This is a genomic window from Fibrobacter sp. UWCM, assembly GCF_900129735.1.
Taxonomy (GTDB): Bacteria; Fibrobacterota; Fibrobacteria; order Fibrobacterales; family Fibrobacteraceae; genus Fibrobacter.
Window position 1 is genome coordinate 1 of sequence record NZ_FQWR01000019.1, and the last position, 57,671, is coordinate 57,671.

At 54.2% G+C, this 57,671-nt stretch carries 51 protein-coding genes and 3 tRNA genes (1 of these 54 running past the window's edge); 26 read left to right on the plus strand and 28 right to left on the minus strand.

Features of this window, described 5'->3' with window-relative positions:
* Nucleotides 1-341 precede the first annotated feature (341 nt).
* Both BUB22_RS17370 and BUB22_RS11725 read left to right on the plus strand, forming a co-directional pair.
* Complete coding sequence (locus BUB22_RS17370; protein WP_073115330.1) at nt 342-593, plus strand: prevent-host-death protein; 252 nt, start codon at nt 342-344, stop codon at nt 591-593.
* A gap of 103 nt (nt 594-696) precedes the next feature.
* Nucleotides 697-1,137: a L,D-transpeptidase family protein gene (locus BUB22_RS11725; RefSeq protein ID WP_083535517.1), complete on the plus strand. Its 441-nt coding sequence runs from the start codon at nt 697-699 to the stop codon at nt 1,135-1,137.
* A 23-nt stretch (nt 1,138-1,160) separates the two neighbouring features.
* Here the strand turns inward: BUB22_RS11725 and BUB22_RS11730 are convergent, their stop codons facing one another.
* Entirely contained in the window at nt 1,161-1,568 is a 408-nt protein-coding gene (locus BUB22_RS11730; protein ID WP_073115283.1) for a putative toxin-antitoxin system toxin component, PIN family, read from the minus strand.
* The gene (locus tag BUB22_RS11735; RefSeq protein ID WP_073115284.1) at nt 1,565-1,903 is read right to left on the minus strand and encodes a type II toxin-antitoxin system RelB/DinJ family antitoxin; all 339 of its coding nucleotides are present in this window, start codon (nt 1,901-1,903) and stop codon (nt 1,565-1,567) included. Before BUB22_RS11735 ends, BUB22_RS11730 begins: the two co-directional genes overlap by 4 nt.
* Nucleotides 1,904-2,022: 119 nt before the next feature.
* Here BUB22_RS11735 and BUB22_RS11740 point away from each other — a divergent pair, with 119 nt between their 5' ends.
* On the plus strand, nt 2,023-2,463 hold the full coding sequence (locus BUB22_RS11740) for a L,D-transpeptidase family protein (protein ID WP_139258980.1): 441 nt from the start codon (nt 2,023-2,025) through the stop codon (nt 2,461-2,463).
* A 6-nt stretch (nt 2,464-2,469) separates the two neighbouring features.
* Nucleotides 2,470-2,907, plus strand: coding sequence for a GNAT family N-acetyltransferase (locus tag BUB22_RS11745; RefSeq protein ID WP_073115286.1), 438 nt, complete (start codon nt 2,470-2,472; stop codon nt 2,905-2,907).
* 24 nt (nt 2,908-2,931) lie between these two features.
* On the opposite strand, the gene BUB22_RS11750 is transcribed toward BUB22_RS11745, so the two are convergent.
* The 3 genes from BUB22_RS11750 to BUB22_RS11760 all read right to left on the minus strand — a co-directional run bounded on the left by BUB22_RS11750 (nt 2,932) and on the right by BUB22_RS11760 (nt 5,452).
* A complete protein-coding gene (locus BUB22_RS11750; protein WP_254794742.1) occupies nt 2,932-3,543 on the minus strand; it encodes a PH domain-containing protein in 612 nt (203 codons plus the stop codon).
* A gap of 109 nt (nt 3,544-3,652) precedes the next feature.
* Entirely contained in the window at nt 3,653-4,252 is a 600-nt protein-coding gene (locus tag BUB22_RS11755) for a superoxide dismutase (protein ID WP_073115288.1), read from the minus strand.
* 102 nt (nt 4,253-4,354) lie between these two features.
* A complete protein-coding gene (locus tag BUB22_RS11760; RefSeq protein ID WP_073115289.1) occupies nt 4,355-5,452 on the minus strand; it encodes an exo-beta-N-acetylmuramidase NamZ family protein in 1,098 nt (365 codons plus the stop codon).
* A gap of 166 nt (nt 5,453-5,618) precedes the next feature.
* Between BUB22_RS11760 and BUB22_RS11765 the strand changes: the two genes are divergently transcribed.
* Genes BUB22_RS11765 through BUB22_RS11775 form a run of 3 tightly spaced genes read left to right on the plus strand, consistent with a single transcriptional unit; the run spans nt 5,619 to nt 8,102 of the window.
* A complete protein-coding gene (locus tag BUB22_RS11765; RefSeq protein ID WP_072810685.1) occupies nt 5,619-6,086 on the plus strand; it encodes a single-stranded DNA-binding protein in 468 nt (155 codons plus the stop codon).
* A 12-nt stretch (nt 6,087-6,098) separates the two neighbouring features.
* On the plus strand, nt 6,099-7,070 hold the full coding sequence (locus BUB22_RS11770; RefSeq protein WP_072810688.1) for an NADH dehydrogenase subunit 6: 972 nt from the start codon (nt 6,099-6,101) through the stop codon (nt 7,068-7,070).
* Between the two features lie 9 nt (nt 7,071-7,079).
* Entirely contained in the window at nt 7,080-8,102 is a 1,023-nt protein-coding gene (locus tag BUB22_RS11775; RefSeq protein WP_073115290.1) for an aspartate-semialdehyde dehydrogenase, read from the plus strand.
* 155 nt (nt 8,103-8,257) lie between these two features.
* Here BUB22_RS11775 and BUB22_RS11780 read toward each other — a convergent pair whose 3' ends face one another.
* The 3 genes from BUB22_RS11780 to BUB22_RS11790 form a co-directional block, all read right to left on the minus strand.
* Entirely contained in the window at nt 8,258-10,588 is a 2,331-nt protein-coding gene (locus BUB22_RS11780) for a GLUG motif-containing protein (RefSeq protein WP_073115291.1), read from the minus strand.
* Nucleotides 10,589-10,608: 20 nt separating this feature from the next.
* Entirely contained in the window at nt 10,609-11,727 is a 1,119-nt protein-coding gene (locus BUB22_RS11785) for an aminopeptidase (RefSeq protein WP_073115292.1), read from the minus strand.
* 120 nt (nt 11,728-11,847) lie between these two features.
* Nucleotides 11,848-12,795: an AgmX/PglI C-terminal domain-containing protein gene (locus tag BUB22_RS11790; RefSeq protein ID WP_073115293.1), complete on the minus strand. Its 948-nt coding sequence runs from the start codon at nt 12,793-12,795 to the stop codon at nt 11,848-11,850.
* A 581-nt stretch (nt 12,796-13,376) separates the two neighbouring features.
* On the opposite strand from BUB22_RS11790, the gene alr reads away from it, so the two are divergent.
* Nucleotides 13,377-14,600: an alanine racemase gene (gene alr, locus BUB22_RS11795; protein WP_072810702.1), complete on the plus strand. Its 1,224-nt coding sequence runs from the start codon at nt 13,377-13,379 to the stop codon at nt 14,598-14,600.
* Between the two features lie 67 nt (nt 14,601-14,667).
* On the opposite strand, the gene hisD is transcribed toward alr, so the two are convergent.
* From hisD to lysS, 9 genes are all read right to left on the minus strand, one after another.
* Nucleotides 14,668-15,957: a histidinol dehydrogenase gene (gene hisD / locus BUB22_RS11800; RefSeq protein WP_073115294.1), complete on the minus strand. Its 1,290-nt coding sequence runs from the start codon at nt 15,955-15,957 to the stop codon at nt 14,668-14,670.
* Nucleotides 15,958-16,046: 89 nt separating this feature from the next.
* A complete protein-coding gene (gene cimA, locus BUB22_RS11805) occupies nt 16,047-17,768 on the minus strand; it encodes a citramalate synthase (RefSeq protein ID WP_083535518.1) in 1,722 nt (573 codons plus the stop codon).
* A 23-nt stretch (nt 17,769-17,791) separates the two neighbouring features.
* A complete protein-coding gene (locus tag BUB22_RS11810) occupies nt 17,792-20,164 on the minus strand; it encodes a hypothetical protein (RefSeq protein WP_139258981.1) in 2,373 nt (790 codons plus the stop codon).
* The gene (locus tag BUB22_RS11815) at nt 20,157-20,999 is read right to left on the minus strand and encodes a TIGR02147 family protein (RefSeq protein WP_073115333.1); all 843 of its coding nucleotides are present in this window, start codon (nt 20,997-20,999) and stop codon (nt 20,157-20,159) included. The genes BUB22_RS11810 and BUB22_RS11815 overlap by 8 nt, the downstream gene beginning before the upstream one ends.
* Nucleotides 21,000-21,235: 236 nt before the next feature.
* Nucleotides 21,236-21,889 carry an adenylate kinase family protein gene (locus BUB22_RS11820; RefSeq protein WP_083535519.1) on the minus strand — a complete coding sequence of 218 codons (654 nt, stop codon included), beginning with the start codon at nt 21,887-21,889 and terminating at the stop codon, nt 21,236-21,238.
* A gap of 114 nt (nt 21,890-22,003) precedes the next feature.
* Nucleotides 22,004-24,514, minus strand: coding sequence for an ATP-dependent Clp protease ATP-binding subunit (locus BUB22_RS11825; RefSeq protein ID WP_073115296.1), 2,511 nt, complete (start codon nt 24,512-24,514; stop codon nt 22,004-22,006).
* Between the two features lie 10 nt (nt 24,515-24,524).
* Nucleotides 24,525-25,205 (minus strand): ABC transporter ATP-binding protein, encoded by a 681-nt coding sequence (locus BUB22_RS11830; protein WP_072810710.1) that lies wholly within the window; start codon nt 25,203-25,205, stop codon nt 24,525-24,527.
* A complete protein-coding gene (locus BUB22_RS11835) occupies nt 25,198-26,442 on the minus strand; it encodes an FtsX-like permease family protein (RefSeq protein ID WP_073115297.1) in 1,245 nt (414 codons plus the stop codon). Before BUB22_RS11835 ends, BUB22_RS11830 begins: the two co-directional genes overlap by 8 nt.
* Nucleotides 26,443-26,448: 6 nt before the next feature.
* The gene (gene lysS / locus BUB22_RS11840; protein ID WP_073115298.1) at nt 26,449-27,954 is read right to left on the minus strand and encodes a lysine--tRNA ligase; all 1,506 of its coding nucleotides are present in this window, start codon (nt 27,952-27,954) and stop codon (nt 26,449-26,451) included.
* A 367-nt stretch (nt 27,955-28,321) separates the two neighbouring features.
* Between lysS and BUB22_RS11845 the strand changes: the two genes are divergently transcribed.
* The 4 genes from BUB22_RS11845 (at nt 28,322) to BUB22_RS11860 (ending at nt 33,230) form a co-directional block, all read left to right on the plus strand.
* Complete coding sequence (locus BUB22_RS11845; RefSeq protein ID WP_073115299.1) at nt 28,322-29,329, plus strand: Rpn family recombination-promoting nuclease/putative transposase; 1,008 nt, start codon at nt 28,322-28,324, stop codon at nt 29,327-29,329.
* A gap of 238 nt (nt 29,330-29,567) precedes the next feature.
* A complete protein-coding gene (locus BUB22_RS11850) occupies nt 29,568-31,262 on the plus strand; it encodes a proline--tRNA ligase (RefSeq protein ID WP_073115300.1) in 1,695 nt (564 codons plus the stop codon).
* 66 nt (nt 31,263-31,328) lie between these two features.
* Nucleotides 31,329-32,195 (plus strand): carbon-nitrogen hydrolase, encoded by an 867-nt coding sequence (locus BUB22_RS11855; RefSeq protein WP_073115301.1) that lies wholly within the window; start codon nt 31,329-31,331, stop codon nt 32,193-32,195.
* Between the two features lie 12 nt (nt 32,196-32,207).
* Nucleotides 32,208-33,230 carry an agmatine deiminase family protein gene (locus BUB22_RS11860; protein WP_073115302.1) on the plus strand — a complete coding sequence of 341 codons (1,023 nt, stop codon included), beginning with the start codon at nt 32,208-32,210 and terminating at the stop codon, nt 33,228-33,230.
* Nucleotides 33,231-33,300: 70 nt separating this feature from the next.
* Here BUB22_RS11860 and BUB22_RS11865 read toward each other — a convergent pair.
* A tRNA-Lys gene (locus tag BUB22_RS11865) sits at nt 33,301-33,373 on the minus strand.
* An 80-nt stretch (nt 33,374-33,453) separates the two neighbouring features.
* On the opposite strand from BUB22_RS11865, the gene BUB22_RS11870 reads away from it, so the two are divergent.
* Nucleotides 33,454-34,467 (plus strand): PorV/PorQ family protein, encoded by a 1,014-nt coding sequence (locus BUB22_RS11870; protein ID WP_073115303.1) that lies wholly within the window; start codon nt 33,454-33,456, stop codon nt 34,465-34,467.
* Complete coding sequence (locus BUB22_RS11875; protein WP_073115304.1) at nt 34,467-35,219, plus strand: hypothetical protein; 753 nt, start codon at nt 34,467-34,469, stop codon at nt 35,217-35,219. The genes BUB22_RS11870 and BUB22_RS11875 overlap by 1 nt, the downstream gene beginning before the upstream one ends.
* A 19-nt stretch (nt 35,220-35,238) precedes the next feature.
* On the opposite strand, the gene BUB22_RS11880 is transcribed toward BUB22_RS11875, so the two are convergent.
* Nucleotides 35,239-36,402, minus strand: a complete 1,164-nt coding sequence (locus BUB22_RS11880) for a glycosyltransferase (RefSeq protein ID WP_073115305.1) — start codon at nt 36,400-36,402, stop codon at nt 35,239-35,241.
* 90 nt (nt 36,403-36,492) lie between these two features.
* On the opposite strand from BUB22_RS11880, the gene BUB22_RS11885 reads away from it, so the two are divergent.
* Genes BUB22_RS11885 through BUB22_RS11900 form a run of 4 tightly spaced genes read left to right on the plus strand, consistent with a single transcriptional unit; the run spans nt 36,493 to nt 40,862 of the window.
* Entirely contained in the window at nt 36,493-37,443 is a 951-nt protein-coding gene (locus tag BUB22_RS11885) for a glycosyltransferase (protein WP_073115306.1), read from the plus strand.
* The gene (locus tag BUB22_RS11890) at nt 37,440-38,537 is read left to right on the plus strand and encodes a glycosyltransferase WbsX family protein (RefSeq protein ID WP_072810741.1); all 1,098 of its coding nucleotides are present in this window, start codon (nt 37,440-37,442) and stop codon (nt 38,535-38,537) included. Before BUB22_RS11885 ends, BUB22_RS11890 begins: the two co-directional genes overlap by 4 nt.
* Nucleotides 38,534-39,439, plus strand: a complete 906-nt coding sequence (locus BUB22_RS11895; RefSeq protein ID WP_073115307.1) for a glycosyltransferase family 2 protein — start codon at nt 38,534-38,536, stop codon at nt 39,437-39,439. The genes BUB22_RS11890 and BUB22_RS11895 overlap by 4 nt, the downstream gene beginning before the upstream one ends.
* On the plus strand, nt 39,432-40,862 hold the full coding sequence (locus tag BUB22_RS11900) for a hypothetical protein (protein WP_073115308.1): 1,431 nt from the start codon (nt 39,432-39,434) through the stop codon (nt 40,860-40,862). Before BUB22_RS11895 ends, BUB22_RS11900 begins: the two co-directional genes overlap by 8 nt.
* A 16-nt stretch (nt 40,863-40,878) precedes the next feature.
* Here the strand turns inward: BUB22_RS11900 and BUB22_RS11905 are convergent, their stop codons facing one another.
* The 5 genes from BUB22_RS11905 to dapB all read right to left on the minus strand — a co-directional run bounded on the left by BUB22_RS11905 (nt 40,879) and on the right by dapB (nt 44,883).
* Nucleotides 40,879-41,298 (minus strand): PTS sugar transporter subunit IIA, encoded by a 420-nt coding sequence (locus BUB22_RS11905; RefSeq protein WP_073115309.1) that lies wholly within the window; start codon nt 41,296-41,298, stop codon nt 40,879-40,881.
* Nucleotides 41,299-42,321, minus strand: a complete 1,023-nt coding sequence (locus tag BUB22_RS11910) for an aminoglycoside phosphotransferase family protein (RefSeq protein WP_073115310.1) — start codon at nt 42,319-42,321, stop codon at nt 41,299-41,301.
* A 27-nt stretch (nt 42,322-42,348) separates the two neighbouring features.
* Nucleotides 42,349-42,906, minus strand: a complete 558-nt coding sequence (locus BUB22_RS11915) for a hypothetical protein (protein WP_073115311.1) — start codon at nt 42,904-42,906, stop codon at nt 42,349-42,351.
* A gap of 13 nt (nt 42,907-42,919) precedes the next feature.
* Complete coding sequence (locus BUB22_RS11920) at nt 42,920-43,936, minus strand: ABC transporter permease subunit (protein ID WP_073115312.1); 1,017 nt, start codon at nt 43,934-43,936, stop codon at nt 42,920-42,922.
* A 116-nt stretch (nt 43,937-44,052) separates the two neighbouring features.
* Nucleotides 44,053-44,883, minus strand: a complete 831-nt coding sequence (gene dapB / locus BUB22_RS11925; protein WP_073115313.1) for a dihydrodipicolinate reductase — start codon at nt 44,881-44,883, stop codon at nt 44,053-44,055.
* 215 nt (nt 44,884-45,098) lie between these two features.
* On the opposite strand from dapB, the gene BUB22_RS11930 reads away from it, so the two are divergent.
* On the plus strand, nt 45,099-45,437 hold the full coding sequence (locus BUB22_RS11930) for a helix-turn-helix domain-containing protein (protein ID WP_072810760.1): 339 nt from the start codon (nt 45,099-45,101) through the stop codon (nt 45,435-45,437).
* Here the strand turns inward: BUB22_RS11930 and ruvX are convergent.
* Together ruvX and BUB22_RS11940 are read right to left on the minus strand one after the other, a co-directional pair.
* Nucleotides 45,434-45,847, minus strand: coding sequence for a Holliday junction resolvase RuvX (ruvX, locus tag BUB22_RS11935; protein ID WP_073115314.1), 414 nt, complete (start codon nt 45,845-45,847; stop codon nt 45,434-45,436). The two genes, BUB22_RS11930 and ruvX, sit on opposite strands and share 4 nt — an antisense overlap.
* Nucleotides 45,848-45,935: 88 nt before the next feature.
* Complete coding sequence (locus tag BUB22_RS11940) at nt 45,936-46,718, minus strand: outer membrane beta-barrel protein (RefSeq protein WP_072810765.1); 783 nt, start codon at nt 46,716-46,718, stop codon at nt 45,936-45,938.
* Nucleotides 46,719-46,886: 168 nt separating this feature from the next.
* Here BUB22_RS11940 and BUB22_RS11945 point away from each other — a divergent pair, with 168 nt between their 5' ends.
* From BUB22_RS11945 to BUB22_RS11975, 7 genes are all read left to right on the plus strand, one after another.
* On the plus strand, nt 46,887-51,320 hold the full coding sequence (locus BUB22_RS11945; RefSeq protein ID WP_073115315.1) for an acyl-CoA dehydratase activase: 4,434 nt from the start codon (nt 46,887-46,889) through the stop codon (nt 51,318-51,320).
* 114 nt (nt 51,321-51,434) lie between these two features.
* Nucleotides 51,435-53,027: an ABC-F family ATP-binding cassette domain-containing protein gene (locus tag BUB22_RS11950; RefSeq protein ID WP_073115316.1), complete on the plus strand. Its 1,593-nt coding sequence runs from the start codon at nt 51,435-51,437 to the stop codon at nt 53,025-53,027.
* A 136-nt stretch (nt 53,028-53,163) separates the two neighbouring features.
* Nucleotides 53,164-54,258, plus strand: coding sequence for a hypothetical protein (locus BUB22_RS11955; protein WP_073115317.1), 1,095 nt, complete (start codon nt 53,164-53,166; stop codon nt 54,256-54,258).
* The gene (locus BUB22_RS11960; protein WP_139258982.1) at nt 54,258-54,752 is read left to right on the plus strand and encodes a hypothetical protein; all 495 of its coding nucleotides are present in this window, start codon (nt 54,258-54,260) and stop codon (nt 54,750-54,752) included. The genes BUB22_RS11955 and BUB22_RS11960 overlap by 1 nt, the downstream gene beginning before the upstream one ends.
* 106 nt (nt 54,753-54,858) lie before the next feature.
* Nucleotides 54,859-55,056 carry a hypothetical protein gene (locus BUB22_RS11965; protein ID WP_072810774.1) on the plus strand — a complete coding sequence of 66 codons (198 nt, stop codon included), beginning with the start codon at nt 54,859-54,861 and terminating at the stop codon, nt 55,054-55,056.
* A gap of 6 nt (nt 55,057-55,062) precedes the next feature.
* Nucleotides 55,063-55,137 (plus strand) — tRNA-Val (locus BUB22_RS11970).
* Nucleotides 55,138-55,160: 23 nt separating this feature from the next.
* A tRNA-Asp gene (locus BUB22_RS11975) sits at nt 55,161-55,236 on the plus strand.
* Between the two features lie 53 nt (nt 55,237-55,289).
* On the opposite strand, the gene BUB22_RS11980 is transcribed toward BUB22_RS11975, so the two are convergent.
* Complete coding sequence (locus tag BUB22_RS11980; RefSeq protein ID WP_073115318.1) at nt 55,290-56,582, minus strand: hypothetical protein; 1,293 nt, start codon at nt 56,580-56,582, stop codon at nt 55,290-55,292.
* A protein-coding gene (locus BUB22_RS11985; RefSeq protein ID WP_073115319.1) for a hypothetical protein crosses the window boundary here: on the minus strand, nt 56,576-57,671 show its 3' portion. 251 nt of this gene lie beyond the right edge of the window; the window shows 1,096 of its 1,347 coding nt (coding positions 252-1,347); its start codon lies beyond the right edge, outside the window; it ends in the stop codon at nt 56,576-56,578. Before BUB22_RS11985 ends, BUB22_RS11980 begins: the two co-directional genes overlap by 7 nt.

A 57,671-nucleotide genomic window follows, 5' to 3' on the forward strand; every position in this document is an offset into this window, starting at 1 on the left:
AAAATAGGATGTGGAAACTCCACTTTTTGTTTATAGGGCCCAAAAGCGCAAAATTTCAGGCTCTTTTGATTTTACAGAAAGAAATTTACATCTTCGGGATGCAGGAAATGTACCTAAAAAACTACATTTCAACTCATGCTCACCTCACCCATCGACAACATTCTCGTAGAAAAAGCGAAACGCCAAATGCAGTTGTGCAACGGAGAGAACGTTGTCAAGACGTACAGAATTTCTTTGGGCAAGAATGTTGGGTTTTAAGGCGGAGCCGTAGCGAGGGGGAGGCTTCCCCCTACCCTTTCTCGCAAAATTTCATATATTATGCTTATACCGGTGAGGTTTATATGAATGCCATAAGACCCGTTTCAGACCTGCAAGATTGTCTCGAAGACATTTCCAAGACCGTCCACGAATCTGGACAGCCTGTGTTCTTGACTAAAGACGGCTATGGCGACATGGTTCTTATGAGCATGGAAGCGTTCGCCCATTTTCAAATTGAAAATGAAATCTACGCCAAATTGCACGAGGCCGAACTGCAGGCACAGGAATCCACCAAAAGATATACTTCAGAAGAAATCCTAAATTGGCGACATTAACTCATTAGCCAATATCATTTCATTAATTCGATAACGGCATCTACAAAAAAAGAGGTCGGTCGGAATTACTCCAAGTTCTAGAGCAGATAGGATTCAGAAACCCATGCTCTCTTCACCCATTGACAACATCCTCGTAGAAAAGGCGAAACGCCAGATGCACTTGCGCAAAGGCGAGAACGTCGTCAAGACGTACAGGATTTCGCTTGGCAAGAATCCCGTGGGAGCGAAGGTCAAGTCCGGCGACAACAAGACGCCCGAGGGTAACTACACCATCGAACTTCACAATCACAAAAGCGTCTTTCATTTATCGCTCCGGATTTCGTACCCGAACGCGGAGCAAATCAAGGCCGCAAAAGAAGGCAATTACGAAACCGGCGGCGACATCATGATTCACGGCTATCCAAACAAAGTTCCGGCATTCCTCTTTAAATTCTGGCACAAGTGGAAAGACTGGACAGCCGGCTGCATCGCCGTCACGAACGACGAAATCGAAGAAATCTACGCCGCCGTCAAGGACGGCACGCCGATAACCATCAAGCCTTAGAAGCTGGCTTTTAGGGCGAAGCCCTACCCTAACAAATCAAGCATCTGCCGGGGCGTGACAACAACAGGTGTCTCAGGGAAATGCTTAACATTTCCCGTCACAAGATGCGTTTCGACTGTTTTGCCGTGTGCTAACGCGACTGCATAAAAAACAATGTCCTTGGGGTCCGGCATCGATTCGCGAATTTCAACCAAGTCAGATTCCATCACGCAAAGGCGATTGATTTGCAACAAAGTTTCAGCGATTCTTACAGGCGAAAATCCGAATTTAGGTCTGTTGAGAACAACCCTATATTCCTCAAGAATTTCTTCATTCAAAACAGGAACAATCCGCCCATCAAATACAGCCTGCATAACGAGACCCGGAACAGAATCCCATTTCAGAAAAGCAGACACAAGAACATTTGTATCGATTACAGCATAATGCTTCATCGACCATTCCTTGCCGCATCGATTTCAGCATTGATTTCGTCCAAAGACATTTCCGAAGCGCCCGCACGAGCCGCATCAGCGGAAAGTTGCTGCATGGTATTCAGCATCCTGCCGGCCATTGTCCGTCTAGAAGCATCATAAAAAGTTCGACGTTCTGCCACAAACTGCGGAACAGTTGCGGAAGAAACCTCAAACGGAATTCGACGTTCACGCACAACCGCACGAGCGAAGACATTGATAGCCGTCGTCATGGACATGCCGAATTCTTCGCACAATTCGTCAAATTCCTTTTTAAGGTCGGATTCCATCCTGATGCTGAATGTAGTCTGCGACATAAAACGCCTCTTTAGGTTTCATTACATACCAAATATACACAAAAACGCACCTAAAAGTAACCTCATTGATAAATTATGTAAATTTTTGGGGTTTTAGGGCGGATAGGATTCACAAACCCATGCTCACCTCACCTATCGACAACATCCTCGTAGAAAAGGCGAAACGCCAGATGCACTTGCGAAGCGGCGAGAACATCGTCAAGACGTACAGAATTTCTTTGGGCAAGAATCCCGTGGGAGCGAAGATCAAGTCCGGCGACAACAAGACACCCGAGGGCAATTACACCATCGAACGTCACAACCCCAAAAGCATTTTTCATCTATCGCTGAGAATTTCGTACCCGAACGAGGAGCAAATCAAGGCCGCGAAAGAAGGCAACTACGAGCCTGGCGGAGACATCATGATTCACGGCTACCCGAACAAGGTTCCGGCGTTTTTATTCAAATATTGGCACAAGTGGAAGGACTGGACCGCAGGCTGCATCGCGGTCACCAACGACGAAATCGAAGAAGTCTACGAAGCAGTAAAAGACGGCACGCCGATAACAATTCTACCTTAATCCACTATGGATATCAAAGTTCTCCGGGCAACAGAAGAATGGCAACGTGCGGGCGCGTACTCCGTGCGCATCCAGGGCATGAACCGGCAGCACCACATTTCGCTCCGCGAGGAGTTCGACGAGCACGACGGCGACGGCACCAAGTACATTGTCTTGCTGGATGACGAATATCCGGTTGCCACCTGCCGTTTCTATGAAATTGACGCAGACACGGCAACCATCGGCCGCGTGGTCGTTCTGCCGGAATATCGCGGACAGAAGCTCGGCGCCATGGCCGTGCGCGAAGCCGAAAAATGGATTGACGAATGCGGCTACAAGCAGATCGTCATCGACAGCCGCATCGAGGCGGTCGGCTTTTACAAAAAACTCGGTTACAAGAGTGCCGGCGAAATAACTCACCAATCCGGCGTCTTCGAATGCACTCGGATGAAGAAAGTTTTATAGCGAAAACCGCGTAGTGCCAGACGGTTACCCGCGATACCTGGTTTTATACCCGCGGTTCTCGGCAGGGCGCAGGTCGTTGGGGTACATCACGTCGGTGTAGATGTCTTCTTGCAGTTTTTTCACGAGCTTGTACACTTCGGCGTAATTGGCGATGCTGTCGATGGAAATGCCCGCATTAGTCGACCTTCCTCGCCCGTTCAGCGTCGCCGGGTTCGCCTGGGCCGAGGTCGTGATGATATCGCCCACGCCAAACCACTGGTCAAAAATGCCGCGGTGCAAATCTACGTGCGAAAGTTCCGCGAAAGGCTTTGACTTGTATGTTCTTGCGAAGATTCCGCCGGAAGCATAGATGGCCTTGTCCGTGACGATATAGGCCGTATTGCGATACCGCCTGAACGAGAGCAGCGCCCCGCCCAGGTAAATCCATACGGGCATCAGGTGGAGAGCCATGAAGGGAACGATAAAGAAGGCTGCTTCGTCCGCCTTATCCGAAGAGAAAGCCGCCCCGATAAAGAACATGTCGAAAAGCCCCCACAATACCGCAAACGGGAGTAGCGGATTGAAAATGCATTCAAAAATGAAGCACCTCTTGTCGGGCTTGCCGGCATAGAGAATTTTTTCGTCTTTTCCGATCAAAAGTGAAAGTTCGTTGTCCATAATTTTCGCGCCTCAAAAAAATCACTCTCCATTAATATAAACAAAGGTCGCCCAAATAGGCGACCTTCTATCATAAAAAGTGTATTTATTACCCGAGGCGCTTGTTGACTTCGTCCCAGTTGACGATGCTCCAGAGCGCCTTGAGGTAATCCGGACGGCGGTTGCGGTAGTCGATGTAGTAGGCATGTTCCCACACGTCGAACGTGAGGAGCGGCTTGAGGCCCTTGGTAAGCGGGTTCTGGGCGTTGCCTTCCTGCGTAATCACGAGCTTGCCGCTTGTATCGGCGGAGAGCCAGACCCAGCCGGAACCGAAGAGGCCTGCGCCCTTCGCCTGGAATTCTTCCTGGAACTTTTCGAAGGAACCGAAATCGCGTGCGATGGCTTCGGCAATCTTGCCCGAGGGGGCGTTGCCGGCCTTCGGGGCGGCAAACTGCATAAAATACATGGAGTGGTTCAGGAACTGGCCCGCGTTGTTGAAAACGCCGCCTTCGGAGGTCTTCACGATGTCTTCGAGGGACTTGCCTTCGAAGGCGCTGCCCGGAAGCGCCGCGTTCAAGTTGTTCAGGTAGGTCTGCAGGTGCTTGCCGTAGTGGAACTCGATGGTTTCGGCGCTGAGGGCCGGGGCCAGGTCCGCCGCTGCATACGGGAGGGCGGGCATTTCAAATTTTCCGTTTTTCTGTTCTGTCATTGTGTCTCCTTTTCGCGGCTACGCCGCGGTGTGAGGTGAGAAATGTGAGATGTGCAGTGAGTAATTATAATTTCACATTACACACTCCACATTACACATCAATTAGATGCTTGTCTCTATATAGTCTCGTCTAAACGTGCCGTTGCCGAGCAAAATGTCGATGGGCAACTTCTTGAATTCGTATTCGTAGGGCGGCTGCTTCCAGGCGAAATCCTTCGGGTACTCGTTGAAGATGTACTGCAAGAGCTTCACCGCCATGTCGAAACTGCGGAACTTGTCGCGGTCGAGCACGTGAATCTGCGCGCCCCCGCAAATCTGGCCCGCGCCCTTGTGGAACGTGGGCTGGAAGTAGTTTTCGCGGAAATACACGCCGGGCAATTTCAATCCGTTCATGTACTTGCAGAGCTTGACTGCATCAATGAACGGCGCACCGAAAATCTCGAAGGGGCGGGTAGTGCCGCGGCCTTCGCTCACGTTGGTCGCCTCGAAAAGGCACATGCCGGGGTAAACGATGGCGGTATCGAGGGTCGGCATGTTCGGGCTCGGCAAAATCCACGGAAGACCCGTCTGGTCGTACCACATCTTCTTATCGTAGCCTTCCATACCGAGCACGTAGAGTTCGCACTTGGGGAAGCGCTCTTCCTTGAACTGAACCGCCAGTTCGCCGATGGTCTTCGCGTGGCGCGTGCGGATGCTGTGCAGGCCCACGAAACTCGTGTAGTTGAGGTCCAGCACCGGGCCTTCCTCGTCAATGCAGTTGATGGGGTTCGGGCGGTCCACCACAATCACGGGGATTCCGGCCTTCTCGCAGGCTTTCATACAAAGGAACAAGGTCCAGATGAAGGTGTAGTATCGGGCGCCAACGTCCTGCAGGTCCACAAGCATCATGTCCACGTGGCTGAGCATCTCGTGCGTGGGTTCGCGGTGTTCGCCGTACAGGCTATAGACGGGTATGCCCAGTTCGGGGTCGGTGTAGCCCTCCCATTCGATCATGTTGTCTTGTGTGTGGCCCTTGATGCCGTGCTGCGGGCCAAAGAGCGCCGAAAGCTTGAACAGCTTGCCGTCGTATTCCTTCAGGAGGTCGAGGGTGTAGTGCAGGTCCGGGAGTACCGATGCCGGGTGGAGGACGGCGCCGAGGCGCTTGCCCTTGAGGTTAGCGGGGAAAGCCTTTTCAAAACGTGTAAGAGCGAGTGAAACCATAGTCATTAGTTGTTGGTCATTAGTAATTGGTCATTAGTTTTCAAGAAAATACAAATAAAAGGGACATGGCAGGGCCCGGAAACGAAAAAAATTTCAAAAATGGCACAAAATGACAAAATGAATTTTTTATTTTTGGGATAGAAACAAAAACAAACAGGATAGTATTATGGCATATCTGAACAAAGTGATGCTCATTGGCAATATCGGTAAGGACCCTGAAATTCGTATGGGCCAGAACGGCGGACGCAAGCGCGTCTCGTTCTCGCTCGCCACCAGCCGCCGCTACCGCGACAACAACGGTGAACAGAAGGAACAGACGGACTGGCACAACATCGTGGGCTGGGGCAAGATTGCCGACATCGTCGAGCAGCTCGGAATCCACAAGGGCATGAGCCTCTACGTGGAAGGCACCCTCACCAACCGCAGCTGGACCGACCAGAACGGCCAGAAGCGCTACGTGACCGAAGTGAACATGGACACCTTCCAGCTTCTCGGACCCCGTGGCCAGGGTGGCGCTCCCGGTGCCGCACCCGCAAGCTCGTACAACCAGCAGAACAGCTACTCCCCCGCCCAGAACTCGGCTCCCGCGTACGACGCCCCGATGGATGGCGACGGCGACGACCTGCCGTTCTAGTAGCGCAGTCCTATGAACCAGGACGTAGCCAATATTGCATTGATGTTCGTGCTCCCGCTCGGAGTGACGTTTATTACCATACTCCAGTCAGCGGCTGCCGAACGCAATACGCACAAGATTATAGGGGCAATCCTCTCGCTGTTCATCGTCGTGATGGACTGCCTGTTCTATTTCTCGAAGAATTCCTTCATCAGCTACAATGCCGATGGAGGGCTTCTCCTTGCATTCGCAAGCCTCATGCTCTTCGGCGTGCTCTACACGGTACGCAGCGAAGATATGCCCGCGAAATTCGCGAACGGGCTCTTTACCGCATTCATGCTCGCCGCATTTGTCGGCATCGCCTACTGGGAACGCCCGACGCTCCTGGTCACTTCGGAATATACGCCGGCAGAACTCGCCGCGCAGAACGCGAAGTACCAGGACTACATCGCATCGTTCCAGAACGGTGAAGGCGGCAAGTGGCAAGAGGCCCCGAAGGCACCTGCCGCAAGGAACGGTGGAGCCAACGCCCAAGCGAACTCTCCGGCGCAAAAAACGCAGATGTCCGAGGCTTCGCTCTCCAGGCTCGAGAAGTACATCACTGAATGTACGAAGGTCATTGACCGCATGAACGCCATCATGGCGAGCATCGAGAACTTCGGCACGCTCCCTGCAAACGTGAGCGAATCCGAGCGCGAAAAGAAGAGCCAGCAGGCGCTCGCCATCAACAACAACGCGACCGCGCTCAACAAGAAGACTCTCGGGCTTTTCCACCCGCACGAATCGAGCGAGGCGCATTCCGAAATTATACAGGCGAGCGAAAGCGTCCGCCTTGCCGCCTATTCGCTGTACACCTACGCCCTGCAAGAAAACGCAGAAGAGCAGGCGAACCAGTACAGGCAATGCCGCAACCAGATTGCGCAGGCCAGGGCTTCCCTGGAGCGTTTCTGGATCGACATACAGAACTTAAAATCAAACAACCAACCTCAACAAGAAGATAACTAAAGGTTAATTATGATTCGCAACGTTGCCATCATGGGCGCAACCGGCGCCGTGGGCCAAGAAATCCTCTCCATCCTCGAGGAACGCAACTTCCCGCTGCAGAGCCTCAAGCTCCTCGCCTCCGAGCGCAGCGCGGGCAAGGAATTCAAGTTCAAGGGCGAAACCCTCAAGTGCGAAGTCCTGAACAAGGATTCCTTCAAGGGTATCGACCTGGTGCTCAGCTCCGCCGGTGCCGCGATTTCCCAGGAATTCGCCCCCATCGCCGTCGAGAACGGCGCCGTGGTGGTGGACAACACCAGCTTCTTCCGCATGGACCCGAAGGTCCCGCTGGTCGTGCCCGAAGTGAACCCCGAAGACATCAAGCTCTACAAGGCTGAAAATGGCGGCAAGGGAATTATCGCCAACCCGAACTGCACGACCATCATGATGGTTGTGGTCTTGAACCCGATCGAGAAGATTTCTCACATCAAGAAGATTCACATTTCTTCTTACCAGAGCGCGAGCGGCGCAGGTGCCATCGCCATGGAAGAGCTCAAGCAGCAGTACAAGGACATCATCGAGACGGGCACCACCACGCACATCAACAAGTTCCCGTTCCAGCTCGCGTACAACGTGATTCCGCAGATCGACAAGATGACGGAAAACGACTACACGAAGGAAGAAATGAAGATGTTCAACGAAACGCGCAAGATTATGCACTCCGACGTGCGTACCAGCGCTACCTGCGTGCGCGTGAGCTCGCTGCGTTCTCACTCCGAATCCGTGTGGTTCGAGACCGAGCGCCCGGTTTCCGTCGAAGAAATCCGCAACGCTTTGAAGAACGCCCCGGGCGTGACCCTCAAGGACGATCCGCAGAACTACGTCTACCCCATGCCGCTCGAAAGCGCCGGCAAGGACAACGTGTTCGTTGGCCGTATCCGCAAGGACCTCGCTGACGAGAACAGCAACACGCTGTGGCTCACCGGAGACCAGATCCGCAAGGGCGCTGCTCTCAACGCCGTGCAGATTGGCGAGATTCTCGCTAAGGGCGTGTAATTAAAGATGTCATCCCCGCGAAGGCGGGCGGACAGCACTTAGCACTTTAGCGCTTAGTGCGCATGGCCACCAAGGTGGGGATCTTCTATTACAAGCATCAAGAAGCCGTCCCGCAAAGGACGGCTTTTTTACATAGAATTCTTCTTCAGCAAAAACTAGCGAAGCACTGACCTCGACAGCATTCTGCCGTCCTGTTCCAGCATGAACAGGGACATACCGCGTGTTTCTGCTGCGCCACTCAAGTCAACCTGATGAACGCCTTCGCCCATCATGCCAAGAGTAATTGTCTTTAACAGGCGTCCCTTCAAATTGTAAACCTTAACGTTGGTCTCCCCCAAACGGGAAAGCGTTACCATTGCCTGCAGGTTCTGGCGGTTCCCATACAGTTTCAAGCCGTTCGCACCCATCGCTACAACCATATCGGGTTTCACCACCTTTACAGGAGGCTCAACTTCAGGAATTTCGGGAAGCACTCCTGTGGTAAACACAAGGTGCGGGAAGGAGAGCGTATCGCCCACCAGCCAGAATTTTTCGAAGTCATTCCAGCCCTTGTAAAGGGCAGACGCCTTCATGTCAGCAAAAGCGGTTTCCTTTGCAGAAGAGTCAGCCTCGAACTCGCAACCATCTTTATTGTAGAGAGCTTCTTTTACGGTGCCCGAATTATTCACAACGAAGCAACCCGGGGCTTCATAATCAGAAGACGACGCAATCAACTTCCCTGCAAAGAATACATTTTCAAGGTATTGCCTGTTTGCAGAAGCAAAACCGCCAAATTCAATTCGTCCAGAAACGTCCCCCGAAGCATAAGCGTTCTTGATTGTTCCAGAATTACTCGAAACAAATCCGCCCGGCGTAAACTCGCTATTGACATTGCCGGTGGTATAGGCGTTATTGATATAACCGTTATTAGCACCGACAAAACCACCTGCGGTAAACGAGGAGGTATAGCCCTTTATGTTTCCAAGATTTCCTGTAGAATAGGCATAGAGTATTTCACCCCAATTTTCCCCAACGAAGCCACCGAACACGGAATAAGAGCGAACATCGCCAGTAGCATAGCAATTGTGGATTTTTCCGTTATTGACACCTACAAAGCCACCAGCCTTCATTCCGCCAACCACCTCGCCGGCAGCGTAGCTATTCGTGATGATTCCTGTACTGTCGTTTTGGCCGACAAAGCCACCGAAGGTATCACCCGAAGCACGCTCCCCATTAAGCACATGGCCTGTCGCATAGCTGCTGTCAATTTTTCCGCTATTCCAGAGTACAAAACCGGCAAGTCCATTAAATGCATCGACATCGGCTTTCGAATACGACTTCGAGATCGTTCCCACATTGTACACAACAAAGCCAGAAACAAATCTTCCCGGGAAAGAATCGGACGACACAGAACCTTCTACATAGGAATCCCTGATGATGCCGGCATTGTATACCGCGAAACCTCCACTACTGTCAGAATGAACATTGGTTTGAGCATTACAATTTTCAATGACTCCTGTAGTATCGTTCACACCGACGAATCCAGCCGCCCCGCGAAATTCAGAAAATACCGAGTCAGCATCAACACTGGAGTTTTTGACAACGCCGCTATTGAAGCCAACCAGGCCGCCCGTTTTTTCATTCATCGAAAAAATGGAAGCATGCGAGACACACGAATCAATAATCCCGGAATTATTGCCAGTCACTCCACCGAGAAAACGGTTTCCGTGATCAAGGACTCCATCAACTTCAGCGGAAATGATTGTGCCCTGATTGACACCGGCGACGAGACCGAGGTTATTCCCGTAATAAGAAGACCTCATGTCGGCATTCACTTTCACATTGCGAATAACAGATTTCTCTCCGGCATTGTAGCCGACTATTCCGCCAACAAAGTCACGATCGTTAATCCCCCGAACAACTCCGCTGAAATCGACATTTTCGACAGTTCCATCTTCATTAACTCCCACGACCCCACCAGTATTGCCAGGAGCACTGACCGTATCACGCACAAGTTCAATATTTTCAATCAGCCCGGAATTCATTACGGCAACCGACGCTGCCGCCCAGACAAAACGGACCGAGATGAAGCAATCCGCCATTTTAAGGTTCTTGACGACGCCCGAAGAACCAATCCCCATAAACAGGGCCGTAGAACGTTCATCTTTTGTTTCCGAATACAGGTGCGATATAGTATGGTCTGCACCATCAAATACACCGCCAAACTCAGACTGTTCCGTCCCGTAATATGCCGCCCCTATCGGCAGGAAGCCTGCGGTAGAATCTACCTCGCTCTTTTCGTTTCGCGAAGCAGAAGCATCGATATCGGCAACTAGAACATAATGGCCGTCCATGCCGTAGTCGCCTAAACCCACAGCCTTGAGGTCCTCGTAATCGGCGACCTGCCATGGGGATTCTGCTGTTCCCGCGCCCGCCATATTGCCGTTAGTGGCAAGGCATGGCACTGCCAGCAAAGCCCCCCAAAAAACAGAAAGTTTATTTGTCATATTTCCTCCTTCTTAAAATATCACTTTCCGAGTTGGTCCGGGTTCAGGCACTTGAGTTCGTCAATCACGAACAGGCCGTCCTTGCGAATGAGCTTGTCGTCGAACCAGATTTCGCCGCCGCCGTATTCCGGGCGCATGATGAGCACCAGGTCCCAGTGGATAGCAGAATTGTTGCCGTTCGGGGCTTCCTCGTAGCACATGCCGGGCGTAAAGTGGATGCTGCCCGCAATCTTCTCGTCGAAGAGGATGTCGCACATCGGCGCATTCACGAACGGGTTGAAACCGATGGCGAACTCGCCCACGTAGCGCGCGCCCTCGTCGGTATCGAGGATGGCGTTGAGTTGCGCGTTGTCGCCCGTTTCGCAGGTGGCGTCCACAATCTTCCCGTCCTTGAATTCCAGGCGGATGTTGCTGAACTGCTTGCCCTCGTAGAGCGTGGGCGTATTGTAGTGGATTACGCCGTTGATGCTGCCACGCACCGGTGCGGTGTAGACTTCACCGTCCGGGATGTTCATGTTGCCGCAGCACGGAATCGCGGGGATATCCTTGATGCTGAACGTGATGTCGGTGCCGTTTGCCACGAGGCGCACCTTGTCGGTACGGTTCATGAGATTCACGAGATTCTGCGCGGCGCGGCCCATGCGCGGGTAGTCCGCGAGGCAAGCCTGGAAGTAGAAGTCCTCAAACGCTTCCGTGCTCATCTTCGCGCCCTGCGCCATGGAGGCGTTCGGCCAGCGGAGTACGCACCAGCGCGTCTTGTTCACGCGGTAGTCGAGCGTTTCCTTAGTCATCTTGCGGTACATGAGCATCTTCTCATCGCTCACGTCGCAATTTTCCATAAAGTTGTCGGCCCCACGGATGGCGATGTAGGCCTGCATCTTCTTCATTTCGGCAAGGGCAAGTTCGGCCTCGACCTTCATCTGGGCTTCGCTTGCGGAAAGAAGCATCTGGCGACGCACGCGGCTCTTGGAATTGCGCACGAAGGCGTTTCCGCCCACCTTCTCGACAGCCTTGATGAGCTCGGTAGAGACTTCGTCGGGCGTGTCGGTGGTTTCGATAAGGATGTTCTCGCCCGCCTTGAGGGCAAGTGCATTGTTAATCAGGTTTTCGGCAAGTTTTGTAATGCGCGGATCAGTCATTTTAAATTCTCCAATTTGTTTCGGGAATGAATATAGAAAATATGGCGTTTACAATCAAATAAAAGGAATTCCGGCAGCCGCCAGCCACCGGAATGGTATCATTTACAGGATTTTAGAGTCTTATTCGGTGAACGTGAAGGGTATGGTCACCGTGGTGTTTCCGGACTTGACTTTGCTGAATGTCCAGCGACCGACAGCATTCTTGATTTCGCCATCGAATTCGCCGATGCCCGTAGTGGACGAGACAACCGCGATGCTGATGACCTCGCCGCCCGGGGCAATCGTGAACTTGAGCGTCACCTTGCCTTCCAAGCCCGGTTTTTTCTTCAGGTACTTATTGTAGATATGGCGTAGCCCGGGTGTACGTGTGCGCACGACCTTCATGATATCGGAGGCAGATCGCGAGGAGTTCCCTGCACCCATGTCGATATCGCGCACGGAAGGGGTCTTCATATTTCCCTTCATGGACTTCGTATTGATTCCACCACCCGAACCGCCGAACAGGTTTCCGAGCGCCCCATCGATTCCGCCGCCACCCCCAGAAGCGACAGCCTCGTTAAAGGCTCCATCGACCTTTCCGGCCCTCACGCCAATATGCGTCTTTCCCGTAGTCTGCAAGCCGTTCGTGTTCTTGAGGATTTTATCTATGTCTCTCGCGAACTTCTGGTCGTTCATGAGGTTGTATGCCGAAGCTGACGCGTTCTTGGTCATTGACGCGAGTTCCTTGAGGACGCCCCTTGTCTTGGGCGCGTTCGGCTTCCCCTGATTCTTGGGCTTGCCACCGCCGGGCCTGTTGTTCTTTTTTGCGATGTCTTTCGGTTTCTTATCCTGTTTCTTTTCCTGCTTTTTTTCTTCTTTCTTATCGACAATGTCGATTTTTGTTTCGATTTCCAAACTGGAGGTTTTCTCGAACATCATATCGTCGATAATAACCTCGTATGTCGTGGCCCAGAAACTCAGAGCGAGCGCGACAAGAAGCGAGACGCCGGAGATGCGTCCGAGCCGCTTGTCGGAATCAGGCATGAGCGAAGCCACGAATTCTTCCGTGGTCTGTTTTTTCGGTTTCATGATTTTATCCTCCCCCTCTTGCGAGGGAATTGATGGTTTATGGTTTATTTTGGGGGTGATTTTCTGGGGGTAATTTTTCAAGGCAAAAAGTGAACCTATAGCCTTGCGGTCAAGGCTTCAATTTTGCAAAAATGCAATACCGGGGAAAGGGCTTGATAACCAGGCCTTTAGCACAAACTAACGATGTACGGGGGATTTAGACGACAATCATCGAAGGAATTACTTTATCCAAAACACCATTCCCGAATCCGTTCCTTCACTCAGATTCAAGACAAATTGTTCTTCTCTGATTTTAAACTATAAAGAAAAATCGGAACGGATTCACCCGAACGGGTAAACAAATTTTCAACATTTGAATTGTAAATTCCGACAAAAAGTGGCAGTACCAATAAGTACAAGGGCTGCGCGCGTTTTTGCTGATACGGCGAAGTCCTGCAACTTTACAAAAAGTTATTGCAAACAGATTTATTCCACCTTGTAGGCATATTTTGTTTACGTTCTAGAGTTTTAAACGGCTCTAGAGCGCACAACCAGGCCTGTCGCGGGCCGCAGGCATGGCCGTTTGTTATATTTTACACACTATGAAGCTTTTACCGACCCCACCCGACTTGAACCGTATCGCGCGCCCGAACTGGATTGAAATCAATCTTGACGCACTCTGCAACAACATTCAATTCATCCGCAGCCAGATTCCGGCAAACACGAAGATTCTGTTGCCCGTGAAGGCCGACTCCTACGGGCACGGGAGCCTCGCCTGCTCGTTTGCCGCGAAGTTCGGCGGTGCGGACTACCTGGGTGTCGCCCACATCAGCGAGGGCATGCTGCTCCGCCAGTACGGTATGGACTTGCCTATCCTGGTGCTCGGCCCCTGCACTCCAGCAGACTTCGCCTACTTCGTGGAGTTCCAGCTTACTGCTGCCATCACGGACATCCGTACCGCCATGGCGTTCGACCAGTTCCTGAGCGAAACGGGTACGACCTGCAAGGCACACCTCGCGATTGATACGGGCATGAACCGCTACGGTTTCGATGCCGAGGACTTCAACAACATCCGCGCGGCACTGAGCCTCAAGAGCCTGAAATTCGAGGGGATGTTCACGCACCTCGCCACGGCCGACATGCCGGGGAACCCGAAGACGGATATCCAGATACAGCGATTCACGCGACTCGTGGACGTGCTGGAAGCCGAAGGACTCCGCCCCGAAATCTGCCACTGCAGCAGTTCCGCAGGCACGCTCACTCGCCCCGAGAGCCACTTCGACATGGTGCGCCCGGGCCTTGCGCTCTACGGCTACAACTGCATGGGAGCGGCACCCTCCCCGTGGCCCATCAAGCCCGTCATGAAAATCAAGAGCACCATCCGTCACATCCACGACGTGAAGCCCGGCGAGACGGTGAGCTACGGCGGTTACTGGATGGCTCAGCAGCCCACACGCATCGCCACCATCGCCATCGGTTACGGCGACGGCTACCTGCGCGGCGAGTATAACAAGGGATTTGTCTTTATCCGCGGGCAGCTGTGCCCGATTCTCGGACGCGTCTGCATGGATGCGACGATGGTCGACGTGAGCCACATTCCCGACGTGCAGGTCGGCGAAACTGTCGACGTGGTAAACGGCGAGCTCGACTTCCGCATTTCGATGGAAAGTGTCGCCGACGACCACCACACGATTCCGTACGAACTAACAAGCCGCGTGGCGCGCCGCCTGTACCGCAAGTACTTCTGGAAGAACCGCCTGGTTCGCTGGGATTACCTGAAGCAGGAATTCGGCGTGCAGGACTATAAAGAATATCCTTTACGATAGAGACGCGTTTATCGCATATAAAAAAGGCTCCCGAGGGAGCCTTTTAATTTGTTTGCAAAGTAGGACCTTAGAGACGCTTGAGAACCGCGGCGGCGTGGTGGATAAAGCCTTCTTCGGTAGCGACGGCGGCAATGGCCTTCGCGTTCTTCTTGATGGCCTTCTCGCTGTAGCGGATGATGCTCATGCGCTTCAGGAAGTCGTACACGCCGAGCGGGCTGAAGAAGCGGCCCGTGCCGTTGGTAGGCAGCACATGGTTCGGGCCCGCGAAGTAGTCGCCCACCGGCTCGCTGGACCACGGGCCGATAAACACCGCACCCGCGTTCTCGATCTGCGCCGCCATGGATTCGGCTTCGCTGGTCATCACTTCCAAATGTTCCGGAGCGATGCGGTTCGCGATTTCCACGCCGTCGAACCAGTCCTTCACCACGAGGATGCGCCCGAAGTTGCCGAGCACCTTCTCGAGGAGTTCGCGCTTCGGGGAATTTTCGACCTGGATATCCACGCAGGCGCTAATCATCTGGGCGGTTTCCATGTTGTCGGTAATGCAGATGGCCGCTTCGAAGCCAGAACCATGTTCAGCTTGGCTCAAGAGGTCTGCAGCAACGAAGTCCGGATCGCAAGTATTGTCTGCCATCACGAGCACTTCGCTGGGGCCAGCCACCATGTCAATATCCACGACGCCGAAGACTTCCTTCTTGGCGATGGCCGCAAACACGTTGCCCGGGCCCACAATCTTGTCGACGCGTTCCACGACGGTCTTGCCCTTCGCATCCTTCGCGCCGTAGGCCAGCAAGCCAATCGCCTGGGCGCCACCGATGTGGTAGACTTCATCAATGCCGAGTTCCTGGAGCACGAAAGCCACAGCGCGGTTGATTTCGCCCTTGATGGGAGTCACGACCACGATGTCTTCCACGCCGGCAACGAGAGCCGGGACCGCGTTCATGATGACGGTGCTCGGGTAGATGCCCGCACCGCCCGGCACGTAGAGGCCCACGCGCTTCATCGGGCGGATACGCTGGCCGAGAACAACGCCGTCGGCACCCTGCATGGGCCAAGATTCTTCCATCTGGTTCTTGTGGAAGTCGCGCACGTTCTTGATGGCCTGCTTCAGCGCCTTCTGCAGTTCCTTCGGGCACTTGGCGGCAGACTTCGCGATGGCGGAAGCCGGCACGCGGATGTTCTTGCCCTTCAAGCCGTCGAACTTCTGGGCGTATTCCGTCGCCTTCGCGATGCCACCCTTCTTGATGTCGGCAAGGATCTGCATCACCTTGTCGTGAATTTCCTTGCTCGGGGCGACTTCGCGCCCGCAAATGCGTTCAATTTCAGCAGATTTCGGAGTGACTTTCGTAATAATCATGATTGATAACTCCATTGTTAAAGGTATAACGTCATAGCGGACTCGATCCGCTATCTAGATTCCGGGTCAAGCCCGGAATGACGATACATTCATCTTTTACGTCTCGTGATGTCGGCGAGGTTCCTCACCTTGCGGGCACTCAACTTCTTGGCCTTCGCCGGAGCGGGTTCCTCTTCCTTCGCGGCGCTTGCCTGCCCCGCAACCGCAACCGACTTCACGTCGATATGCTTGTACGCGCTCTCGATGACCTTGTTGTCCACGAGAATCTTGTACGTGAGGCCGTCCACGAACGCCATCCAGCTCGCCTCGATGATATTGCTCGAGACGCCGACCACGTTCCAGTAGCCCTTCTCGTCGCCAAACGTCGTCCACACGCGCACCGTCGCATCGGATGCCACCTTGGAACCGAGCACGCGCACCTTGTAGTCGTCGAGCTTGACCTTCGCCATGTTCGGGAAGAACGGGAGCAAAGCCTTGCGGAGAGCCGCGTCGAGAGCGTTCACCGGGCCGTCGCCCTCGCTCACCTGATGGCTTATCTTGTCGCCAATCTGGAGCTTGACGGTCGCCTGCGAAACGGACACGCCCTGAGTCGTCTTGTCTTCAATGACGCGGTAGCCCAGAACCTTGAACGGCTCCTGCACCATGCCCAAGTGGCGGTACACGAGCAGCTTGAAACTCGCCTCGGCGCTGTCGAAATGCCAGCCCGCATTCTCGCGTTCCTTGATGAGCGTGAGCAGCTTGCCCACCACCGGGTCCTTCTTGTCGATGCCCGGCTTGATGGCCCTGAGCTTTTCCACCACAAGGGAACCGCCCGCCTGGTCGCTCGTGACGAACACGCGGTCGTTACCCACGGCATGCGGGTCGATATGCTCGAAACTGCGGCTCACCTTCATCACGCCGTCAATGTGGGCACCGCCCTTGTGCGCAAACGCCGCATCGCCCACATACGGGGCGTGCACGTCGCTCGGCAGGTTCACAATCTGGTCCACGTTGCTGCTCAACTGGCGCAGCCTTGCAATCTTTTTCGCGGCAAAGAACTTCGCGCCCATCTTGAAATGCAAGTCTGCAGCGATGGTCGTGAGGTTCGCGTTTCCGCAACGCTCGCCGTAACCGTTCACCACGCCCTGCACCATCGTAGCGCCGCTCTTCACGGCAAACAGGCTGTTGCACACGCCCAGGCCCGCGTCGTTATGCACGTGAATGCCGATAGGCGTCGAAACGACCTTCTGCACGTCCTTCATAATCTTCTCGATTTCCCACGGCATGGTGCCACCGTTGGTATCACAAAGTACAATACAGTCCGCGCGGCCGCGCTCAGCCGCCTTCAGCGTCTCGAGAGCGTACTGCGGGTTCGCCTTGTAGCCGTCAAAGAAATGTTCCGCATCGTAAATCACCTCTTCGGAATGGTCCTTGAGGTAGTCGACGGAAGACTCGATCATGTCGAGGTTCTCCTCGAGCGTCGTGCGGATGACATCCGTGACGTGCAAATCCCAGCTCTTTCCAAAAATCGTCTTGACCGGGGCGCCCGACTTCACGAGCGCCTGCAGCAGCGGGTCCTTCTCGGGCAGCACCTTCGGGCGGCGCGTGGAACCGAAAGCAGCGATCTTCGCGTGCTTCAGTTTGACTTCCTTGATTTTCTGGAAGAATTCCTCGTCGGTCGGGTTACTCGGATTGGGCCAGCCCCCTTCGATGTAGTCAAAACCGAAATGGTCAAGAATTCGCGCAATCTGCAGCTTGTCGGCGAGAGAAAGGCTTATCTTGCGGTCTTGGTTACCGTCGCGGAGGGTTGTATCGTATAAAAAAACTTTCATGGGCACAAAGATAGAAAATAATGCTATTCCTTTTTGAAATATACCCTCTGCAAATCATAAGATATTTCATCTTTGTGCGCTTTGTAAAATAAGATTTTTATTGCAACGACATGCTTTAAGGCTTCGGAAAGATCCATCTTGGCCCCCCAACCACCTTGTTTAAACTTATTCCATGAATAACAATCACTCATAAGCGTAGAAGACGGAATCGCATGAACTTGGAAGAAATCATCATCAAGTGCAGATTTAAGAGAATCACCCATGTCAAGGACAATATAAATTGCATCTGAACTTGCGTGTTCAAAACAAATTCCCTCTCTCTCTGAAAGGTCTACGGCCTTATGTTCACCGTTTTCGTTCTCGTCGGCCAGCCAAAAACCGAGTTCTACAAAAGGTTTCCATCCGTTTTCGAGAGTATCATCCGAAAAATAGGCTGTCCCGTACAAACGACGTTCCATAGTGAGGTAATTATCGAGTGCATCTGGCGCGCCCCAGTCCACGACCTTATACTCGTCTCCATCACGGTTCAAAGCAAAACGGGAATGTCCTCCATAAATAGAATCTGTGTGCAAGAACCAGAGACCCGCAGAACCTCTTCCGTTGTCGAAAGGAGTAATAACCCTTGTCATGGAACCATCCCACTCCAAGTCCACTCCTTTTTTATAGTCTATACACATTTCTAACTGACTCTTTTCCATGTGTACACCAGACTCATATCCTTTTTGATATAGGGCCGCAGAATCAGGATACTCGTCAAACCCGTTATCCTTCAAAAGTTGTTTAAATTCTTCCGTATAATACAGCGTTCCACTTTGGCACCTATAGGATTTTGTCATAATGACGGGAGTAGGCGGCATAGCAAAGCGTCGACTCTGAAGACGTGATTGATATGACAACTGATTCCTAAGGCAGCCTTTCGTTATCTCGTCCAAGGTATCCAGACCATACAGCGAGTCAATAACGTCCTTGTAGTCGTTGCGACCTTTAGCAGATCCGTTTGTAAAATTCGAGTCTTGAAGGGAAAAAAGAGTTATACTTCCGAAATCCACAATACGTTCCATTATTTCACAGGTATCCGGAAGTGTGTCTCCATTTGTAAGGACATCTGGAAGATTTTCGCAAAGAGCAAAAACGGAATCCCTTATGTAATTGCTTACAGAATCAACCTTAGCCTCGAATGTTTCAAGCGTTTCGGCATATTCCCGAGAGAGTTTTTCCGAGCCATCACTGCAAAGAATCGTCTTTGGAACAGGATTATCACAAGGCGCTTCCAATGAAGAAATGGGATTCATAAACATCATAAGAGCGCCAGCCGCATTGGAAAAACATTTTCTTGACGCAGATGAATACACTTCCGTAGAATTGGCCTTTTCGAACAATAGGCGATCGGCACTTACACGTCCTTCACGCGAGATTCTTTCTTCTGTATAGGAACATTCGCAATAGTATTCCTTTACCGATTCTGCCCTGCAGTCTTCGTCAACCGTATTCAGCGCCGCGGCGACATTTCCGGATATTTTTCCCAACGCAACGATATTAAAGTTCTTTGAGTCCCAATTCCGCGAATTCGACTCAAACGAGAATCGTAAACCTTTCAGGTGCGCTAGCACATCCTCTAGCGACATAGAAGGGACTAAATTTTCGTCGAACGACGAACGTGCCCAAAATTTATTCCACGGGTAACATACTCCTTTTCCATTGCCTGCGCCTTGATTATCAACATTGGTCAAAAGAACCCCATACAAGGGCTCCCCTTCAGGCTGCCCGGCATCAAGTTCCATTCTCATCGGGCTGCCAAGGTACTCAATACAAATGCCTTGCATGTCAGTCGCATCAACACTTTCGAATTCGCCATTAGCGTTTTTTCCCGCAAAAGAAAATTCCAAGTAGCCATGGCTCGATTCTACGTAAAAAGGACGCAAGCCGAGCGAATCGGCGTCAACTTCGAATTCTTCAAAAATAACATTACCGCACATGCTCCCCTTGCACCGGTCAACGACTGGTGCAAGAGAAAGTGAATCATATTCTTCATTGACGGGAACACCCCAATTAAAATAAACATCACGGTCGTCATGCGGTTCAACTGACCAGTACCATATACCCGACGTATTTGTCCCGTTATCATACCCGGTCCTTACGCGGTATCCCGAAGTAGGATTCCACATTTCACCAGTCCAGTAGCAACCTTCGTACTCTGAAGGCAATGCGCCTTGTGCAGCATATCTTCGACAAAAGACACTCGGGGTTGGCTCTCCGACCGACGTATCACCATCGGCGGTGAACATGTTCGGTTCTTCACTGGAACCCGAAATCCTGCCATTATCCGACTCCGAAGAGCACGAAGCAAAGAAGGACATTGTCCATACAATCGCTATACAAGCTAGAAGTTTATTCATCTTTGGTCTCCTTTAATCTTTTCAAGTTCCACGTCAACGGAAAAAACTGTAAATTCAACCGGTAGATTTGGTCAATTTCTTCACACTCCGCAGCAATCGCAATAACCTTCCGGCGACATAAATCAATTTCCTGAGCAATGCGTTCATAACATTCCCTGTTTACGCCCAGCGTAACGCCCGATATACTTCGTTCTTCCGGAGAAAAGCGGTCAATAGATTCTGCGGCAAGCCCAAGCATCTCCCGCTGCATAGAACGCACTGCAAGCGCGAGACCTTCCCTGGATGCCGAAACTGACGTTTTCGTTTGGACATAATTTCCAACATCCGTTCTCTTTAGAAAGTCACACCGCATTAGGAACGAAAGAGATTGCAACACATCTGCCGCAGAGATCTTGTTGCAGCAAGCCGAGGCTATTTTTCCCGGAGTCGCACCGGGCATCAATGGAGCAAGTTCGCGAATCACCGAATTTTTCCACCCGTCATAGAATTCGATGGCATCCTTGTCTACTATACGCACCTTGTGCTCCGTGGCAATCGACTGCATCTCTTTCAGAAAATACAATTTGGATGCATCGGTCTTCGCATTATTGAAATTGACAAGAGCGCGAAAATACGTAACTTCATAACCGGCAAGCCCCATCGCGGATGCTACGCGCTCAATTGTTACACGACTCAAATTGCTCTTAGATTCACTTACCAATCTCAAATAAGAGGAAGACGAGAAACCGGCGGTTCGAGCGAATTCACGCCAGGAAAAGGCAGAACAGCGCTTGCGCTCTTTGTAAAAATCCTTAATAAGGAGATGATAATCCTGATACTCAACAATCGGTTTCATGTCCTGAAATATATATTCAAAAAAACATGATGTCAATATCAAATGACCCAAAATCTATATTTTTTAAATAAAAAACACAATTTTTATTTAAATTTTAAAAAATATTTTTATATATGACTCAACCCATGTCATAAAGGCTTACAAAAAAAATGCCCCGGCATAGCCGTGGCAATTTTTTTCAATTCTTTCGGGCTGGACTCGCAACGCCAAGCAAGCTTGCCGTCGGGACGCTCGCCTTACTTGGCTTTCTTGCAAGCCTTCTTGCAGCCGCACTTCTTGGCAGCGGGCTTCTTGGCAGAAGCCTTGCAGAACTTCACGTAGGCAGCGAGGGTGTCGCAGAACACTTCGTCCGGGGTGTTGTCGCCGTTGATGCGGCTGATGATGGACTTGCTGTACTTGCCGAGCACCTTGGCGGTGGATTCCTTGTACACCTTGAGGCGGTTCTTGATCACAGCTTCGTCGGCGTCGTCCTTGCGGCCTTCGATCTTGGCGCGGTTCAGGAGGCGGGCCACGATGGTCTTTTCGTCCTTGATGTCGAGCACGAAGATGTGCTTCACGTCGACAACGGATTCGATGAGCTTGACCTGGGCAACCGTGCGGGGAATGCCGTCGAGGAGGAGGGTGTCCTTATCCGGGTTCACCTTGTTCGTGTTGATGAGGCCTTCGATGAAGCGGCCGAAAATTTCGACAGTGGCTTCGTCCGGAACGAGCAGGCCCTTGCTGGAGTAAGAAGCGAGGAGCTTGCCGGATTCGCTGGAAGGAGCAATGCCACGGAAGATGTCGCCCGTGGAAATGTGCTTGAGGGAAGTGGTAGCAGCGAGCTTCGCGCCGACGGTACCCTTGCCGGAACCCGGTGCGCCGAAGATAAGAACTGCAGGAATTTTAGCCATTGTTAACCTCTTGGGTTGTGTGTTGTTTAAAATTTGCGGGTAAATATAAAAAATGTGGAATGTGTAGTGTGGAATGTGAAATTAATTTCATTACACATTACACATCACACACTACTAACTTTGTATCTTTTCGCACTTGAAACTGAGCTTGCCGTTTTCGACGCCGATGCTTATCGTGGAGAAGTCCGTGAGGGTGCCAAGCAGGAGCCCTTCGGCAATCGCGTCTTCCACGAGGTTCTGGATAGAACGGCGGATAGGCCGCGCCCCCAGGGTGGAATCGTAATTGTTGTTCACGATAAATTCCTTCGCCTCCTGGCTGATTTCCAGCAGGATTCCGCGGTCGGAAATGTTCTTCTGGAGGAACCCCATCTGGATGTCCACGACGGAGACGAGGTCCTTCTTGCTCAAGGCACGGAACACTATCTGCTCGTCGATGCGGTTCAGGAATTCCGGAGAGAACACGCGCTTGACCTCTTCGCGGATGGCGTTTTCCATGCGCTCGTAGTCGTCGGTCTCCCCTTCCTTCGTGAACCCCATGCCGCCGCTGTGGCGCACTTCGCGTGCACCCGCGTTACTCGTCATGATGATGATGGTGTTCTTGAAGTTGATCTTGCGGCCGTAACTGTCGGTAAGGATGCCGTCGTCAAGAATCTGGAGCAGGATGTTGTAGATATCCGGATGCGCCTTCTCGATTTCGTCGAGGAGCACCACGGAATAGGGCTTCTTGCGCACCTTCTCGGTGAGCTGTCCGCCGCCTTCCTCGAAGCCCACGTATCCCGGAGGAGCACCGATAAGGCGGGAGACGCTGTGCTTTTCCATGTACTCGCTCATGTCGATGCGGATCATGGATTCCTCGCTCCCGAACAGCGAGAGGCTCAGCACCTTCGCAAGTTCCGTCTTGCCCACGCCGGTAGGCCCGAGGAAGAGGAAACTGCCCATCGGGCGCTTGCTGCTGCGGATGCCCGCTCGCGTACGGCGGATGGACTTGACAATCGCATCAACTGCGGCGTCCTGCCCGATAATGCGCTGCTTGATTTCTTCGCCGAGGTGCAGGAGTTTCTGCGTCTCTTCGCCGCCGAGGCGGCTCACGGGAATGCCCGTCATCTTGCTGATGCAGTCGCGGATGTCGCTCTCGTCCACGACAGGGGTCTCCTGCCCTTCTTCCTGCAACTGCTTCTTGCGTTCCGCGATGGAACTCTGGAGTTCCTCCTCGCGGGCACGGCACTTGGCCGCATTCTCGTAATCCTGGTTCGCAACCGCCTCTTCCTTCTTCGAAAGGACTTCGGCAAGTTCCGATTCCATGTCGAGCAGGTCCTGCGGGACCTTGATGGAATTGAGCTTCACGCGCGCGCCAGTCTCGTCGAGCACGTCGATCGCCTTGTCCGGCAAGAACCGCTCGCTGATGTAGCGTTCGGCAAGCGTCACCGCGGCACGGATGGCCTCGGGCGTGTAGTGCACCTTGTGGTGCTGCTCGTACTTCGGGCGCAGACCCTCAAGAATCTGGATGGAATCTTCAGAATTAGGCGGGTTCACGAGAATCGTCTGGAAGCGGCGCTCGAGTGCAGCATCCTTCTCGATGTACTTGCGGTATTCGTCAATCGTCGTCGCACCGATGCACTGCAGTTCACCACGCGCAAGCGCGGGTTTGAAAATATTGCTCGCATCGAGGCTGCCTTCCGCACCGCCTGCACCCACGATGGTGTGGAGTTCGTCGATGAAAAGAATCACGGAGTTGCTCACGCGCTGGAGTTCCATGATGAGGCCCTTCATGCGTTCCTCGAACTGGCCGCGGTACTTGGTACCCGCAACCATCGCCGCCACGTCGAGCGTCACGACGCGCTTGTTCACAAGCAGGTCGGGAATCTTCTTCTGCACAATCTTCTGCGCGAGGCCCTCAATGATGGCCGTCTTGCCCACGCCGGGTTCGCCAATGAGCGCCGGGTTGTTCTTCTTGCGGCGGCAGAGAATCTGGATGAGGCGCTCGATTTCGGATTCGCGCCCGATAATCGGGTCGAGCTTGCCTGCACGCGCCATCGCGGTGAGGTCGCGGCCAAAATGGTCGAGAATCGGGGTCTTGGACTTGGAACCGCCGCGCATCTCGCGCCCGCCCTGCTGCTGGCGCGGTCCCTCTTCGGGGATATCCTGCGGGGCGTTGCCGTCGCCGCTATGCTTGAGCTGGTCGAGCGTCTGCTGGAAATTTTCGTACGTTATGTTGTATGTGGAAAGGATTCCAACCGCCGGAGAATCGACCTGCTGGAGAATCGCGAGCATCAGGTGTTCGGGGCCGATATACTGGTCGCCTTCTTCCTTCGCGATTTTTGCAGCATTGAAAAGCACCGCCTTCGCGCGGACCGTAAACTGCAACAGGCCGTCGCGCGGGTTGCCGCCGATGGTCATGAGCCCGCCGTTCGAGGAGAGCGAGCGCTGGATATCTTCGCTCAGGTCCACGAGGTTAATCCGGAGCGCCTTGAGGGTCTCTACCGCAAAGCCCGAATCCTCGCGCACGAGGCCGAGCAAAAGATGTTCGGTCGAAACGCAGTCGCTCCCGAGGTTGCGCGCCGCCATGCGGGCGGCCTGGAGCACGGCCTTCGCCTTCGCAGAGAAAATTCCGTTATTATCAGCCATACCAAATCTCCTATCCGATATCCTGAATCAATCCGTTATGCATCACCACACGGCGCTTCGCAAAACTCGCCAACTTCTCGTCGTGCGTCACAATCAAGAAGGCCTGCTTGAACGTCTCGTTGAGTTCGCCAAAGAGTTCGTTCAGCTTCGCGGAGTTCGCCTCGTCCAGGTTGCCGCTCGGTTCGTCGGCCAGCACCAGGTCCGGGTGATTCATGAGCGCACGCGCAATCGCAATACGCTGGCGCTCGCCGCCACTGAGTTCGCGCGGCAAGTGCCTGAGGCGGTCCTTGAGGCCCACCGTTTCCAACAGCATCTCGCCACGTTCGCGGCATTCCTTCTCGGACTGGCCCACAATGCGGCCCGGAACGCACACGTTCTCGATGGCGGTAAACTCGCTGAGCAAATGATGGAACTGGAACACGAACCCCACCTTGAAGCGGTGGTACGCGTCGCGCTCGTCGCTGTTGAACTTGCTGAGCGGCTTGCCCTTGAAAAGAATTTCGCCCGAGGTCGGCGTGTCGAGCATGCCCACGAGGTTCAGGAAGGTGGACTTGCCCGAGCCGGAGGAACCCGTGAGCGCCACGAGTTCGCCCTCTTCCATCGAGAAGTTCACGCCCTTCAAAATCTCGAGCTGTTCGCCCGTCTCGGAGAAAACGCGACGGAGGTCGACTGTCCGCAATAAACTACTCATGCCTAATCGCTCCTACGGGGTCAAGCCTGCTCGCCTTCCATGCCGGGAGCAAGGTCGCAAGCACACAAAGCGCAATGCCAATCACGAAAATAAGGACCACGTCAATCAGGTGCACAGAAATCGGGAAGTACGGAATCACGTAGACATCGCCCGGGAGCGTGATGAAGTGGTAGGCCTCCTGCAACTTGCAGAGCACAAGCCCGATGGTACCACCCACGATGGTGCCACCCACGCCAATGAAGCTGCCCATGAGCATGAACACGCGCATGATGCCCGCCTTGCTGAAGCCCATGCTGCGGAGGATACCGATTTCCTTCGTCTTGTCGATGACGACCATGATGAGGGAACTGATGATGTTGAACGCCGCCACGAGGATGATGAGGCAGATGACCGCCGCCACGATAAACTTCTCGTAGTTCATCCACTTGAGGAGTGTGATGTTCTTCGCCTTCCAGTCCATCGAGTAGTACGGGTAGGTAAGCCACTGGCTCATGTCGTAGGCCGCCTCGCCCGCCTTCCAGTGGTCCTTGATGCGGAACTGGATACCCATCACGGCGTCGCCCATACCGAGCAACTTCTGCATTTCCTTGAGCCCGATGTAGGCCAGGTTGCCGTCGTACTCGTAGGTGCCCGTCTCGAAGATGCCGCTCACCACGCACATCATCATCTTGGGGCCCGAGCCGAGCGCCTCGTCCGGGCTCTGGAACAGTTGGAGCACGAGCTTGTCGCCCACGACCACGCGCAGGCGGTTCGCAAGTCCCGAACCGAGGATGATTCCCGGGCGCATCTTGCCCGTCAAATCTTCGAGGCTATCGACGGAATACTCGCCCCACTTGATGTACTTGTAGATGTCGGTCACGCCCTTCGCGCTCTCGGCGTCTATGCCGTAAATCACGATGCCGTCGTTCACCTTCTTGGAGCTGATGCCCACCTTGTAGATGATGAACGGCGACGAGGCCACGATGTTCGAATCGCGGTTCTTTGCCTCGCGGGTAAGGCTGTCGTAACTCGCGATAGGCTCGCCGTTGTACGACATGATTTCGAGGTGGGCGTCCTTCCCTATCATCTGGGCGGTGACCTCTTCCTCGAAGCCGTTGACCGCAGCAAGCGCGACCACCAGCGCGAACACGCCGATACTCACTCCGAGCATACTGAAAATGCCGATAAGCGAGACGAAGAGACTCTTGCGCTGAGCCCCCAGGTAACGCCAGGCGATGAGCCATTCCAGTTTATTCATCGATAATTAGGTCTCCGGCTTCATCAGCGGGAACAGTTGAACGTCGCGGATGGTCTGCTGGTTCGTAAGCAGCATGACCATGCGGTCGATACCGAAGCCAACGCCGCCCGTAGGAGGCAGGCCACTTTCGATAGCGTGCATGAAGTTTTCGTCCATCGGGTGCGTTTCGCCTTCGCCACCGCGGCCGCGGCGCACCTGGTCTTCCAGGAGCTCACGCTGACGGATGGGGTCGTTAAGTTCGGTATAGGCGTTGCCCAGCTCCCATCCGTTAGCGTACGGCTCGAACTGTTCGATGAGCCCTTCGATGGTGCGGTGCTTCTTGCAGAGCGGGGTGCTCTCGGTCGGCATGTCCTTGATGAACGTCGGCTGGATGAGCTTGTCTTCCACGGTAAGCTCGAACAGTTCGAGAATCCCGCGGCCGCGGCTGAATTCGCCGTCGAGGTGGCCGCCAAGTTCTTCCATCTTGTTCTTGATGTCGTCGTCGCTCATTTCATTGACCTTCAGGCCGCCGAACTTCTCGATGGCCTCGATCATGCTGTAGCGGGGCCACGGGGCCTTGAAGTCGATAACCTTCCCCTGGTAGTCAATCTTGGTGGTGCCGTTAGCGGCAATGCAGGCGCGCTCGTAGATGTTCTCGAAGTGCACCATCATGTCGTTGTAGTCGGCGTAGGCTTCGTAGAACTCGAGGCCGGTGAATTCCGGGCTGTGCGTGCGGTCCATGCCTTCGTTGCGGAAGTTCTTGGAGAATTCAAAAACCTTTTCCATACCGCCCACGATGCAGCGCTTCAGGTAAAGTTCCGGAGCCACGCGCAGGTAGAGCGTCATGTCGCAGGCGTTGTGGTGCGTGGTGAACGGGCGGGCGTTCGCACCGCCGTAAATCGGCTGGAGCGTCGGGGTCTCGACCTCGATAAAGCCCTTCTCGATGAGGTATTCGCGGATTGCCTGCAGAATCTTGAAGCGCTTGATGAACACGTCCTTCACGTCGTCGTTCAGGGCCATGTCGATGTAGCGCTGGCGGTAGCGGGTATCCACGTCGGCAAATTCGTTGAACACGACCTTGTTGCCGTTCTCGTCCACCTTTTCCTTCGCGACCGGAAGCGGGCGCACGGCCTTGGAGAGCATCGTCACCTTCTTTACATGCACGGAGTACTCGCCCGTCTGCGTCTCGAACATGAAGCCGTTCACGCCGATAAAGTCACCGAGGTCGGTCATCTTGACGACTTCGTAGTTCTCCTCGCCCACCTCGTCGCGGGCGCAAACCACCTGCAGGCGGCCATAGCGGTCCTTCAGGTGCATAAAGCACATCTTTCCCTTGCGGTTGAAACGGACAACGCGACCAGCGAAGGCGACTTCCTCGCCCGATGCCATCAGGGCTTCCTTGTTTTCCTTGAGCATCTTGGAATCGTGCGTGCGGTTGAACTTGTGCGGATAGGCCTCGATGCCCATTTCCTTGAACTTCGCAAGCTTCGCCAAACGAGCCTGCACCTGGTCATTCATGTCTTGCATTGCCATGTTAATCTAATCCTGTGACCTAGTCACTTGAAATTTTGAACGTGGTAAAGATAGAAAAAAGCTTGCACGCGGCCCATCAAATTATGTATATTATACCCCGTAGATTGCATTAATCCTGCTGACAGCGTATTCCATCCGGGCAGGAAGTTTAACTATCTGCTTGACGCCGTTCTCCCTCCGCATGGTGCAACTAGCCTGCGGCTCGAGGACAGGAACCCTGTGGGGAAGCCGGCCCCATGGCGAGCAACGTAGAGTTCCACCCGCAAAAATGCGGGTGCATTTCCAAAAAAAACACAGCACTTTAACCGCCGTATGTTTACGCGTCCCTTTCGCGTACCGTAAACGTCTATACGGCAAAGGAATACCTATGGAACAGGAAGAATTTGTTCCCGACTACGCACAGACTTCTCGCGAAATCTGGATCCAGCAGACCTACGAAGAAATCAAGAAGCGCACCTACCTCGACCCGCTCTACGACGCCGCATTCAAGGCCTTTTTGAACGACGAGCAGGCGCTCATCAGTTTCTTGAACGGAGTGTTCCAGCTGGAAGGCGACAACCGTATCACCGCCGTCACCATCAAGAATACGGAAGTAAACATCCTTTTCCCGCAGGTCAAGACTTTCAGGCTCGACATTCGCGCCACGACTTCGACCGGATTCTGCATCAATGTGGAAATGCAGAAGGCGAAACACAGCCGCTTCATCGAACGCATCCTTTTGCAGCACAGCGCATTCATGCTCCAGAGCAAGCACGAATGGGACCAGGAATTCTTCAAGGAACCCGCAAGGGAACTCACCGACGAGGAACGCACCCAGCGCTATGATCTCCGTTACGAATTCCCGCCCACCTTCGCTATCTGGATTTGCGATTTTCACCTGGAAAAGCAGTCCGGATACCGCGGCACCTGGGCAATCCGCAACGAACAGGGCTTGACGCTTTCTGAAAAGGTTAAGTATATTTTGTACGACCTGACGCAGTTCAGCAAGAAACGCGAAGAAATCAACACCGCCGAGGACCGCTGGCTCTACCTGCTCAAGAACGCAGGTTCGTCCGACGACCTCCCCGATTTCGACGACGGTGTAATCGCAAAAGCGATCAAGCGCCTCCTTGTGGGAACAGCATCGGAAAAACTCCTGAAGGAACAGGCAAAGAACATGGTGATGACCGAAGAAGAACTGGACTATCTGGCCTCGCTGAAGGTCCGCGCCCGTGCAGAGGGCAAGGCCGAAGGCTTGGCTGAAGGCAAGGCCGAAGGCAAAACGGAAGGCCACGCCGACGCTCTCAGCGTGTTTGAAAAACTGGGCGTTCCTCCGGAAAAAATCGCCGAAGCCAAAGCCATGCTCTCGGCAAAGAAAGCTGAATTGCCCAAATAAGTTCGCTTAAAATGCATTAGATACAAAAAGGACGGAGTCATGCTCCGTCCTTTGATTTTTTGATACGCATTCTCATTCTGGTGCCACGTTGCTCTCCAAAATGCTTTTTTCATAAACCAATGATTTAGAATGTCAAAAACGGCCCATAACCCGTGGAACATGACGAGATAGCGCACCTTTTTTTCTATCTTTCCCCTCCGAAATTATACGGCGGCAGGTCCGCCAAAAAGGACTAAAAATGAAACTCTCGAAGTACTTCTATGTGACGCTCCGCGAAACGCCGAGCGACGCCACCATGCCGAGCCACATCTTCCTGATGCGCGGCGGCTACATCAAGCCCGTCTCTACCGGTATCTATTCCATGATGCCCATGGGCTTCCGCGTAATCCAGAAGATCGTGAACATCATCCGCGAAGAAATGAACAAGATTGGCGGTATCGAAGTGGACCTGCCGGTGGTGCAGACCGCTGAACTCTGGAGCGAATCGGGCCGTTACCAGGCCATTGGCGAAGAACTGCTCCGCTTCAAGGACCGCAACAACCACAACATGGTGCTCGCCATGACGCATGAAGAAGCCATGACCGACCTGGTGCGCTACGTGCTCAACAGCTACAAGCAACTACCGGTGATGCTCTACCAGTTCAAGACCAAGTACCGTGACGAAGCCCGTGCCCGCGGCGGCCTCATCCGCGTCCGCGAATTCCTGATGAAGGACGCCTACAGTTTCCACACCAGCCAGGAAGACCTGGACCGTCACTACCAGGAAGAATATGACGCCTACCTGCGCATCTACCGCCGCGTGGGCATTGAACCGGTGGTGGTGCAGAGCGATACGGGCATCATGGGCGGTAAGGTCGCTCACGAATTCATGCTCGATACTCCGAACGGCGAAGATTATTTGATTCTTTGTAAGAAGTGCGGCTACCAGGCCAACCGCGAAATCGCGAAGTTCCAGCGCGTGCCGTTCAAGGGCGACGAAAATGCAGCTCTCGAAAAGGTCGAAACTCCGCACTGCGCAAGCATCGAAGATCTCACCAAGTTCCTGAACGTCCCAGCTGAATCGACCGCCAAGTGCGTGTTCTTTGACTTCGAAGGCAAGCTCATCACGGTGGTGGTTCCGGGCAACCTCGATGTTTCCGAAATCAAGCTCCACAACCTCCTGAAGGCTAAAGAACTTTACCCCGCCGAAGACTCCTTGATCAAGGCCTGCGGCATGGTTCCAGGATTTGCGTCCCCGATCAATTCTCATGACACCCGCATCATTGTCGATGAAGCAATTGCCGATTCCTTCGACCTCGTGACCGGCGCCAATGAAGAAGGCTTCCACTTCAAGCATTGCAACCCGAAGCGCGACTTCCCAAAGTTCGAAGTGGCCGACATCGCCGAAGCTTCCGAAGTCTGCAAGTGCCCCTGCTGCGGCGAGCTCCTCACCGAGACCCGCGGTATCGAAATGGGCAACATCTTCAAGCTGGGCACCAAGTTCTCCGAATCCATGGGTGCCAAGTTCCTCACCGCCGAAAAGACGACCGCTCCCGCCATCATGGGCTGCTACGGCATCGGCGTAGGCCGCCTGATGGCATCCGTCGTGGAAAACAGCCACGATGACTTCGGACCGATTTGGCCCAAGTCCATCGCCCCGTTCCAGGTGGAAATCGTTCCGATTGGCAAGGAAGCCGAACTCGTGGAACTCGCCGAGAAGTTCGAGAAGGAACTTGAAGCCGCCGGTATCGACGTGCTCGTGGACGACCGCGACGAACGTCCGGGCGTCAAATTCAAGGACGCTGACCTCTGGGGTTCTCCGGTGCGTATCGCCATCGGCAAGAAGGGCCTCGCGAACGGCGAAGTCGAATGGAAGTTCCGCAACGAAAAGGAATTCTCCATGGTCAAGGTCGAAGACGTTGTTGCGAAGGCGAAGGAGTATTTCGAAAAGTAAGTAGATCCTCGCCTGCGCGAGGATGACAAAAACGCGGGATGACAACAAGAATCGCGGGGATGACTTATGAGCAAGATCAAGATAGCGACGCTGCAAGGCAAGTGGACAGGCGATTTCGAAAGCAACAACGCCTGGTACGTGGAACAGGCCCGCGCCCTCAAGGGCAAGCGCTACGACCTGGTGGTTCTGCCGGAACTCTTCCATACCCCCTACTTCCCTTTCGAGGAGAACGCGGACTTCTTTGACCTCGCTATCGAAAAGGACCACCCGCTGGTAGCACAGTGGCAGGGCATCGCCAAAGAACTGAACGCGGTCGTGGTGTTCCCGTTCTTCGAAAAGCGCGCCCGGGGCATCTACCACAATTCCGCCTTCGTGTTCGAACGCGACGGCAGCATTGCAGGCCTCTACCGCAAGAGCCACATTCCCGACGACCCCGCCTTCTACGAGAAATACTACTTCATCCCCGGCGATACGGGTTTCGAGCCCATCAAGACATCCGCAGGCACCCTCGGCGTGCTCATCTGCTGGGACCAGTGGTTCCCGGAAGCCGCCCGCATTATGAGTCTCAAGGGCGCAGACGTGCTCATCTACCCCACCGCCATCGGCTGGATGGATTCCGAACCCGAGGAAATCTACCCGCGTCAGCAGGACAGCTGGACCACCGTCATGCGCGGGCATGCGATTGCGAACCGCACGTTCGTGGTGGCGGCTAACCGCATCGGCACCGAAGGACACCTCACGTTCTGGGGCACAAGCTTCGTTGCCGCTCCCGACGGATACTTCATCGAGAAATGCGCTCCCGATTTCCTCGGAGTCTCTACCGTAGAAATCGACCTCGCCGAAACCGAGGAAAACCGCCGCTGGTGGCCGCACTTCCGCGACCGCCGCATCGACCTCTATGGCGACATCCTCAAGATCTGGTGCGAAAAATAGAAGAATAAAACTATGACAAAAGCAGTCCGATATCCCGCCGAATGGGAAGACCAGAAGGCCACATGGCTCAGCTTCCCGCACAACGAGCAGAACTGGTACGGTGAACGCGGTGTAAAAATCCGCAAGTTCTACATCGACCTCATCCGCACCATCAGCGACTTCCAGCCGGTGAACCTTCTCGTGCCAAGCAAGAAATTCCTTACCGACGCAGAGATGGAAATGCTCCAGAGCCCGGGTTTCCCCGTCACGCTTTTGAACATCAAGACCGACGACATCTGGATTCGCGACTACGGGCCGTTCTTCGTGAAGCAGGGCAAGAGAACAATCGTTTCCGAGACGCAGTTCAATGCCTGGGGCGCAAAGTTCCCGCCGTGGAAAAACGACAACCAGATTCCGGCAAGAATCATGAAGGCCACCGGCTACGGCAAGGGCACGAGCGTCCCGTTTATTTTTGAAGGCGGCGCAATCGAGGTGAACGGAGACGGGCTCGGCATCACGACACTAGACTGCCTCGTGGGCAAGAACCGCAACAAGCCCGAAGACATGTCGAAAATCATCAAGGCGATATGCGAGATGCTCGGGCTCAAGAGCCTGCTGATTCTCCCCCACGGCCTCAACGGCGACCACACCGACGGCCACATCGACAACGTGGCCCGATTCATCGCGAAGGACAAGGTCGTCATCGCCTGGGACAAGGGCATGAAATCGAAGAACGCGCAGGTACTTTCCGAGGCAAAATACCTCATCGAAACCTGGCTCAAGGCCTTCTACGCCAAGAACGCCGTCGTTGAGACTCTCCCGCTCCCGCCGCAGCGCAAACTCAGCGACGGGCAGATTCTCCCGGCAAGCTACATGAACTTCATTTTCGTGAACGGCGGGTTAATTTACCCGAAATACAAGTGCAAGAACGATGCTGTCGCGCAGAAGTTCTTCGAGAAGGCTTTCCCCGACCGAATCGTGATAGGAATCGACAGCCGTACCGTAATCGAAGAAGGCGGCAGCCTGCACTGCATGAGCAAGCACGAGAGCCGCTAAGAACTCCGCGCACGATACCATGAATCAAAAAGAAAAATCCGATCCCGAGAATTCGGAACCGGATTTTCACTGAGCTATGAAGGGCTCGAACCTTCGACCCACGCCTTAAAAGGGCGTTGCTCTACCAACTGAGCTAATAGCCCGAGCAAGCCAAATATACGAAAAAATCGCATTTTTGTAAAGGTTACAGGTCTCATTTTTGTTTTTTTTGTAAATTTAGCGCATGGATTTAAAGAGAAAAGTTGCACTGCTCGCCTTCTGGAGCCTACTACTCCCGACGGGCGCGAACGCATACTTTTCGCAGAACGACCAGGGCGAAGAAGTGTTCTCTTTCCTGAGCACCTTCGACAGTCCGCGTAACGCCGCCCTCGAAAAAGCGGCATCGGCACTCCCCTCAACAGACCCGACCATCGTGCAGCTGAACCCGGCCGCACTGCGACTACCGGAAGGGACAAAGCGCATCGCCGAAATTCACTGGCAAACGGGCGACATGGCAGAAAACCAGGGTTCCATATCGTACACGTCGAGTTACAAGTGGTTCCTTTACCAGATTTCGTACAACTGGCTCGACTACGGCTCGCTCACGGGCTATGACGAATACGGCAACGAAACAGGCAAGGACTACAACCCCCTAAGCCAGATGGCAACGGCAACCGTTTCGTTCCCGATGAAGCATATCCATGTAGGTGTAACGGCTAAATTCGCAAGCGAGCACCTCGCCGACGATGCAACCGACCGCACTGCATGGGGTGCAGCCTTCGACTGGGGCATTTCGTGGCAGTCATCCAGCAAGATATTCGGACTCGCCGTCTTTGCGCGCGACTTCGGATGCCTGCTACGCGACTACGTCGACGACGGAGAAGAGGCGTTCTACCCGATGTCGCAAACCTTCGGCATCGCGGGCTACTACAGACCGGTTATCGTCCCAAGGCTCACTCTCATGGCCGAAAGTGACTTCCCGCGCTACGCAGAGCCAAAACTGAACCTGGCCGGTGAATACGCCCTCGGGCAGAGTTTCTATATCCGCGCAGGCTTCACGCGTGCATGGCTCGACCTCACCCGCGACATGAAGCAGCTCATTTCTGCCGATAGCCGCCCTGACGAAGCACAAACCGCGCGCATGCTGAGCGCAGGCCTCGGTTACAACAGCAAGCTGTTCTCGCTAGACTACGCATTCTCGTACCTCGCACAGGGGCTCGGGTTTGAACACCGCATCGGGCTCCGCGTAGGTCTTTAATGCGCCAATTCGACGTTCTCGTATGGGGTGGAAATGATTCCGCAAATAGTCCGGAACCATTCACGCCGCCTTTCACCGACAAGGCGCTCGGTTGGTTCTACGGCAACGACCTGAACTCGAATGTCGAAAATAGCGAGGCGGAATGGCTAGTTTTCGTGCACAGGTCCATTGCGATTGACAGGCAGTTCCTGAACGACCTCGCCGAATGCATCGCGGGTTACCCGATGGTCGACGCGTTCGCCCCGCGCATCCATGACGTGCAATCGGGCAAGTTCCTTTCGGGCTACGCGCTCGACAAGAAGGCAGGGCTCTCCATGCTTTGCGAGAACGCCAAAATGCGATTTGTCGCAGCCCCGCACCCGTATATTGCCGCATTCTCGCGCCGGATAGTGCAACGCACCGGCAGGCTCGACGACGCGCTAACCCCGAGCGTCCAGATGGCGGACTATGCGTTCCGCATGCTCCACGCCGGCGGGAAAATGTTCTCCGTGCCGTACCTGGTCGCAAACACGCAAAATGCAAGCACCCCGGGCAAAAACTCCGAGAAACCGCAAGCAGAACTGCAGGCGAAAAACGACCTCGCCTACGCGCTCGTGAAGGCGTTCGGGATTCCACAGAACATCCGCTTCCTTGCAAGGAACCCGAAGGCGTTTTACTTTATATGGAAAAACCGCAAGGAACTTTTCGAAAAGCGCGACAAGGCTACGCTTTTAAGCAAGTTCAATAAGCAAGATATCGCGGAGCTGTACTAGACGCGATTCTAAATTCGCCTTATAAACCCGGAGTTTCCAGGAACTCGAGCACACGCTCCGCAAAGCCCTTCATGGAGCAGTATTCGAGAAGCTTGCGGGCGGAATCTTCATTAACGACATTCTCGCCCGCAAGTACACGGTCCAGCACGCGGGCATAGGCTTCCGCATCGTCGGCGGGCGCTATCAGCGGGCACACTCCATCCAGGTTCTCCGCGACCGCCGACGCCCTTGCGCACACCGCCGGTGTGCCGCAAGCTATCGCCTCGATAGGCGGAAGCCCGAAGCCTTCCAGAAAGCTCGGGTAAACCATCAGGTCGGCGTGGCGGTAGAATTCCCGCAATTCCTGCGCGCTGAATTCATTGAAGTGGAACACGTTATAGAGTTTCTTCTCGTTCACTATCGCGCGCAAGCGCTCCGAGAACTTACCCACGCGCACAAATGCTACATCGGGCCGGAGTCGCGCCATCTCGAAATACGTATCGATATTCTTGCGCGGCTCGTCCAGGCTCACATTCAGGCACATACCCTGAAAATTGCGCATACCGTTCTTACGGCGGAACGCGGCACGTTCTTCCGCAGAGGCGGGAGTTTCCGGGGCCTTGAACAACGCTGAATCAATCGGGCAGCCAATCACCTTCCCCGGCGCATCGGCCATCTTCTTGCCAAAATACTTGGCCGCCTCGCCCCGCGTCCAATTCGAATTGTAAACGTAGCCGTCCGCACAGAGCGTCCCGCGTACAAAGAACATGTTCAAAAGCTTGAACTTTATGCTGTGCGGGTAAAGCGTCTCGGCGAACGTATCGTGCACGAACATTACCTCGCGGGCCGAAGGGCATGCGGACTTAGCGACCGGCACAAGGAACCCAAGCTCGGGGCGAATAAAGAACACGATATCCGGAGCAATCTCTCGCAATGCCTTTTTCAATGGCGCCCGGAAGGCGAAAAATCCCGTATAGAGCGACTTCGCCCAAATTTCGTGCGCCGTGAAGCCACGGGCATCCGGGACCGGCTCCGAGGCAGACATCCTTGCCGCCTCGCCTGCGAAAAACTTCGGAGTCTTAAGCCAGAGAACATGCGTTTCGAACGAATCGTGCACGGCGTCAAGCAAGTTCATGGTCAAACGGCCAAAACTCGTGCGTTCGTTCTTGTCACAAACAAAAAGTATTTTGCGCTTCTGCGCCATATTCCCGAAAAATAGATTTTTTTTGTCATTGCCTGCAAAGCAAAACAACCGCCAGTATGTTTTCGCGCCTCATATTGCTATATTCTCGATATGGCAAGAATCGCAATCGTCCTCGCGACATACAACGGCGCACGGTATCTCCCACAGATGCTCGATTCCCTCGTCTCGCAAGAGCGCAGGGCCGACATCGTCTTTGCCATCGACGACGGTTCAAGCGATTCCACTCCCGAAATATTGCGCAATTACGCCTCCAAACTGCCCATCCGCCTGGAGGTTCTACCGCACAACACGGGCCACCGGGCGGCATTCTCCACGGCACTCGAAATCGCACGCAAGGAACTTTCCCCCGACGACCTTATCGCGCTTGCCGACCAGGACGACATCTGGCTTCCGCAGAAATTACGCCTGCTCGAAAACGCCATCGAGAACAGCCCGAACAAGCCATCGCTCATCCTGGGCGATGCCGAAGTAATCGACGGCGAAGGCAAGCTGATTTACCCCTCCTGGCGGAAAGTGGCCCACATCGCGACAAGCGAGCCGTTCAAAACGCGCATCGCGGGCACGAACAACGTGACAGGGTGCCTATCCCTTTTCCGCGCATCGCTTCTCGATAAGATTCTGCCCATTCCAGAGGCCGTGGGCGTTCATGACGCCTGGATAGGGCTACTTGCGGCAAAGAACGGGGGCATCGCCTGCATCGATACGCCTGTCATACAATACAGGCTTCACAACTCCAACGCCGTCGGGCTAGGCAACCGCTACACTTTCGACGAGACCTGCAAAAAGCAAATCGCGTGGAGCGCCCTCATTTGCGAGAAGTCCGATTCGCTCGGCCTCACGCCCGACGAAAAGCGCTTCGCCCGCGCACTACACCTCTACTGGAAAAAGCGTGCAAAATACCCCTTCCTCCCCTGCTCACTAGAGTTTCTTGCCCGCAACAGAGAGTTTCTGTTCCCGCAAAAAGACGGAAGGCTCAAAAAGGTTCTATTTTCAATGCTGGGCGCACCCGCAGTCCACCTGCTATTCGGAAAAGACAAATGAAGACTATCGCTTTCTACCTGCCGCAATTCCACCCGATACCGGAGAACAACCTCTGGTGGGGTGCAGGCTTTACCGAATGGCACAACGTGAGCGCCGCAAGGCCGATGTTCCGCGGGCACAGGCAACCGCAAGTTCCGGGAGCGCTCGGGTACTACGACCTGCGCTGCGACGAAACCCGCCATGAACAGGCCGAACTTGCAAAAAGTTCCGGCATCGACGCGTTCTGCTATTACCACTACTGGTTCGGCGGCAAACAACTGCTAGAGACCCCGCTAAACAAGATGCTCGACGACAAGGGCTGCGACATGCCGTTCTGCCTCTGCTGGGCAAATGAAACCTGGTCCCGCGCCTGGGACGGCAAGGAGAGCGAAGTCCTTATCCAGCAGGCCTACAGCGAAGAGGACGACCGCAAACACGCAGAATACCTCGTGCAGATTTTCAAGGATAGCCGCTACCTGAAATCGGAAGGCAAGCCGGTATTCATCATCTACCGCGTGGGCAAGATGGACGACCCCGCAAGATTCGTGCAAATATTAGACGAGGCGGCCCGCTCCGAAGGTTTTCCTGGAGTGCGCGTTTTCGCCGTCAGGAACTTCGCCTGCGACGTCGACGACAACACGCTGCATTCTTACGGCATCGAAGACATCGTGGATTTCCAGCCCAACAACACGGAATACCCGCGCCGTTCCCTGTTCGGGAAGGGGGTACGTTTCCTGCAGCGCTGCTGGAACTCTCTTGCCAGGAAGGCGGGGCTTCCGCAGGTCAATTCCGTACTGCGCCTCAAGTACAACGATGTCGCCCGCAATGCGCTCGCCCTTTACGGCACGCTGGGGCAGAACCACTACCCGACGGTTTTCCCGAACTGGGACAACTCCCCGAGGCGCAAGGCCGCGACAGTAATCCAGAACGACAACCCGGAAGATTTCGCCCGCTGGGTAAGCGAAGCCGCAAGTATCGTGCGCAAACGCCCCGAACGCAACCAGTTCCTGTTCGTGAACGCCTGGAACGAGTGGGCAGAAAGCGCGCATCTTGAACCGGAGCGCAAGTACGGCGACGCATTCCTGAAAGCCTTCAAGGAAGGTATAAGCAAATGAGCCTTCCGGTACGGACAGTCCTCGTAAACTACAGGAACATGGAAAAGACCATCGCCTGTATACGCGCGCTCGCACGCATGAGCGTAAAGCCCGAACGCGTGTACCTTGTCGACAACGCTTCGACCGAAGAATCGCGCAGCACCTTCAAGAAGGCCTTCCCGCAAGGTCGCTCGGAATCATTCGAAATCGAATGTTTCTGGAACGAGAACAATATCGGGTTCGCCGCCGCCTGCAACCAGGGCATCCGCGCCGCAAAACAGAGCGAGTTCGAAGGGTTCCTCTGGCTATTGAACAACGACACGCTTCCCGAACCGGATGCCCTCAAGGAACTTCTCAATGTCGCCGTAAACACGCACGCGGGCATAACCGGCTCGCAGATCGTAGACATGCAGGGGAATTTCGCAGGCGGAGTCGGGTTCGTCAACTCGAACTACGCGACGGTACGCCGGGCCGCATCGCCCGAAGAACGCGGGTTCAACTACGTCGAAGGCTCCTCGTTCCTGATATCGCCCGACTGCCTGCGGAAGGCAGGAGAACTTCCCGAAGAATACTTCCTGTATTTCGAAGAGAGCGACTACTGCTACAGAGCGCGCCTCGCAGGGTTCGACATCGCATGGGCAACCCGAAGCATCGTACGGCACGATATCGGGAGTTCTACCGGCAGCGAAGAGGGCAAGGGCAAGGTCCCCTTCTTCATCGACTGCCTCATGATAAGGAACCGCATCCTCTTTGCCCGCAAATACATGTTTCCCGAATTCCAGGTCAAGGTCGGGCTGTTTCTCTCGCTCGCTATTCGCGTTTTCAGGTTACAGCCGCTTCGTGCCATAAAGATTCTGCAAATTCTCGCATCCGAAGAAAGTTTCCGCAAGTTCATACAGAAGAACGGAGGATTTTATGCGTAAGTACAAAACCCTTCTCGGCATATTGCTTTTCACGGCCGCATCCATCGCAAGTGCGGCAAATCCGGGCGACCCCAAGGTGACGCACATCGCCTTCCAAGACACGGCACGCGATTTCCTCGTGAACATTCGCGGGCAGCTCGTCGATTCCGCAGTCATCACGAACCTCGACAACGCCCCCACGCACTACGACAACTCCATGTCGGTGCGGCTGTTCCTCGACGGGCACTTTACCCCCGCACTCAACTTCCGCGCGAGGGCTAGGATATTCACCGACTACACGAACAGGGAAATCGCCGACCATTTCTACAACCCGAGCGAAGGTTACCCCTACAACAAGCAAAGCGAAAACAAGCGCACCTGGGACCAGTTCGCGGCAAGCATTGACTACAGGCTCAAGCCGCTCACGCTACTCGCCGGTTTTGACTTCATCGAATACGGGCCGGCACGCTACAACCACGTGATTCTCCGCGGCGAAAGAAACAACTACCGTCCGTGGCAAGATTCCTCGGCCCGCATAAGCGATCCCGCCCCGTTCCCCTACTTCGGTTACCGCTTCGAAATCGGGCCGGTCACGTACACACAATACGCCGCAAAGCTTTTCGAAAAGAAGAACGCGGGCAAGTACTTCCATTTCCACAACCTCGACATCAGGCTACCGGCGCGCATTACCCTCGGGCTATCCGAAACATCGCTGTACGGGACGACAACCGAACCCGCGGGCACGAACCCGAACCACGACGCCGATAGCACGGGGCGCGAATTCGAGTGGGCGTACGTGCTCCCGTTCATCCTCTACAATTTCCAGGAACACATCCAGGGCGACCAGGACAACATCTCGCTCGCGTTCAACCTGAGCGTAAAGACGATAAGGCACTGGGAATTCTACGGCGAACTCCTGTGGGACGACATGAAGACGCCCACGAGCATGTTCGATGACAGCTGGTGGGGCAACAAGTGGGCAACAACCGTAGGCATCGCCCGCGACAGCATCTACGCGGGTCCCGTCCAGCTGGATTTCTTCACGGAATACACGCGCATCGAGCCGTGGGTGTACACGCACCACAAGGGCGGCGGCTACACGTATGCAAACTACGCGCAGAGTCTCGGGAGTGAACTTGGCCCCAACAGCCAGGAACTGCACACCGAACTCTCCGCTACATACAAGTTCATCAAGGCGACGTTCCTTGCGGGCATGGTCGCGAAGGACACCGCTTTCGGCGGGAACCTAACCGACATCCACGGTCCCGAAGACGCGACGGACAAGAAATTCCTCGCGGACGCCTCTACCCTGCGTTATCAAGAATTCGGCGCACGTCTAAGCGTCTCTCCCTGGGACTGGATGGATTTCCGCGCCGGCTACACGCGCTTCTTCGGGGACTACGAAGGTTTCCGCGCCTACGCTACCGGCACGTTGCAGTGGTAACCCCGCGACAAACAAACTAAAAAAGCGCCTTGACGCCCGCATCGTCAGGGGCGGCAAGCGCACGAGCCTTCCATTCCGGGTCCAGAATGAGCTTCGCGACACCCGCAATCGCCTGGGTATGCGCCATCGCCGATTCCGCAGGCGAAAGCAACACGCACATGAACTGCGCCTTCTCTCCACCGCGGATTTCTATCCGGGTAAAGCCCGCGGGGCACACGCAGAAAGCCATCAGCGGGCGCTCTAGCCCCGCAATGCGCGTGTGCGGCAACAACAGGCCATCACCCATATAGATTCCCTGCTTCACGCGTTCCGAAAGGCTGTTCCATGCCGACATCGCATCGAAACTCGCCGAATGAACAAGTGCATCGTAGGCAAGCCCGAGCGCCTTCGAAAAAGGCGTCGGAGCATTGCACAATTTCGTGTAGTCAGGGACCATCTACACCAGGGTTTTCTTGATGAATTCGATTGCGTCGGGTTCAGTCGCCTTCGCGATAACCTTGAATTCTTCGAAGAGCGCGAGCAACTGCTTCTTGCCCGGCTCAATGTACTGCTCGAACTTCTTGATTCCTTTCACCTTGCTCAGGAAGCAGTAGGCGCCCAGTGCCTGCATCACGCGCTGGAGGCTCGCATGGATAAAACTCTCCCATGCATCGTCCTTCGTGCAGGCCTGCACGCGCTTGTTCTGCATGCGCCAGTACTCGAAGAAATCCTTCACCATCGGCACAGGGAGGCAAACGTACGGGTCCCACAGGAGGCTCGCGATATCGTAGAATGCCGACCCGCGACGTGCCCCCTGGAAATCCACGAAGGCAATCTCGGAATTTGGGCGCACCATGATATTCTGGCTCTGGAAGTCGCGGTGCATCAGCACCTTGGGCTGAGCATCCACAGAAACCGCCAGAAGCGAGTAGAAGTTCATCACGCTCTGCGGAATCTCGGTGATCCCGCAATGCGCCTTCAGGTAGTTGTCGGTAAAGTAGTCCGTTTCCCACTTGAGGGCGGCAAAGTCAAACCGGCGAATCCAGAGTTCCGTGTGGCTGCTGAAAATCGGCTGGCTCGCCTCCTGCCACTTCACAAGGGCGTCGATGACCGTCGGGTAGATAATGCGCTCGTTGCCCGAACGCACACCCGGGCTCACCGGAGAAACCTCGTCCAGCAGGTTACGCTTGCCCAAGTCCTCCTGCAGCACCTGGCACGAACTTTCATCCACGCAGTAGACGCGAGTCACCGGCAGGCCAAAATCGCGGAAGGTCTTGGAATAATCCACAAAATGCCTAAAGTCATCATTCACTTCGGCACAGACCTGCAAAACGCACGACTTGGAACCTTCAGAAATGCGGAAATACTGGCGGCCCGAGCCCGCACCCGCAATCGAGGAAACGGTAAAATTCTCGGAATAGCCGCGAGAAAGCAGATAGTCTTTGATAACAGGAGAAATTTGCAAGGATTCGTTACTCATATTCTGTAATATAGTTAACTCAAAACTTTATTTTTCTGGATTATCGCCAAAATCGCCCACAGAAGGATTAGTCCAGCCATCATCGCAACCCGAATAATCATTGAAAATAAAACGATAATAGCCCCGTGCACCACATTTCGTATTGAGTATAGGCAATTGCTTACCAAAATCTTGATGGTAAAAGTGAATAGAAACATCACGCCCCCGAGAAACGGACGCCCTGTATTCTGCATACGGGAACCATTCATCTCCACACATGACCTTGACAGACACCTTATACTCACGCGTTTTTGTGTTCTCCCACGCAGGTCCTCCAAAGCCATCAAAATAATACATAGTTCTTGATTTTTTCCCGTCGTAATTATCATCCCATATCTTGTAATGTTCATAAGTCGTTTCAAAAGGATCCATCGAGGCGATAACAGAATCGTCCGCCATAATCTCAACGACAAAAGAATCCACGTCCAGAGGATTATCTACGCTTATTGAAAGACCACAGTATCCATACGGCGTCGGACACCCCACCTGCAAGAACGCAAGAGACAGCAACAAAAGAAAAAAGACACCGCCTGCAATCTTTTTCATTTCCCTTCCCTCCTTACGAGAACTTGATGCGCGGGTCCACGAGCGTGTACAGGATATCGCTAAAGAGGCGCCCCACCATCGCCATGAGGCTGCTCAGGAAGATAATGCCCATGACCACGTTGTAGTCGCGGTTCACCATGGAGTTGTAGTACAGGAGCCCCATACCGTCGATGTCGAAGACTTTCTCGATAAGGAGTGCGCCGGCGAACATAAGCGTGCAGATTTCGGAAAGGCGGGTGGCAATCGGAATGAGCGCGTTACGGAGCGCGTGGCGCACCAGCGCCTGTCTAAAACTCATGCCCTTCGCTAACGCAGTACGCATGTAGTCCTTCCCCAGTTCCTCGAGCGCAGAATTCTTCATGAGGAAGGTCAGGAACGCAAATTCGCTAATCATGTAGCAGAAAATCGGAAGAATCAAGTGGTGCCCGAGGTCCGCAACTTTCCCGAAGAAAGTGAAGTCCTCGAAGTCATCGCTCGTGAGGCCACCCAGCGGGAAAATATCGAGATACGACCCGCCCGCAAGGAAGATAATCAGAAGGATACCCAGCGCATAGCCCGGCATCACGTAGCCCGAGAAAATGATACCCGAACTGAGGGAATCGAGTTTGCTCCCGTGATGCACCGCCTTCCAGAGCCCGAGGGGAATACATACAAGATAACTCAAGAAGAACGAGGTTATCCCGAAGAATAGCGATATCGGAAAACGGCTCACGATGACGTCCCATACCGGGAGGCCGTAAGTGTAGCTTGAACCCAGGTCCAGGTGCAGCACGTTCCAGAGCCATGTCAAGTAGCGCTTCCAGGCGGGCTGGTCAAAACCGAAGTACGCTTGGATTTGTGCTATCTGGTCGGGCGAGAGCGCCTTCGAGGCATCTACCCCGCCCTTCATGGCGGCAGCCTGCTGCGCGCGCGAAATCATTTCCTCCACAGGGCCGCCCGGCAACAGCTGGATGAGAATAAAGCACACCAGCGAAATCCCGATGAGCGTCGGGACCATGAGCAGCAAGCGTCGGAGGATATACGAGCGCATCTTTAATTCGGAGTTCAGAATTCAGAGTTCGGAATGTGAAACTCGGACCTAAAAAGGTTGCGGCAAAGCCGCCATACTAAATAATTCCGAATTCCGAAATCCGAATTCATAATTAATTAACGCATCTTTCCGGAACGGAGAACGTCCATCATGTTGAAGGGCTTGGCGGTACCGGCGGCAATCTGCTCGGCGAGGAAGTTCACGGCATCTACAGTGCCCTCGGCGTAAATCTTACGGCCGCACACGTTGTGCTGGAATTCGAAATGCACCGTACCGTCGGCGCTGTCGAGGCAGTAGGTATGGAAGGCGTGACCGCCGAGGTATTCCTCGGGCACGTGCATGCGTTCCATCTGTTCTTTTTCGTTGCGAACCTTCTCGATGTCATCGACGGAGAAATCGAATCCCATCTTCTGGAAATCTCCCACAACGGCCTTCGCCGTACCGCTCGTGTCGGCCTTCGTCTTCTGGTGGCTTTCCACAACGGAGAGCTTGTAGCCGCTGAACGCCGTCGGGAATTCCTTCGCCAGAAATTCAATCATCATCTGGAAGGCGACAATCTGTTTGGCCATGTTCGGGGCAATCACGCTCGGGTGGTTCGCGTCGGCCACGAGTTTTGCAAGCGCCTCGCGGTCACCGCCGGTAGTGCCCATCACGAAGGGAATCTTGTGCTTCACGTAGAATGCGGCGTTGTCGTTTACAGCCGTCGGGTGCGTGTAGTCGATGCAAATGACATTCGGGTACTTTGCAAGCACTTCGCCGATGCGTTCTTCGCGGTTGCTCGGCTTCAAGAGCTGGATGGTCTTCCCCGCCACCTCTGCCTCGTTTTCGACGATAATCTCGCCCGTCAACGAATACGGAACAAGTTCCAAGCCGCGGGCCACGCAAGTTTCAGCCACAATACGGCCCATATTGCCCGGAATACCATTAACCATCACTTGTATAGACATAAAATCTCCTGTTTTTGGGGTGGAAAATAGAAAAAAAGCGGAATAAAACTTTTTTTATCGTCCGAAAACGCCGTTTTTCGCTAATGAGTTGCAGGAGTTTTACATTTTTTGTAATTTTCTGTACACAGAAATAAATAATTTTGACAACTTATGGTTACAACGCGACCTCTTATGTTTTCACAACGGCTTGCCATTTTTTTTTAAATCGTCATACCATGAAACTGAAGAACGATGCAGAAAAGGCATTTGACCTAGAATTATCCAAGATTATTAAAGCCAGAAGAGACGAACTCAACCTTACTCAAGAATATCTAAGTTTTCATTCTGGTGTTACCCGCATTACCATCGGTAAGTGGGAAAAGGGCGAGAAGACCCCTATCAGTTTTGACCTCTACAACGTACTCAAGGTTCTCTACAAGGATCCGTCTGAATTTTGGGCCGAACTGTTCAAGAATTACGAAAAAACGCTTTCCCCTATCCAGAAGGCGGCCGACAAGAAGAAATTCATGGCCTACCTGGAACAGGCACAAAAGAATAAGAAGGGCGATACCTAACCGTTCTCGTCCAACCATCTCTGGAGAATTATCGCGGCGGCTAATTGATCAATTACCGCCTTATTTTTTTGCTTTTTCTTCTTGCTGAAGTAAGACGTCTTTTCCTGGGCCTGCACGCTGGAGTACGATTCGTCCTGCGTGTATACAGGAAGTCCCGGAAAACGGAGTTTCAGGTCCTCGACAAATTTTTCCACCACCACGTTCTTGCCTTCCTTACGGCCATCGGGGTGATACGGCATCCCCACCACGAACGCATCGATTTTGTTCACCTTCACGAGTTCATCGAGCCTTACAAACAAGTTCGTCGTCTTCTGGTCGATGGTCTCGCGAGAAAAAGCCATGCGCAGCTCGGAATCGGCAAAAGCGACCCCGACGCGATGTTCTCCGTAATCTAGTGCCAAGTAGTTCATCGGAGCGAAATATAAAAAAAAGAAGCCCGCAAAAAAACAAGAAGCCCGGCTAGAAGCCGGGTCGTCTTGCCGTTCAACGGGGCCTACACTAGAGAAGGTAGGTCATCGAAAGCTGGATGTTCCAGGCGCTCGGCTTGTCTTCAACAGCATCGCTTACACTGTTGAAGTCGTACATGAAGCGCAGACCGACGTTCATGTCGTGACCACCCTGGTGGAACTGAGCACCGGCACCGAGAACAAGCGACACATAAACGCCGCTGGTCTCAATGTCATCGGCGGCGACAAGATCGCTTGCGTAGTCGACCTCGTTGTCGTAGGTATCATAGTAGTTGTACTGCGCCGAGAACATGTCGGCAAGGCAGAATGCGAGACGGAGACCGCCTTCCACGTAGAGGAAAGAAAGGGGTTCGTAACGGGCGAGCACGGGCACATCCATGAGGATTTGCGAGATGCCCTGTTCATATTCGTATTCGTATCCACCGCCAAGGGGATAGCGTTCGGAGGTTTCATAGAAATAGCGGAAGATGAAGTTCACTTCGGGTGCGACAGCAAACTGCTTGTTGATATAGTAACGGAGGGAACCGCCCACATAGCCGCCAACGGCAGTAAGGTCGCCAAGACCGCCCACGCCCACGCCGATATGGCCGCCCAGACGGATTTTCTGGTAGTCGGTATCGTCAGAAGACTTTTCCGCGGCAGGTGCGGCAGACTCGGCTTCTTCGGCGGGTTCAGCCTGGGTGGATTCCTCTGTCGAGTAGCTGTTGTCTTCGGTTGCAGCGGGGGTCTCGCCATAATCCTCGTCGTCGTACTGGGCGAACGAAGGTACACAGGTAAAGCCAAGCGCTATCGCGAGCACGGCTATTTTTTTCATTTTGTTCTCCTTATGAACTGATTATTAGTTTGTTCATCAAAAAATAACAATCGCCGGTGCAGATGTCAATAAAAAAATGGCTTAATCTCTTTTTTTTGCGAATTTGGGCATTTTACGTTCCCGTTTGCCAATAAGCTCCACCCCAATTTTTCTATCTTTACGCCCACTATGAGCAATTTGAAGAATGATTTGTGGGTCGGCGTGGACGTAGGTTCCACCACCGTGAAGATTGCGGTCGTCGATCCCGAGACCAACAAGCTTTTGCATTACACATACCAGCGCCACAACGCCATGCAGGCGAAAAAGGTCTACGAGGTGCTGCGGGAAGCCCACGGGCTCTTCCCGGACAAGAATTTCAGGGTAGCCTTCTGCGGTAGCGGCGGCCAGCCCTTCGCCGACGCCACGCACGCCTTCTTTGTACAAGAAGTGGTAGCAAACGCCCTCGCCGTGCGTGCCACCTACCCCGAATCGCGCGTCGCCATCGAACTCGGCGGCCAGGACGCGAAGGTCGTATTCTTCGAAAAGGACAAGACAACCGGCAAGCTCATCGCAAGCGACATGCGCATGAACGGCGTGTGCGCGGGCGGTACCGGCGCATTTATCGACCAGGTGGCCGAACTCCTCCGCATCAAGACGGAGGCCTTCGAAGGTTTTGCCAAGCGCGGCCAGAAGGTCTACGAGATTTCGGGCCGTTGCGGCGTGTTCGCGAAGACGGACATCCAGCCGATGCTCAACAACGGCATCGCCAAGGAAGACATCGCCCTTTCGAGCTTCCACGCCATCGCGAAGCAGACCATCGGTGGCCTCGCCCAGGGCATGGAAATCAAGCCGCCCGTGATTTTCGAGGGTGGCCCGCTCACGTTCAACCCGACGCTCGTACGCGCATTCAAGGAACGTCTGGGCATTAGCGACGAACAGGCAATCGTGCCGGAACATTCCGAAGTGCTCGTCGCCATGGGTGCAGCCCTCTCGCTCGGCTCCATGTTCGCGGGCCAGGAATGCCATTACCGCATGGAAGGCTCGCTCGACGCCCTGGTGCACTTCAACGAAGTCCGCCAGGCCGAAAACAAGGCGAAGGCCGCCGCCGACCTCTTCTTCAAGAACGAAGCCGAATACAAGATGTTCCTCGAGGAACACAAGATGGCCGACAACCACTACCCGCAGCCGGCCTCGGGTTCGACCATCAACGCCTACCTCGGTATCGACGCAGGTTCCACCACCACGAAGTTCGTGCTCCTGGACGAGCAAGACAACGTGATTGACGGGTTCTACGCCAGTAACGATGGCGAACCGCTCGCCGTGCTGAAGCGCGCCATGAACGAGCTCGCCGACCGCTACGAGGAATACGGCTGCAAGCTCAACATTTTGGGCGTGGGCACCACCGGCTACGGCGAACAGCTCTTCGCAAAGGCCGTCCATGCCGACTACCATACCGTGGAAACGGTCGCGCACGCGAACGCCGCCCAGCGCCTGTGCCCCGACGTAAGCTTCATCCTCGACATCGGCGGCCAGGACATGAAGGCTATCTCCGTGCAGGACGGTGTCGTCACCGGCATCATCCTGAACGAGGCCTGCTCCTCGGGTTGCGGTTCCTTTATCGAGACCTATGCCCGCAGCCTCGGAATCCCGATGGAAAAGATTGCGGAACTCGCGTTCAACGCAAAGAGCCCCTCGCAGCTCGGTTCCCGCTGTACCGTGTTCATGAACAGTTCCATCATCACGGAACAGCGCGACGGCAAGCAGCCCGAAGACATCATCGCGGGTATCTGCCGCTCCATCATCAACAACGTGTTTACGAAGGTTATCCGTATCCGTAACCTGAACACCCTCGGCAAGAAGGTCGTGGTGCAGGGCGGTACGTTCAAGAACAACGCGGTTCTCCGCGCCTTCGAGCAGTACACCGGCCTCAAGCCCATCCGTCCCGAACGTCCGGGCGAAATGGGCGCCATCGGTATCGCGCTCCTCACCCGCAAGTTCATGGAAGAGAAGCGCAAGGAAAATCCGGACCTCAAGTCGAGCTTTATCGGCCTCGAGGCCATGAAGACCTTCAGCTGGCACAACCAGCCGGGCCAGCTCTGCCAATACTGCACCAACCACTGCTCCCGCACGATTGTGACCTTCAGCGACGGCCAGAGTTTCGTGACCGGCAACCGTTGCGAACGTGGCGAGGTCACGGCCGACCCGAACGATCCGAAGACGAAGGCCCTCATCGCCGAAATCAACAAGAAGATGCTCTCCGTGCCCGACATGATCAAGCGCACGAACCAGCTGTTGGTGAAAGACTACGCCCCGGCAAAGCTCGTCGAGAACACGGGCAAGACCATCGGTATCCCGCGCGTGCTCGAGTTCTGGGCTAGCCTCCCCTTCTGGAAGGCGTTCTTCACGAGCCTCGGCTACACCGTCGTGGTGAGCCGCCAGAGCGACTACAAGATGTTCGAGGCGGGCCTCCACAGCGTGCCCTCTGACACGGTTTGCTTCCCGGCAAAGCTCGTGCACGGCCACGTGCTCAGCCTTATCGAGAAGAAGGTCGACCGCATATTCTTCCCGATGATGGTTGCCATTCCGAGCGACCACACCAAGTTCACGGCAACATCCGTTTGCCCGGTGGTGCAGGCCTACCCGAACGTGTGCAAGAACACCGACGAGCCCGAAAAGAACTACGGCGTCCCCATGGACCAGCCGATTTTCCACTGGTTCAACACCAAGCTCCGCAGAAGCCAGACTATTGACTGGTTCCACGAACACTGGAAGCTCGACAAGAAACTCCTGGACAAGGCCGTGACCGAAGGCGAGAAGGCTCTCAACAGCTACCGCACGACCCTTTTGGAAGAAGGCCAGAAGATTCTCGACGACGTACGCGCGAAGAACAGTTTTGCCGTGGTGATTGCGGGCCGCCCCTACCATGCGGACACGCTCATCAACCACAACATCGCAAGCCACTTTACCGCCATGGGCATCCCGGTGCTCACCACCGAATCGCTCCCGGGCGTGTACGACCAGGATGTGCCGAGCCACACCCGTATCGAAATCAAGAACACCTTCCACTTGCGCATGATTGGCGCCACCATGATTGCGGCGAAGGACCCGAACATCGAACTCGCGCAAATCGTGAGCTTCGGATGCGGTCACGACTCAATTTTGACCGACGAAATGATGCGCATGCTGCACCTTGATTCCAACAAGGAAATGCTCATGCTCAAGCTCGACGAGGGCGACGCCCGCGGCCCGGTGGGCATCCGCATCAAGAGCTTCATCGAGACGGTGAAGGCACGCCGTGCGGCAAACCTCCCCGACAAGCCCGAAAGCCACGAACCGCTATACCACACTCCGTTCGTCGCCGAAGACAAGCAGCGCCGCCGTATCCTTACGCCGAACCTCTCCCCCGCATTTACCGTGCTTGCAAGTGAGTACATGAAGCGCGAAGGCTACATCGCCGAATACCTGCCCGTGGCCGACAGGGAAGCCATCGAGCTCGGCAAGAAGTTCGTGCACAACGATATCTGCTTCCCCTGCCAGGTGAACATCGGCGAAGCCCTCAAGTGGCTTGTCAATCACCCCAATGTTCCGCAGACCGAAGTTTCGATGTGCCTCGCGAAGAACTGCGAGAACTGCCGTGCCGTGCAGTACGCGGTACTCGCCCGCAAGGCCCTCGACGAGGCCGGATTCAAGGACGTCACCATCATCACGACCGGTGTGGACTACAAGGGCATGCACCCGGGCTTCCAGCTGGGCCTCGACTTCCGCCTCCACATGCTTTGGGGCCTTGTCACGATGGATGCCATCGAGACCATGTACCGAGCCCTGCGACCCTACGAAGTCAACAAGGGCGACACACAGAAAGTCTACGACGAGTGGATGCCGAAGGTTATCGCCGTGGCAGGTCACCTCACCACCACGCAGCTGGTGCGCCCCTCCAAGCTCATCGAAGTCTTCGAGCAGTGCATCGAGGCGTTCAATGGTGTCGAGATTACCGAAGATCGCAAACGCGGAATCCGTAAGCCGCGCGTGGCCGTGCTCGGTGAAATCCTCATGAACTACCACCCGAGCGCAAACGGGTTCGTGGAAGAATACCTCATGAACAACGGGATGGAAGTCTACCTCCCGGGCATGACGGACTTCTTCCGCGTCGACGAAGTCGTACGTAGCGAAAAAATCAAACGCGGATTCTCGGCGAACCCGCTCATGGACCGCGTGGAAGGCGGCGTGACGGCGAAGGTCTACACGCATGCCGTAGAAACCGCCCGCAAGTCCATGCACAAGTTCAAGCTCTACGAACACCACGCAGACTGCTACGAACTCAAGGACTACGTCACAGACATCATCGACCCGACATACAACACCGGCGAAGGGTGGCTTATCCCGGGCGAAATCCTGTACAACGCGCAGCACGGCGTGAACAGCTACATCATCTTGCAGCCGTTCGCCTGCCTTGCAAACCACATCAGTGGCCGCGGCCTCACCAAGGCCGTGAAGGAACGTTGCCCGCACGTGCAGATCCTTTCGCTCGACTACGACCCGGACACCAGTTTCGCGAACATCGAGAACCGCCTGCAGATGCTCATCATCAACGCCCGCGAACTAGAAAAAGCAAATCAAGCATAAACAACAAAACAAAGGTCATTGGTCACTAGTCATTAGTTATTAGAAAAAGAATCGCGCCAAAGGCGCCTAGCTAAATACTATTGACCATTGACTAATGACTAACAACCTATATCTATGTTAAACGTTTCTAATGTCAGTCTTCAATACGGTAGCCGCGTCCTCTTCAAGGAGGTGAACCTCTCGTTCAAGCGCGGCAACTGCTACGGAGTCATCGGTGCGAACGGCGCCGGAAAGTCAACATTCCTCAAGATTCTTTCGGGCGAACTCGAGCCCAATACCGGCGAGGTCACCAAGGACCCGGGCGAACGCATCGCCGTCCTCAAGCAGGACCACTTCGCCTACGAACAGAACACCGTTCTCGAAACCGTCATGATGGGTTACCCCGAACTCTACGAGCTGGGCAAGAAGCGCGACGAACTCTATGCGCTCCCCGAAATGACGGAAGAACAGGGCATGCAGGCCATGGAAATCGAGACGCGCTTTGGCGAAATCGGCGGTTACGAGGCCGATTCCAGCGCGGCAGTGCTCCTGAAGGGCCTCGGCATCCCCGAGGAATTCCACTACAGCCTCATGGCCGACTTGGACGCCGGCCTCAAGGTGCGCGTGCTCCTCGCCCAGGCGCTGTTCGGCAACCCCGACATCCTCCTGCTCGACGAACCGACGAACCACTTGGATTTGGAAACCGTCGGCTGGCTCGAAGACTACCTCGAACGCTTCGAAAACATCGTCATCGTGGTGAGCCACGACCGTCACTTCCTCAATGCGGTCTGCACGCACACCTGCGATATCGACTACGGCAAGATTAACCTCTACGGCGGTAACTACGAATTCTGGTACGCAGCAAGCCAGCTCGCCCAGAAACAGCGCAAGGACCAGAACCGCCGCGCCGAAGAAAAGATTGAAGAATTGAAGGCGTTCATCCGCCGCTTCGCCTCTAACGCAGCCAAGGCCAAACAGGCCACCAGCCGCAAGAAGCTCCTCGACAAGATGACCGTCGAAGAAATGCCGGCATCGAGCCGCAAGTTCCCGTGGGTCAACTTCAAGATGGATCGCGAACCGGGCAAGATTGTGCTAGAAGTCAAGAACGCGACCATCGACGGCGGCGACGGAATCATCTGCAAGGGGCTCGACTTCAGCCTGGGCGGAGGCGACAAGGTCGCCCTCGTCGGCGAATACGATACGCTAAAGACGGCTTTCTTCCAGCTCATCGCCGGAGAGACGAAGGCACCCGACGGCGTGCTCAAGTGGGGCAACACCATCAGCTACAGTTACTTTCCCAAGAACAACGACGCCTATTTCGGTTGCGACCTCTCCCTCGTGGATTGGCTGCGCCAGTACAGCAAGGAACAGGACGAAACGTTCATCCGCGGGTTCCTCGGCCGCATGCTCTTTACCGGCGAAGAAGCCCTCAAGAGCGCGAACGTGCTCAGCGGTGGCGAAAAGGTGCGCTGCATGCTCAGCCGCATGATGCTCAGCAACGCGAACTGCTTGCTCCTCGATGAACCCACCGCACACCTGGACCTCGAAGCGATTACCGCCCTCAACAACGGCCTCACCGCATTCCAGGGCCCCATCATCTTCTGCTCCCAGGACCACGAATTCGTGCAAACGGTCGCGAACCGCGTGCTCGAACTCACGCCGAACGGTGTACTCGACCGCTCCATTACCTTCGACGAGTGGCTCGAAACCAAGAAGAAAAAGAAATAACACTTTATCGGGAATTTCGTCGCATAATCGCCGAAAAATTGCCGAAAGATATTCAAAAAAAGCATTTCGTCAAGGAAATGCTTTTTTCGTTTTGAATTTTTATATATTTAGCGACATAGGGATAAAGGAGAAAATTATGAACAACATTTCCAAGACCTTACTCGCAATTTTTACCGCCTTTTCTGTCGCCACTTTCGCGGCAGAGAAAGTCTACATGGCTCCGGTCGGTACCACCAACATTCACAGCGACTACGGCATCGCCGCGCAGAAACTCATGAAAACCTACATCGAAGACGATGGCAGGTTTATTCTTGTTGAGGGCACAGCCGCCGATAGCGTTGTGCTCGAGAAACAGGAAACCGTAAAGAACAAGGCGGTAGAAAAAGGCTGCAGCAAATACCTCATCGCGGAATTTACCCGCCTGGGCGACAACGTGATTCTATCCTTCAAGCTCTACGGCACGGATAGCGACACCCCCGTATGGCAGGACCGCCTCAAGGCAGCAAACCCCGATGACTTTGACCCGATTATCCAGCGCGTGGCCCGCACCATCGGCACAGACGAAAAGGCGACCAACGACCAGGATATATACAACATAACAGAAAACGAGGTCAAGGCCCCCAAGCGCAAGAAAGTGAATTCCTACTTCGGTATCGGCATCGGCGGAATGGTCCCGCTTGCCCCCGAAATCGAATTGGCCCCAGGCCTGAACCTGTTCGGCATTTACGATACGCAGAGTATCCTCTTCGGGATTGACTGCAACCTGTGGGGTATGAGCAGCGACTCCCGCTATTCCTATGCAGATTTTGGCATTTCGGCCTACTACGCATTCGGCCGTAAGTTCATTGCCCCCTATATCGGTGGCGGACTCAGCTTCTCTGCCGTCGATTACGAGACTGAAGTGTCCTATGTCGCCGAACGCGAATATTACGACTATGATATTCAAGGATACAAGACCACGAAAGAGACGGAATACAATACCTATGTCGATGACAAGAGCGGCATCGGAGCATTTATTGGTGGCGGCGTGATGCTCAACCGCGCAAGCAGTATCATACTCCTGGCCGAAGTCAAGTACTTTGTCAACTTCTTCAAGCTGGCAGAACCGAAAGGCACTGTTACCTACGAGCAGTGGAAAGACTACGACTGGTACGACAACGATCTCCCCACCAAGTCCGATAAACTCTTCCAGGGCTTCATGTTCAACCTCAAGTTAGGCTACGGTTTCTAGTGAACACAAAACGCAACATAGTCCTCCTGGGCTTGCTCGCGTTCGCACTCATGCTGAGCGGGTGTTACTTTAGCCGCACGACGATTAGGACAACCGACGGCAAAGACTACAAGATTTATGGCGACGACGAACTCATCTGCGAAAGTAGCCAGGACTGCAAGATTGGCCAGCGCGGAGCGCCGCACACCATGGAACTGAAGGCGGTCAAGGGCAATACGGTCGTCGGACGCACCACGATAAAGCGCGAGATAACTACGGCGTCTGTCATGTGGGGTTTTGTTTCGTACTTTACCACGCTGTTCGTTTACCAGGCATACCCCGACAACGTGTATATCCCTATCGACTACAGCAGCGAGATGGTGAGCCGGACGGTGCGCGAGACGGGTGGCAACGACTGGAACACTTCGCCCTACAAGTCGCAAGGCAGCGCATGGGACAGACCCGGTTACGAACCAAGCGCCGAGGAATACAACGCACCCGCCGAGGAATATTGAGACTAGGGAGGGCTCGACCCTCCCTTTTTTGCTAAAAAAAGGCGTTTTTGGTTGACAAGATGCGAGATATTTTTATATTTGGCACGTAACCTAAGGAACGTAGTAAATGTTGAACAAAAAGAATCTCATTCTTATCGCAATCGGCGTTTTACTGCTCGCAATCGGATTCCTTTGCCTCGCCACCGGCCCGGCAGATAATCCGGTCAGCCTCACGGTTGCACCCCTTATCCTGGTGTTTGCCTACCTGGTCGTGATTCCCGTAGGAATCCTCTTCGGCGGCAAGAAGCAGGACAAGCAGGATTAAATTTCCGGGCGATTAGCTCAGTTGGTTCAGAGCGTCTGCCTTACAAGCAGAATGTCAGCGGTTCGAATCCGTTATCGCCCACTACCGAGAATCGGAAACGATTTGGGGTGGTAGCTCAATTTTGGTTAGAGCACCGGCCTGTCACGCCGGAGGTTGCGAGTTCAAGCCTCGTCTATCCCGCGAAAAAGCCCTCTCACTTGAGAGGGCTTTTCGTTTGCAATTTTTACGCGCAGTTACCAGAGGTACAGGCCGAGCGAAAGCGAGAACTGGTGAGTCATGAAGCTAGCATCGATATCTACGGAAGTATCGACGTATTCTTCCAGGTCGTAATCGTAATAGCCCGAGCTCGACGATTCGGTAAAGTAGCCGAACTGCATCATGTACTTGAATCGCGCGATGAGGGCGAACGATATCCCGCCAAGGCGCTTGGGCTTGGTCGCAAACAGGCGCACATCCGCATTGACACCCAGCATCAACACCGTCGAAATATCGGCATCCGACCACATGAAATTGTAATTGCCCACACCCGCAAAGGGTTCCGCCTTCAGCCACCTGGAATCAAAGACGGTATACCCGAGCGTAACACCCACAGTCTCGTCCTCGCCGCCACCCGCAACATAAATATGCGATTCGCCCACAGGCTTGTTTATAAGTCCATAACTGAGTAACCCGTTCAGGGATACTCGGCCAAACTGGAGACTAATTTCACCGATAAAGCTAGAACCCATCTCGGAGTGAAAATAATCCGTGGCATCGCCCGTCATGAACCCGAGCCACTGGCCCACAAACACGCCCAGGCCGCCCGTATAGTACTTGTGCTTGAACGGATCCCTGTAGAAATCGCGGTAAGGCTGCATAATCTTTTCGACAAACGGGATTGTCAGTTCCTTAAAGATTCTCGAGTACGTGGACTGCGGATACTTGCCCACAAAGTCCCGGGCGCACGTCAGGAAATGTTCCACGTTCGTGGTATCGTATAGCGTTGTAACCGTAAACGACACGCCATAAACCGTGACCGGAACCTTATTGATTATAAGCTCCGAGTAAAGCAGGGTGCGGTACAGGTCCTTGTATTCATCGGAAAGGCTTTCCGAGGGAACGACGCGCGCATGGAGCGAATCCGCCTTGGTGGAATCGAACGGAGAAAGGTTCCTGTACAAGTAGCGCGACAGCGGGTCATCCTCGCTAGCCCGGCTCTGCCAGTTTGGCTTGAAAGCCGAATCAAGAATGGTGCGCCTCATATCCGCATAAAGTTCAATACCCTGTTCGAACCTCCCCACTTCCATAGAGGCAAGGTATTCCTCGAAACGCGTCAGTGGCGCGCCTTCTTCCACATTCGTCTTGAGGTAATCCAGCGCCTGCCCCGCGCGGGCAGTATCGCCCGATTCTAGCGAAGTCTTGAGCACGTCGCGCGCACGCAGGAAAAGTTCCTTCTTGGAAGGCTTCGGCGAGGAATCCTGTGCCATAGGCACAGAAAAACCGAGCAACAGGAACGCGGCGAAAAAAAATGTTGCAATCTTTACCATAGGAGAATCCCGAGGCCTAGTGCAAAGAAGGGCGTTACACCGGAGCCGTTGACGAGCGTGTCATCGAATTCCATATACGTAATACCGAACTTGCCCGTCAGCGTCATGCTGAAGAATTTCGAGTTAGAGGAGAACAGATAAGTCGTGAGGAACTTGAAATCGACATTCGCGGCCAAGGTAAATCCGAAACTTTCGGCATACATATCGTTGCTGCCCTCATTAAAATACTCCCTTTCCCCATCCGGCCTTGCAAGATAGCCATCTTGCTTCGCTTCAAGAATCATTGCGGGCATTCCCAGACCAATGTAGGGGCGCACCTTCAAGAAACGGCTGTCATAAGCAACAAAGCCCAAGCCAAGCGAGTACGACGCTACCCCTTCCATGCCGGAAGGCAGGAGCTCGAAGGAAATCGCGAAACGCTTGATTTGCAGGTAGAGTTCGAGGTATATTCCCGGAGGTTCCGGCTCGAACAGGTCGGAACGGTACAGTTCGTCCATCCCGAAGGCAAGACCACCCGAAATGAAGAACACGTTGAAACCGAGCCCGCCGGTATAGAAGTTCCTCGCGATGTTTTCTTCGCGGTGTTCCTGCCTGTCCTTGTCCCAGAGGGTACCGAAATCATTACGGAAATAGGGACCGGCAACGCTATTCTCTATCCATTTCGCATCGGGATGGTCTGGATACTTGTTGAGGAACATTTGCGAGAGCCTTGCAATCCGTTCGTTTACCTTATCATCGCGGTAGGCATCGTTCAAGAGCAGGAGAATCTTGAGTTCAAACTTATCGCTTTCGGAAAGGGAACTGGAATTGTCTATGTCTTTTTCCACCTGCGCTAGCAGCGATGTCGTAGAATCGAACTTGGAGATTTCCTTCTTGATATACAGCATCAGGCCGTCATTTTCGGCATAGCGCGCATTTTCATTCACCAGGTCATTGTAGAAGTTCTTGTACCTCTTCACTTCGTACTGAAGCAACTGCGGCCACATCTTTTGGCGGATAAGCAAGACTATCACCTCGACATCGACCAACGGGACCATGTCCTCGGTTTTCTGGGCATCCAGTTCCGCGATACCGCTTGAAACCTGCGCC

What these genes read in the sequence shown, in the direction of transcription:
- BUB22_RS17370 (WP_073115330.1), top strand. Translation starts at nt 342, where the DNA reads ATGAATGCCATAAGACCCGTTTCAGACCTGCAAGATTGTCTCGAAGAC.
- BUB22_RS11725 (WP_083535517.1), top strand. Translation starts at nt 697, where the DNA reads ATGCTCTCTTCACCCATTGACAACATCCTCGTAGAAAAGGCGAAACGC.
- BUB22_RS11730 (WP_073115283.1), bottom strand. Translation starts at nt 1,568, where the DNA reads ATGAAGCATTATGCTGTAATCGATACAAATGTTCTTGTGTCTGCTTTT.
- BUB22_RS11735 (WP_073115284.1), bottom strand. Translation starts at nt 1,903, where the DNA reads ATGTCGCAGACTACATTCAGCATCAGGATGGAATCCGACCTTAAAAAG.
- BUB22_RS11740 (WP_139258980.1), top strand. Translation starts at nt 2,023, where the DNA reads ATGCTCACCTCACCTATCGACAACATCCTCGTAGAAAAGGCGAAACGC.
- BUB22_RS11745 (WP_073115286.1), top strand. Translation starts at nt 2,470, where the DNA reads ATGGATATCAAAGTTCTCCGGGCAACAGAAGAATGGCAACGTGCGGGC.
- BUB22_RS11755 (WP_073115288.1), bottom strand. Translation starts at nt 4,252, where the DNA reads ATGACAGAACAGAAAAACGGAAAATTTGAAATGCCCGCCCTCCCGTAT.
- BUB22_RS11760 (WP_073115289.1), bottom strand. Translation starts at nt 5,452, where the DNA reads ATGGTTTCACTCGCTCTTACACGTTTTGAAAAGGCTTTCCCCGCTAAC.
- BUB22_RS11765 (WP_072810685.1), top strand. Translation starts at nt 5,619, where the DNA reads ATGGCATATCTGAACAAAGTGATGCTCATTGGCAATATCGGTAAGGAC.
- BUB22_RS11770 (WP_072810688.1), top strand. Translation starts at nt 6,099, where the DNA reads ATGAACCAGGACGTAGCCAATATTGCATTGATGTTCGTGCTCCCGCTC.
- BUB22_RS11775 (WP_073115290.1), top strand. Translation starts at nt 7,080, where the DNA reads ATGATTCGCAACGTTGCCATCATGGGCGCAACCGGCGCCGTGGGCCAA.
- BUB22_RS11780 (WP_073115291.1), bottom strand. Translation starts at nt 10,588, where the DNA reads ATGACAAATAAACTTTCTGTTTTTTGGGGGGCTTTGCTGGCAGTGCCA.
- BUB22_RS11785 (WP_073115292.1), bottom strand. Translation starts at nt 11,727, where the DNA reads ATGACTGATCCGCGCATTACAAAACTTGCCGAAAACCTGATTAACAAT.
- BUB22_RS11790 (WP_073115293.1), bottom strand. Translation starts at nt 12,795, where the DNA reads ATGAAACCGAAAAAACAGACCACGGAAGAATTCGTGGCTTCGCTCATG.
- alr (WP_072810702.1), top strand. Translation starts at nt 13,377, where the DNA reads ATGAAGCTTTTACCGACCCCACCCGACTTGAACCGTATCGCGCGCCCG.
- hisD (WP_073115294.1), bottom strand. Translation starts at nt 15,957, where the DNA reads ATGATTATTACGAAAGTCACTCCGAAATCTGCTGAAATTGAACGCATT.
- cimA (WP_083535518.1), bottom strand. Translation starts at nt 17,768, where the DNA reads ATGAAAGTTTTTTTATACGATACAACCCTCCGCGACGGTAACCAAGAC.
- BUB22_RS11810 (WP_139258981.1), bottom strand. Translation starts at nt 20,164, where the DNA reads ATGAATAAACTTCTAGCTTGTATAGCGATTGTATGGACAATGTCCTTC.
- BUB22_RS11815 (WP_073115333.1), bottom strand. Translation starts at nt 20,999, where the DNA reads ATGAAACCGATTGTTGAGTATCAGGATTATCATCTCCTTATTAAGGAT.
- BUB22_RS11820 (WP_083535519.1), bottom strand. Translation starts at nt 21,889, where the DNA reads ATGGCTAAAATTCCTGCAGTTCTTATCTTCGGCGCACCGGGTTCCGGC.
- BUB22_RS11825 (WP_073115296.1), bottom strand. Translation starts at nt 24,514, where the DNA reads ATGGCTGATAATAACGGAATTTTCTCTGCGAAGGCGAAGGCCGTGCTC.
- BUB22_RS11830 (WP_072810710.1), bottom strand. Translation starts at nt 25,205, where the DNA reads ATGAGTAGTTTATTGCGGACAGTCGACCTCCGTCGCGTTTTCTCCGAG.
- BUB22_RS11835 (WP_073115297.1), bottom strand. Translation starts at nt 26,442, where the DNA reads ATGAATAAACTGGAATGGCTCATCGCCTGGCGTTACCTGGGGGCTCAG.
- lysS (WP_073115298.1), bottom strand. Translation starts at nt 27,954, where the DNA reads ATGGCAATGCAAGACATGAATGACCAGGTGCAGGCTCGTTTGGCGAAG.
- BUB22_RS11845 (WP_073115299.1), top strand. Translation starts at nt 28,322, where the DNA reads ATGGAACAGGAAGAATTTGTTCCCGACTACGCACAGACTTCTCGCGAA.
- BUB22_RS11850 (WP_073115300.1), top strand. Translation starts at nt 29,568, where the DNA reads ATGAAACTCTCGAAGTACTTCTATGTGACGCTCCGCGAAACGCCGAGC.
- BUB22_RS11855 (WP_073115301.1), top strand. Translation starts at nt 31,329, where the DNA reads ATGAGCAAGATCAAGATAGCGACGCTGCAAGGCAAGTGGACAGGCGAT.
- BUB22_RS11860 (WP_073115302.1), top strand. Translation starts at nt 32,208, where the DNA reads ATGACAAAAGCAGTCCGATATCCCGCCGAATGGGAAGACCAGAAGGCC.
- BUB22_RS11870 (WP_073115303.1), top strand. Translation starts at nt 33,454, where the DNA reads ATGGATTTAAAGAGAAAAGTTGCACTGCTCGCCTTCTGGAGCCTACTA.
- BUB22_RS11875 (WP_073115304.1), top strand. Translation starts at nt 34,467, where the DNA reads ATGCGCCAATTCGACGTTCTCGTATGGGGTGGAAATGATTCCGCAAAT.
- BUB22_RS11880 (WP_073115305.1), bottom strand. Translation starts at nt 36,402, where the DNA reads ATGGCGCAGAAGCGCAAAATACTTTTTGTTTGTGACAAGAACGAACGC.
- BUB22_RS11885 (WP_073115306.1), top strand. Translation starts at nt 36,493, where the DNA reads ATGGCAAGAATCGCAATCGTCCTCGCGACATACAACGGCGCACGGTAT.
- BUB22_RS11890 (WP_072810741.1), top strand. Translation starts at nt 37,440, where the DNA reads ATGAAGACTATCGCTTTCTACCTGCCGCAATTCCACCCGATACCGGAG.
- BUB22_RS11895 (WP_073115307.1), top strand. Translation starts at nt 38,534, where the DNA reads ATGAGCCTTCCGGTACGGACAGTCCTCGTAAACTACAGGAACATGGAA.
- BUB22_RS11900 (WP_073115308.1), top strand. Translation starts at nt 39,432, where the DNA reads ATGCGTAAGTACAAAACCCTTCTCGGCATATTGCTTTTCACGGCCGCA.
- BUB22_RS11905 (WP_073115309.1), bottom strand. Translation starts at nt 41,298, where the DNA reads ATGGTCCCTGACTACACGAAATTGTGCAATGCTCCGACGCCTTTTTCG.
- BUB22_RS11910 (WP_073115310.1), bottom strand. Translation starts at nt 42,321, where the DNA reads ATGAGTAACGAATCCTTGCAAATTTCTCCTGTTATCAAAGACTATCTG.
- BUB22_RS11915 (WP_073115311.1), bottom strand. Translation starts at nt 42,906, where the DNA reads ATGAAAAAGATTGCAGGCGGTGTCTTTTTTCTTTTGTTGCTGTCTCTT.
- BUB22_RS11920 (WP_073115312.1), bottom strand. Translation starts at nt 43,936, where the DNA reads ATGCGCTCGTATATCCTCCGACGCTTGCTGCTCATGGTCCCGACGCTC.
- dapB (WP_073115313.1), bottom strand. Translation starts at nt 44,883, where the DNA reads ATGTCTATACAAGTGATGGTTAATGGTATTCCGGGCAATATGGGCCGT.
- BUB22_RS11930 (WP_072810760.1), top strand. Translation starts at nt 45,099, where the DNA reads ATGAAACTGAAGAACGATGCAGAAAAGGCATTTGACCTAGAATTATCC.
- ruvX (WP_073115314.1), bottom strand. Translation starts at nt 45,847, where the DNA reads ATGAACTACTTGGCACTAGATTACGGAGAACATCGCGTCGGGGTCGCT.
- BUB22_RS11940 (WP_072810765.1), bottom strand. Translation starts at nt 46,718, where the DNA reads ATGAAAAAAATAGCCGTGCTCGCGATAGCGCTTGGCTTTACCTGTGTA.
- BUB22_RS11945 (WP_073115315.1), top strand. Translation starts at nt 46,887, where the DNA reads ATGAGCAATTTGAAGAATGATTTGTGGGTCGGCGTGGACGTAGGTTCC.
- BUB22_RS11950 (WP_073115316.1), top strand. Translation starts at nt 51,435, where the DNA reads ATGTTAAACGTTTCTAATGTCAGTCTTCAATACGGTAGCCGCGTCCTC.
- BUB22_RS11955 (WP_073115317.1), top strand. Translation starts at nt 53,164, where the DNA reads ATGAACAACATTTCCAAGACCTTACTCGCAATTTTTACCGCCTTTTCT.
- BUB22_RS11965 (WP_072810774.1), top strand. Translation starts at nt 54,859, where the DNA reads ATGTTGAACAAAAAGAATCTCATTCTTATCGCAATCGGCGTTTTACTG.
- BUB22_RS11980 (WP_073115318.1), bottom strand. Translation starts at nt 56,582, where the DNA reads ATGGTAAAGATTGCAACATTTTTTTTCGCCGCGTTCCTGTTGCTCGGT.